The sequence below is a fragment of the Streptomyces sp. bgisy100 genome, from assembly GCF_057709105.1.
The window spans coordinates 1-54,563 of record NZ_JBYITE010000041.1 but is presented as its reverse complement, the minus strand read 5'-3'; the positions used below and the strand labels follow the sequence as shown (position 1 = coordinate 54,563).

The 54,563-nt window shown below is 71.7% G+C and carries 55 protein-coding genes and 1 pseudogene; 27 read left to right on the top strand and 29 right to left on the bottom strand.

Features of this window, described 5'->3' with window-relative positions:
- Positions 1-8: 8 nt before the first annotated feature.
- The 6 genes from AC3EQ1_RS23930 to AC3EQ1_RS23905 all read right to left on the bottom strand — a co-directional run bounded on the left by AC3EQ1_RS23930 (position 9) and on the right by AC3EQ1_RS23905 (position 4,612).
- Positions 9-410 carry a hypothetical protein gene (locus tag AC3EQ1_RS23930; protein WP_432096391.1) on the bottom strand — a complete coding sequence of 134 codons (402 nt, stop codon included), beginning with the start codon at positions 408-410 and terminating at the stop codon, positions 9-11.
- A 393-nt stretch (positions 411-803) separates the two neighbouring features.
- The gene (locus tag AC3EQ1_RS23925; protein ID WP_432096379.1) at positions 804-1,013 is read right to left on the bottom strand and encodes a hypothetical protein; all 210 of its coding nucleotides are present in this window, start codon (positions 1,011-1,013) and stop codon (positions 804-806) included.
- Entirely contained in the window at positions 1,010-1,378 is a 369-nt protein-coding gene (locus AC3EQ1_RS23920; RefSeq protein ID WP_432096390.1) for a DUF6415 family natural product biosynthesis protein, read from the bottom strand. Before AC3EQ1_RS23920 ends, AC3EQ1_RS23925 begins: the two co-directional genes overlap by 4 nt.
- A gap of 113 nt (positions 1,379-1,491) precedes the next feature.
- Complete coding sequence (locus AC3EQ1_RS23915) at positions 1,492-2,703, bottom strand: helix-turn-helix domain-containing protein (RefSeq protein ID WP_432096389.1); 1,212 nt, start codon at positions 2,701-2,703, stop codon at positions 1,492-1,494.
- Positions 2,704-2,934: 231 nt separating this feature from the next.
- Entirely contained in the window at positions 2,935-3,993 is a 1,059-nt protein-coding gene (locus AC3EQ1_RS23910; protein WP_432096388.1) for a helix-turn-helix domain-containing protein, read from the bottom strand.
- A 145-nt stretch (positions 3,994-4,138) separates the two neighbouring features.
- The gene (locus tag AC3EQ1_RS23905) at positions 4,139-4,612 is read right to left on the bottom strand and encodes an NUDIX hydrolase (protein ID WP_432096387.1); all 474 of its coding nucleotides are present in this window, start codon (positions 4,610-4,612) and stop codon (positions 4,139-4,141) included.
- A gap of 169 nt (positions 4,613-4,781) precedes the next feature.
- On the opposite strand from AC3EQ1_RS23905, the gene AC3EQ1_RS23900 reads away from it, so the two are divergent.
- The 5 genes from AC3EQ1_RS23900 (at position 4,782) to AC3EQ1_RS23880 (ending at position 8,225) form a co-directional block, all read left to right on the top strand.
- Complete coding sequence (locus AC3EQ1_RS23900; RefSeq protein ID WP_432096386.1) at positions 4,782-5,741, top strand: TauD/TfdA family dioxygenase; 960 nt, start codon at positions 4,782-4,784, stop codon at positions 5,739-5,741.
- Positions 5,742-5,783: 42 nt separating this feature from the next.
- On the top strand, positions 5,784-6,200 hold the full coding sequence (locus AC3EQ1_RS23895; RefSeq protein ID WP_432096385.1) for a hypothetical protein: 417 nt from the start codon (positions 5,784-5,786) through the stop codon (positions 6,198-6,200).
- An 83-nt stretch (positions 6,201-6,283) separates the two neighbouring features.
- On the top strand, positions 6,284-6,832 hold the full coding sequence (locus AC3EQ1_RS23890) for a hypothetical protein (protein ID WP_432096384.1): 549 nt from the start codon (positions 6,284-6,286) through the stop codon (positions 6,830-6,832).
- Positions 6,808-7,716, top strand: coding sequence for a protein kinase domain-containing protein (locus tag AC3EQ1_RS23885; RefSeq protein ID WP_432096383.1), 909 nt, complete (start codon positions 6,808-6,810; stop codon positions 7,714-7,716). Before AC3EQ1_RS23890 ends, AC3EQ1_RS23885 begins: the two co-directional genes overlap by 25 nt.
- On the top strand, positions 7,713-8,225 hold the full coding sequence (locus AC3EQ1_RS23880; RefSeq protein WP_432096382.1) for a GNAT family N-acetyltransferase: 513 nt from the start codon (positions 7,713-7,715) through the stop codon (positions 8,223-8,225). Before AC3EQ1_RS23885 ends, AC3EQ1_RS23880 begins: the two co-directional genes overlap by 4 nt.
- Positions 8,226-8,513: 288 nt before the next feature.
- Here the strand turns inward: AC3EQ1_RS23880 and AC3EQ1_RS23875 are convergent, their stop codons facing one another.
- On the bottom strand, positions 8,514-9,485 hold the full coding sequence (locus AC3EQ1_RS23875) for an Lrp/AsnC family transcriptional regulator (protein ID WP_432096381.1): 972 nt from the start codon (positions 9,483-9,485) through the stop codon (positions 8,514-8,516).
- Positions 9,486-9,610: 125 nt separating this feature from the next.
- Here AC3EQ1_RS23875 and AC3EQ1_RS23870 point away from each other — a divergent pair, with 125 nt between their 5' ends.
- Positions 9,611-10,486 (top strand): NAD(P)H-binding protein, encoded by an 876-nt coding sequence (locus tag AC3EQ1_RS23870; RefSeq protein WP_432096380.1) that lies wholly within the window; start codon positions 9,611-9,613, stop codon positions 10,484-10,486.
- 128 nt (positions 10,487-10,614) lie between these two features.
- Here AC3EQ1_RS23870 and AC3EQ1_RS23865 read toward each other — a convergent pair whose 3' ends face one another.
- The 4 genes from AC3EQ1_RS23865 to AC3EQ1_RS23850 form a co-directional block, all read right to left on the bottom strand.
- Complete coding sequence (locus AC3EQ1_RS23865) at positions 10,615-10,824, bottom strand: hypothetical protein (RefSeq protein WP_432096379.1); 210 nt, start codon at positions 10,822-10,824, stop codon at positions 10,615-10,617.
- Positions 10,821-11,165 carry a DUF6415 family natural product biosynthesis protein gene (locus tag AC3EQ1_RS23860; protein ID WP_432096378.1) on the bottom strand — a complete coding sequence of 115 codons (345 nt, stop codon included), beginning with the start codon at positions 11,163-11,165 and terminating at the stop codon, positions 10,821-10,823. Before AC3EQ1_RS23860 ends, AC3EQ1_RS23865 begins: the two co-directional genes overlap by 4 nt.
- Entirely contained in the window at positions 11,162-11,602 is a 441-nt protein-coding gene (locus tag AC3EQ1_RS23855; RefSeq protein ID WP_432096377.1) for a hypothetical protein, read from the bottom strand. The genes AC3EQ1_RS23860 and AC3EQ1_RS23855 overlap by 4 nt, the downstream gene beginning before the upstream one ends.
- Positions 11,603-11,716: 114 nt before the next feature.
- Positions 11,717-12,943 (bottom strand): helix-turn-helix domain-containing protein, encoded by a 1,227-nt coding sequence (locus tag AC3EQ1_RS23850; protein ID WP_432096376.1) that lies wholly within the window; start codon positions 12,941-12,943, stop codon positions 11,717-11,719.
- Between the two features lie 614 nt (positions 12,944-13,557).
- Between AC3EQ1_RS23850 and AC3EQ1_RS23845 the strand changes: the two genes are divergently transcribed.
- On the top strand, positions 13,558-14,058 hold the full coding sequence (locus AC3EQ1_RS23845; RefSeq protein WP_432096375.1) for a lamin tail domain-containing protein: 501 nt from the start codon (positions 13,558-13,560) through the stop codon (positions 14,056-14,058).
- 452 nt (positions 14,059-14,510) lie between these two features.
- Positions 14,511-14,909, top strand: coding sequence for a hypothetical protein (locus AC3EQ1_RS23840; RefSeq protein WP_432096374.1), 399 nt, complete (start codon positions 14,511-14,513; stop codon positions 14,907-14,909).
- A 155-nt stretch (positions 14,910-15,064) separates the two neighbouring features.
- Here AC3EQ1_RS23840 and AC3EQ1_RS23835 read toward each other — a convergent pair whose 3' ends face one another.
- Entirely contained in the window at positions 15,065-15,607 is a 543-nt protein-coding gene (locus AC3EQ1_RS23835) for a GNAT family N-acetyltransferase (RefSeq protein ID WP_432096373.1), read from the bottom strand.
- A 205-nt stretch (positions 15,608-15,812) separates the two neighbouring features.
- Positions 15,813-16,214, bottom strand: coding sequence for a DUF4234 domain-containing protein (locus tag AC3EQ1_RS23830; RefSeq protein ID WP_432096372.1), 402 nt, complete (start codon positions 16,212-16,214; stop codon positions 15,813-15,815).
- Positions 16,215-16,610: 396 nt separating this feature from the next.
- Here AC3EQ1_RS23830 and AC3EQ1_RS23825 point away from each other — a divergent pair, with 396 nt between their 5' ends.
- Positions 16,611-17,462 carry an LLM class flavin-dependent oxidoreductase gene (locus AC3EQ1_RS23825; protein ID WP_432096371.1) on the top strand — a complete coding sequence of 284 codons (852 nt, stop codon included), beginning with the start codon at positions 16,611-16,613 and terminating at the stop codon, positions 17,460-17,462.
- A gap of 170 nt (positions 17,463-17,632) precedes the next feature.
- On the opposite strand, the gene AC3EQ1_RS23820 is transcribed toward AC3EQ1_RS23825, so the two are convergent.
- On the bottom strand, positions 17,633-19,477 hold the full coding sequence (locus AC3EQ1_RS23820; RefSeq protein ID WP_432096370.1) for a TIGR03767 family metallophosphoesterase: 1,845 nt from the start codon (positions 19,475-19,477) through the stop codon (positions 17,633-17,635).
- Between the two features lie 303 nt (positions 19,478-19,780).
- Here AC3EQ1_RS23820 and AC3EQ1_RS23815 point away from each other — a divergent pair, with 303 nt between their 5' ends.
- The gene (locus tag AC3EQ1_RS23815) at positions 19,781-20,410 is read left to right on the top strand and encodes a GNAT family N-acetyltransferase (protein ID WP_432096369.1); all 630 of its coding nucleotides are present in this window, start codon (positions 19,781-19,783) and stop codon (positions 20,408-20,410) included.
- Positions 20,411-20,563: 153 nt separating this feature from the next.
- Here the strand turns inward: AC3EQ1_RS23815 and AC3EQ1_RS23810 are convergent, their stop codons facing one another.
- A complete protein-coding gene (locus tag AC3EQ1_RS23810; protein ID WP_432096405.1) occupies positions 20,564-22,396 on the bottom strand; it encodes a glycoside hydrolase family 15 protein in 1,833 nt (610 codons plus the stop codon).
- Between the two features lie 535 nt (positions 22,397-22,931).
- Positions 22,932-23,756 (bottom strand): L,D-transpeptidase family protein, encoded by an 825-nt coding sequence (locus tag AC3EQ1_RS23805; RefSeq protein WP_432096368.1) that lies wholly within the window; start codon positions 23,754-23,756, stop codon positions 22,932-22,934.
- Positions 23,757-24,051: 295 nt separating this feature from the next.
- Here AC3EQ1_RS23805 and AC3EQ1_RS23800 point away from each other — a divergent pair, with 295 nt between their 5' ends.
- Positions 24,052-24,975: a LysR family transcriptional regulator gene (locus AC3EQ1_RS23800; RefSeq protein WP_432096367.1), complete on the top strand. Its 924-nt coding sequence runs from the start codon at positions 24,052-24,054 to the stop codon at positions 24,973-24,975.
- Between the two features lie 120 nt (positions 24,976-25,095).
- Here AC3EQ1_RS23800 and AC3EQ1_RS23795 read toward each other — a convergent pair whose 3' ends face one another.
- The 3 genes from AC3EQ1_RS23795 to ligD all read right to left on the bottom strand — a co-directional run bounded on the left by AC3EQ1_RS23795 (position 25,096) and on the right by ligD (position 27,602).
- Positions 25,096-25,719, bottom strand: a complete 624-nt coding sequence (locus tag AC3EQ1_RS23795; protein WP_432096404.1) for a hypothetical protein — start codon at positions 25,717-25,719, stop codon at positions 25,096-25,098.
- Positions 25,720-25,801: 82 nt separating this feature from the next.
- A complete protein-coding gene (locus AC3EQ1_RS23790; protein ID WP_432096366.1) occupies positions 25,802-26,701 on the bottom strand; it encodes an ATP-dependent DNA ligase in 900 nt (299 codons plus the stop codon).
- 4 nt (positions 26,702-26,705) lie between these two features.
- On the bottom strand, positions 26,706-27,602 hold the full coding sequence (gene ligD, locus AC3EQ1_RS23785; RefSeq protein ID WP_432096365.1) for a non-homologous end-joining DNA ligase: 897 nt from the start codon (positions 27,600-27,602) through the stop codon (positions 26,706-26,708).
- Between the two features lie 30 nt (positions 27,603-27,632).
- On the opposite strand from ligD, the gene ku reads away from it, so the two are divergent.
- The 4 genes from ku to AC3EQ1_RS23765 all read left to right on the top strand — a co-directional run bounded on the left by ku (position 27,633) and on the right by AC3EQ1_RS23765 (position 31,079).
- Entirely contained in the window at positions 27,633-28,979 is a 1,347-nt protein-coding gene (ku, locus tag AC3EQ1_RS23780; protein WP_432096403.1) for a non-homologous end joining protein Ku, read from the top strand.
- A 15-nt stretch (positions 28,980-28,994) separates the two neighbouring features.
- The gene (locus AC3EQ1_RS23775) at positions 28,995-29,381 is read left to right on the top strand and encodes a hypothetical protein (RefSeq protein ID WP_432096364.1); all 387 of its coding nucleotides are present in this window, start codon (positions 28,995-28,997) and stop codon (positions 29,379-29,381) included.
- A gap of 273 nt (positions 29,382-29,654) precedes the next feature.
- Complete coding sequence (locus tag AC3EQ1_RS23770) at positions 29,655-30,092, top strand: hypothetical protein (protein ID WP_432096363.1); 438 nt, start codon at positions 29,655-29,657, stop codon at positions 30,090-30,092.
- 252 nt (positions 30,093-30,344) lie between these two features.
- A complete protein-coding gene (locus AC3EQ1_RS23765; protein WP_432096362.1) occupies positions 30,345-31,079 on the top strand; it encodes an alpha/beta hydrolase in 735 nt (244 codons plus the stop codon).
- A 350-nt stretch (positions 31,080-31,429) separates the two neighbouring features.
- Here AC3EQ1_RS23765 and AC3EQ1_RS23760 read toward each other — a convergent pair whose 3' ends face one another.
- From AC3EQ1_RS23760 to AC3EQ1_RS23740, 5 genes are all read right to left on the bottom strand, one after another.
- The gene (locus AC3EQ1_RS23760) at positions 31,430-32,104 is read right to left on the bottom strand and encodes a DedA family protein (RefSeq protein ID WP_432096361.1); all 675 of its coding nucleotides are present in this window, start codon (positions 32,102-32,104) and stop codon (positions 31,430-31,432) included.
- 291 nt (positions 32,105-32,395) lie between these two features.
- Positions 32,396-32,866 (bottom strand): DoxX family protein, encoded by a 471-nt coding sequence (locus AC3EQ1_RS23755; protein WP_432096360.1) that lies wholly within the window; start codon positions 32,864-32,866, stop codon positions 32,396-32,398.
- A gap of 56 nt (positions 32,867-32,922) precedes the next feature.
- Entirely contained in the window at positions 32,923-34,893 is a 1,971-nt protein-coding gene (locus tag AC3EQ1_RS23750) for an FAD/NAD(P)-binding protein (protein ID WP_432096359.1), read from the bottom strand.
- A gap of 339 nt (positions 34,894-35,232) precedes the next feature.
- Positions 35,233-37,182 (bottom strand): alkaline phosphatase D family protein, encoded by a 1,950-nt coding sequence (locus AC3EQ1_RS23745; RefSeq protein ID WP_432096358.1) that lies wholly within the window; start codon positions 37,180-37,182, stop codon positions 35,233-35,235.
- 183 nt (positions 37,183-37,365) lie between these two features.
- Positions 37,366-38,037, bottom strand: coding sequence for an HNH endonuclease family protein (locus tag AC3EQ1_RS23740; RefSeq protein WP_432096357.1), 672 nt, complete (start codon positions 38,035-38,037; stop codon positions 37,366-37,368).
- A gap of 601 nt (positions 38,038-38,638) precedes the next feature.
- Here AC3EQ1_RS23740 and AC3EQ1_RS23735 point away from each other — a divergent pair.
- Both AC3EQ1_RS23735 and AC3EQ1_RS23730 read left to right on the top strand, forming a co-directional pair.
- Positions 38,639-39,436, top strand: a complete 798-nt coding sequence (locus AC3EQ1_RS23735) for an ABC transporter permease (RefSeq protein WP_432096402.1) — start codon at positions 38,639-38,641, stop codon at positions 39,434-39,436.
- 258 nt (positions 39,437-39,694) lie between these two features.
- Positions 39,695-40,279, top strand: a complete 585-nt coding sequence (locus tag AC3EQ1_RS23730; RefSeq protein ID WP_432096356.1) for a TMEM165/GDT1 family protein — start codon at positions 39,695-39,697, stop codon at positions 40,277-40,279.
- Positions 40,280-40,543: 264 nt separating this feature from the next.
- Here AC3EQ1_RS23730 and AC3EQ1_RS23725 read toward each other — a convergent pair whose 3' ends face one another.
- Positions 40,544-41,206, bottom strand: a complete 663-nt coding sequence (locus AC3EQ1_RS23725) for an HAD-IA family hydrolase (RefSeq protein WP_432096355.1) — start codon at positions 41,204-41,206, stop codon at positions 40,544-40,546.
- 618 nt (positions 41,207-41,824) lie between these two features.
- On the opposite strand from AC3EQ1_RS23725, the gene AC3EQ1_RS23720 reads away from it, so the two are divergent.
- The 3 genes from AC3EQ1_RS23720 (at position 41,825) to AC3EQ1_RS23710 (ending at position 45,511) form a co-directional block, all read left to right on the top strand.
- On the top strand, positions 41,825-43,921 hold the full coding sequence (locus tag AC3EQ1_RS23720) for an MFS transporter (protein ID WP_432096354.1): 2,097 nt from the start codon (positions 41,825-41,827) through the stop codon (positions 43,919-43,921).
- A gap of 244 nt (positions 43,922-44,165) precedes the next feature.
- Positions 44,166-44,918, top strand: a complete 753-nt coding sequence (locus tag AC3EQ1_RS23715) for a hypothetical protein (protein WP_432096353.1) — start codon at positions 44,166-44,168, stop codon at positions 44,916-44,918.
- Positions 44,918-45,511, top strand: a complete 594-nt coding sequence (locus AC3EQ1_RS23710; RefSeq protein WP_432096352.1) for a hypothetical protein — start codon at positions 44,918-44,920, stop codon at positions 45,509-45,511. Before AC3EQ1_RS23715 ends, AC3EQ1_RS23710 begins: the two co-directional genes overlap by 1 nt.
- Positions 45,512-46,122: 611 nt before the next feature.
- On the opposite strand, the gene AC3EQ1_RS23705 is transcribed toward AC3EQ1_RS23710, so the two are convergent.
- Complete coding sequence (locus AC3EQ1_RS23705; protein ID WP_351510214.1) at positions 46,123-46,449, bottom strand: antibiotic biosynthesis monooxygenase family protein; 327 nt, start codon at positions 46,447-46,449, stop codon at positions 46,123-46,125.
- A 290-nt stretch (positions 46,450-46,739) separates the two neighbouring features.
- Between AC3EQ1_RS23705 and AC3EQ1_RS23700 the strand changes: the two genes are divergently transcribed.
- Positions 46,740-48,875, top strand: coding sequence for a bifunctional glycosyltransferase 87/phosphatase PAP2 family protein (locus tag AC3EQ1_RS23700; protein ID WP_432096351.1), 2,136 nt, complete (start codon positions 46,740-46,742; stop codon positions 48,873-48,875).
- A 277-nt stretch (positions 48,876-49,152) separates the two neighbouring features.
- On the opposite strand, the gene AC3EQ1_RS23695 is transcribed toward AC3EQ1_RS23700, so the two are convergent.
- Complete coding sequence (locus tag AC3EQ1_RS23695; protein WP_432096350.1) at positions 49,153-49,680, bottom strand: ATP-binding protein; 528 nt, start codon at positions 49,678-49,680, stop codon at positions 49,153-49,155.
- 86 nt (positions 49,681-49,766) lie between these two features.
- Here AC3EQ1_RS23695 and AC3EQ1_RS23690 point away from each other — a divergent pair.
- The 5 genes and pseudogenes from AC3EQ1_RS23690 to AC3EQ1_RS23670 all read left to right on the top strand — a co-directional run bounded on the left by AC3EQ1_RS23690 (position 49,767) and on the right by AC3EQ1_RS23670 (position 52,152).
- A pseudogene (locus tag AC3EQ1_RS23690) lies at positions 49,767-50,589 on the top strand (helix-turn-helix domain-containing protein).
- A complete protein-coding gene (locus AC3EQ1_RS23685) occupies positions 50,573-50,860 on the top strand; it encodes a DUF397 domain-containing protein (RefSeq protein WP_432096349.1) in 288 nt (95 codons plus the stop codon). The pseudogene AC3EQ1_RS23690 and the gene AC3EQ1_RS23685 overlap by 17 nt, the downstream one beginning before the upstream one ends.
- A 250-nt stretch (positions 50,861-51,110) precedes the next feature.
- A complete protein-coding gene (locus tag AC3EQ1_RS23680; RefSeq protein ID WP_432096348.1) occupies positions 51,111-51,398 on the top strand; it encodes a DUF397 domain-containing protein in 288 nt (95 codons plus the stop codon).
- A 119-nt stretch (positions 51,399-51,517) separates the two neighbouring features.
- Positions 51,518-51,775 carry a hypothetical protein gene (locus AC3EQ1_RS23675; protein ID WP_432096347.1) on the top strand — a complete coding sequence of 86 codons (258 nt, stop codon included), beginning with the start codon at positions 51,518-51,520 and terminating at the stop codon, positions 51,773-51,775.
- An 8-nt stretch (positions 51,776-51,783) separates the two neighbouring features.
- Positions 51,784-52,152 (top strand): PIN domain-containing protein, encoded by a 369-nt coding sequence (locus tag AC3EQ1_RS23670; protein WP_432096401.1) that lies wholly within the window; start codon positions 51,784-51,786, stop codon positions 52,150-52,152.
- A gap of 63 nt (positions 52,153-52,215) precedes the next feature.
- Here AC3EQ1_RS23670 and AC3EQ1_RS23665 read toward each other — a convergent pair whose 3' ends face one another.
- Positions 52,216-52,884 (bottom strand): TetR/AcrR family transcriptional regulator, encoded by a 669-nt coding sequence (locus AC3EQ1_RS23665; protein WP_432096346.1) that lies wholly within the window; start codon positions 52,882-52,884, stop codon positions 52,216-52,218.
- A 276-nt stretch (positions 52,885-53,160) separates the two neighbouring features.
- On the opposite strand from AC3EQ1_RS23665, the gene AC3EQ1_RS23660 reads away from it, so the two are divergent.
- Complete coding sequence (locus AC3EQ1_RS23660; protein WP_432096345.1) at positions 53,161-53,820, top strand: DUF5701 family protein; 660 nt, start codon at positions 53,161-53,163, stop codon at positions 53,818-53,820.
- Between the two features lie 152 nt (positions 53,821-53,972).
- On the opposite strand, the gene AC3EQ1_RS23655 is transcribed toward AC3EQ1_RS23660, so the two are convergent.
- The coding region (locus AC3EQ1_RS23655; protein WP_432096344.1) for an SRPBCC family protein at positions 53,973-54,563 on the bottom strand (591 nt) is incomplete at its 5' end.

Sequence of the window (54,563 nt, the reverse complement as noted above, 5' to 3'; positions counted from 1 at the left end):
CCGGGAGCCTACCTGCGGGGGCAGACACGCTCCGGTCGGAGCCGGTGGGGGCTGCACGCGATGAGGTTCACGGACAGGAACCGGCCGCCGCTGACCCACCAGCCGCCCACCACGTCCTCGCCTGCCGCCAGCCGTCGGACGGTCTCCGTCCGGTCCGGAGCCGGCACGTGTGCGGGGAACGCGTCACGGTGCGCGTCGAGTTGCTGCTCGTACCAGGTGGCGCCGGACTCGGAGTCCTCGAAGGTGCCGTGGATCAGCTCGGGGGCCTTCATCAGCCAGTCCGCGCATTCCAACGGCATGACGGGCTGCGTACGGAAGTCGGGGGCCGTCGGCCGCCGGATCGCGTCGCCCGGCCGGATGAGGGTGTCGCCGTGACCGAGCCAGGTGTATCCGTGGTGGTGCCTGCCCATCTCTCTCCCTCATACGTCGGTGGCCCCTGGGTCGGTGGCGGGTGTCGGTGGCCCCGGCCGGAGCCGAGGCCACCTGGTCAACGGCGGCTCACGTGATCAACTACGGCTGTTCACGGCCACAACCGTCGCCGTCGCCGCAGCCGCCGGAGGGGTTGCCTCCCTTTCCGTCGTCCTCGTCGCCGCCGTACTTGACCGCATCGGGCAGGTACCGCATGGTGACCCCCTGTGCTGTATCGGCGCCCGGTCCGTCCGGGCACCGGTCGTGCACTGCCTGGCCCCTGGTGGGCCGCCCGTTCCGGCCGGGGTCCGGCCAAGGAATCGGCCGGAACGGGTCTCAAGGGGCTGCCGACGGAGGGGGGAACGCCGCCGGCAGCCAGGTCTCGGACACACCTCTCAGGTGCGGCGGCGCTCGTAGACGGGGCAGCCGTTCATGGCCGGATCGAAGGGCCGTAGCCGGTGGATGCGCATGCAGTCCGGGCAGGCGTACTGGATCGCGCCGGGTCCGCTGCCGGTTTCGATGACGGCGATGAGGGTGGGCTGGTCGGTCCGCCCGGTGCACCAGGTGCACCACTGACCGGTACGGATCGGTTCTCCGGTGCTCATGGCTGCTCCCGGTGTTCGGCCAGGAGCCACTGGCAGTCGCGGGCCAGGGTGGTGACCTGGATGTGCGCGGAGAGCGGGCCGTCACCGAGGCCCTGTCCGGCCTGGTGCCGGATGCCGTCGACGCGTGCACGGCGGGTGTACCACGCCAGACTGCCGCGCCAGAGCCGGTCGGTGGCGGCGTCCGCCGCGGGGAGAAGGGCGGTGATGTGCTTGCGGAGGGTGGCTTCGAGGCGAGTGAGTTCGTCTGGGTCGAGGCGGCCGGTGCCGGTGAGCAGGGCCCGGTCGATCGCGGCCTGGATGGTGGCCCGGTCGATGGGGGAGGGGCCGGCCGCCGCGCCCGGCGGCCGGCCCTGAGAGGACGTCATGGTCGGCTCCATGTACGGACTGTGTGCTTGCAGTCACATACTGCCGACAGGGGAAGGCCCTGGTGTTCACAGGCTGTGAACACCAGGGTCCTTGACCGGCCGTCAGTGGAGCGCTACACGCCGCACCACAGGGAGAAGTCCCGCAGAGGGTCCGGGACGCGTGCCTGTGCCCGGCGCAGTGCTGCCGCCGTCTCGTGCACCTGCGGGTGATGCCGTGTCATCTGCGGGGCCACCTCCCGGGCCTTCACCAGGGAGGCGAATGCCTCGTCGTGCCGGGCGGTCCACACCTGGGCCCGGGCCAAGTCGATGTAGAAGTGTCCGGCCCTGCCCGGCGGGTAGTCCTCCGGGATCGTCACCTTGGCCGCATGCTTCAGCGCCAGGCCGTGTTTGTCCTGGTCCGCTGCTGCCGCCACCGCATGCAACCGGACGTTGGTCGGGCCGAAGGTCAGCTCGTAGAAGCTGGTTTCTCCGGTGCCCCGGGCCAGTCCGCGCGCTTCGTCCAGCCAGGCGTCAGAAGCCTCTTTGTCGCCCCGCCGGGAGGACAGGATCGACCCTTTGAGATGGAGCGCGCCGAGGACGGCACGGGTCTGCGGCGCCCCGTCGTCATCGAGGTCCCGCAGCGCCTGGTTCACCAGGCGGAGCCCGGTGTCGATCCCCGGCCGGCCGCTCTCGACGCTGGTCTGGGCGCGCATCCATCGTTCGACCGCCACCTGTCGTGGGTCACCGGACTCCAGGGCGACCTGAGCCATCCGGGACAGGGCGAGCCGCGCGAGATGCATCTCGCCGACCCGGTACGCCACCCGCCACACGCCGCGCGCGGCCTCGGCCTGGAGGCCGTGCAGCTCCTCGCGGGTCCGGCCGGGCCGGTCGTGGAGGTGAATCGCGTGGGTGATCTCGGAGATCAGTGGGGGCAGAGTCTCCGCCAGGCCGCCGAGGTCAGCGGCGGCGCGCATCGTGACGGTGTGCATGACGGCGGCGCGCAGTTCGTCCACCGGACGTGGCGGGGGCGCGGCCGGATCAGGGGTGAGGTCCCAGTTGTCGAGCGCGCTGCCGAGCGGCTCCATCATGCGGTCTATACGGTCCTGCTGCATCTGCTCGCGATAGGGCTGTCCCCGTAGATGGGAGACACCCACGTCGAGGGCGCGGGCGACCGCGGCCACGATCTCCTCGCCGGCGTTCCGGTCTCCTTTCTCGATCATGGAGAGCATGGAGGCGGAGACGTGGGAGCGCTGGCCGAGCTGTCGTAGTGAGTAGCCGCGGACGGCTCGCAGTTCCGCGATCCGCCGCCCGATTCCACCGGTGGGTTCGTCGGTGCCGTAGGGCATGCTGAACTCCGTTCTGACCTAGACATTCAGAACGGTACTCCTGGGCTCTTCCAGGGTTGCTGCGAACGGCCCGCCTCGGCGGGGCCGTTGCGCTGTCCGACGTGAAAGGACCGGAACTGTCATAGGCTGCATGACAGCCGGGCCGCAGGGTGACGCATCGTTTCGTCCCGAGCCAGGCGCGACGAATCCGGTGAACGTCTTCGGTAGGGCGCGTCGTGCGGTGTCTTACAGCTAAGCGGCCATCTCCTTCCGTATCCGATTAAGCGCGTCCGCAGCGGCGGCATGCTGGGCGGGCAACCTGGCTCCCGCAGTGCGCATGATGCGCTGGAGCTGGTGAGGAAGGCGTTGCACGGATGCTTCCCGGGTGGCGCTGTCCAGCGACTGGACGGCGCCACCGTGGTCGTCCGCAAGCAGCTGGACGTGCGCGACGGTGACGAGCTCGATGACGCGCCACTGGGGGGCCATGACTGTCGTAGCCATCGGACTGTGCTCCACCAGCCGCATTGCCGAGTCCGTTCGTCCAGTGGCAACGAGACCTCGCAGGCGAATCTCATGCAGCGAGAAGGAGTTGAACAGGCTGGTGTGGTCGACGCGGGAGAGCAGGTCTTCCGTCTGCCGCATCACCCGGTCGAAGAGGTGAACATTGCCCAGAGCGCCGGCTGCCCGCGCGAGGAGCGGCAGTACGGCGGCTCGGGCGGTGTCATCGGGGGCGATGGCCGCAGCGCGGCACAGCCGCTGGACGGCGGCCCCCCGCAGGTTGGCCTTGCGCAGCTCGTTGCCGTGCATGCGCAGTGCGTATGACCTCATGCCGGGATCTTGGAAGTATTCGACAACGTCCAGGCTCTTGGCCGTCCAGTGAGCCGCTGTGGCAAGACGCTCCTCCGGCAGCACGTTGCCCAGGGCCACGCCGAGCCCCACTCGGGCACGGGCGAGCAGGTACAGCACGTCGCGCTCGGTGTGGCCTTCCTCGACGCGAGCTTCGAGCCGGGCGACAAGGGGCCACAGTTCGGCGTCGGCCTCGGAGGCGTGGCCGGACTGGCGGGTGATTTCGGCCAGCCGGACAGTGGATTCGCCGAACTGCACCATTGCCCGGTGGTCCGTGTCGGAGCGGTCGGTGATCCCGAGTACGTGCGGAGGCAGTTGCAGGGCTTCGCAGAGCCGGCGGCGGGAGCTGACGTCGTCGAGAGCGCGCTTTCCCAGTTCGAGGGCTGAGATGTAGGTCTTGTCGTAGCCGAGGAGTTCACCGAGTGAGGCCTGGTTGATGCCGTGCACCCGCCGGTAGAACCGCATGATGGCAGCAAGGTCACCTGTGGCCAGAAGGAGTTGGGCCTGTGGGGTCGCCCAGTGCCATTGCGCGTGTTGGGCGGCGGGACGGGGAGCCGGGAGCGGGCTCGATGCCGTTCGTTGCACGATTTCACCCCGTCCGTCGTGGACGCTAGATTCGCTCGGGGTCGACCAGGGTGGCTGGGTGGTCCGCGCGGCCGCACCAGGCAGCGACGGCCTGCTTGTAGCCGTCGGGCATGTTCAGATCGGGTACTTCGTCGGCGGTGAACATGCCGAGTTGCTTGTGCTCGTGGCTGATGACCGGCGGCCGATCGGGGGTCGACACGGTGCATCCATAGGTGACGATCAGTACTCTCCGGCCGGGGATGGGCTGGTAGATCCATGTCCCGCCGGCGATGAGGGGACCCGCCTCCACCTCCCAGCCGGTCTCTTCCTGGATCTCCCGTTCCAGTGCGGCCTCGGGGCTGGCGTCTGTCGGTACGGTGCCATCGGCGCTACCGATCTCCAGACGTCCGCCGGGCAGTTCCCATTCGTCGCGCTCGTTCTTCAGCAGCAGGACGCGGCCTCGCGTGTCCAGCGCGACACCTTTCACGGAGACGGGCCAGAGCGGCGGCGTGTACGTCATGTCTGTCCTCGTGTCCTGCGGCATGCGACCCGGGCTCTCGGAACGTAGCACGCATCACCCAACCTGACTTCACCATGGGTGATTTGCCCGAGTCGACAATCAGTCGCTTTACCCCGAAGCCCAGACTCTCCACTCTGATCACGTCTGGCTCATTCGAAGGAGTACGGCGATGCATGATGCCGCAGCAGGCTCCGTAACGTTCTTCACCGATCACTACGTCAACGCCCGTGCTGCACAGGCCAGCGATATGATCGCTGTTCAGCTTCGCGAGACCGGTCTCGTCACTGTTGACGGACTGCGGAGCCGTCACCACGTCCTCGCCTTTGCCTCCCGGCTGATGGACCTCACATCGCACCCGCACAGCGCACAGGACGGGTTGACGCTGATCCGCGACACGGGCAGCCATGCCTACCGCGCAGGCTTCGCCGGACTCGGCAACGGTGAACTGCAAGCGCACACCGAGCGTTCCGGCACCCCTCAGCCACCTCGCCTGATGCTGCTGGTGTGCTTGCGTCCTGCGCTCACTGGCGGCGACGTCCTCATTGCCGACGGGGCGCACGTCTACGGCCGTCTTTTGGATAGCTGTCCCGAAGCGGCCATGAAGTTGGCCCAGCCCCGCACGGCTTGCTACGGAGCCGGGGTCGGTTACGCCACCCAGGTCATCACCGCTCACACGGAGGGACGGATCTCCATACGACTGCGCCAGGACAGTCTGGCCCGGTGGAGCCCTGTCGTCCGGCCGTACCTCCCCCACCTACGCGGCGCCATTGCCGACAGCCAGCACCGCATTGTCCTTCAGGCCGGGCAGGGGTACCTGCTCGACAACCACCGGTGGCTTCATGCCCGTATGCCCTTCTCCGGGGACCGGCGGCTGCTCCGTGCACTCGGCGAGCCGTGCTTCTCCATGCCCAATGGCTTCTCCCCGCTCTCCTCGGCCGTCCTCGGCCGCCCCGCCAACCACGATGGTGAGGAGGCGACAGTGAAGGGCGCCGAGCGAGTAGAGGTCGGCACCACGATGTTCGACGCGCGCCATCCGCATCGGCCTGGCCATGGGAGACCAGAGGCGGAGATGAAGCTCAGGCCCATTCATGGCGACAGAGCACGGATGTGCCGCGGCCAAGGGCACTAGCAAGTTCGTCACCACCACTCGAACCAATGAGAGGTCACGACTATGAACACCACACAAACCCCGGAACGTGTCGAGCTGGGTAAGTTTTTCGAGGTGAGCGCCCAGCAGTTCGAGGCCGGCCGCCCGGCGCCCCAGATGTTCTGCCCCGCCATCGACGTCGAATGGCATCGTCTCATGCACACCGCTGAGTATGCCGAATTCACTGCGCAGCACGCGGGGCAGTTATTGGGGCACAGGAGGAGCCACGGGAAAGGCCCTATCTCCTGGATCTCCGCATACGAGGACATGCACGGAGCACTGCCGGAGATCTGGTTCACCGGCATTGACGGACAGGTCGACGAGAGGCGATTCACCCACTACCGGGAGACGGGGGAAGTAGTCGCCGAATGGGACTGTTCCCCCGTCCCTGGCGACGGCGGCGACGTGGTCCCGGAGCGGCGCAAGGCAATCGCACCGTGACCAGCACGCACGCTGGCGGAGCGCTCCGACCTACGGCCGGAGCGCTCCGCCTCATCGAGGGACGCACCACCAGGCCGCAGTCAGTGGACATCACCGACTATGTGCACGCCGTATCGAAGCACTGTCAGTATCTGGCGCCCTCGATGGCACGGGGGCTGACGGGGTGGACGGTGTTCGAGGTCGTCGGAGACGCGGAGTCGAGCGAGGCCGAGGTATTCCATGCCGGCGTACAAGCAGCGGAGCGGATAAGGCCGTTGGCGAGTCGGCCGCACGGGGCGCTCGTATGCGAGAACATTGTCCTTCTCGCTGGTGACGGTATCGACCATCGTGAGTTGATGGCTTGGCCGCACTGGGCATTGAAGAACCTGTATGGGCCCATTGGGCTGATGTTCGGGAAGTTCTGGGCGGGGGAACAGGGCAAAGACCGCTACGGCCGCAGTATCCCGGTGCCCCCGTGTTCGTTCCTTCCGGTGCGGGTGGCTGTGCGCGCTCGCGATCCGCGCTTCTTGAGCCGGACACCGGAGCTTGCCGCCGCCGTGGCGGGTGCGGCGGACGACGGGTGCGATGTGATCAAGGATCTCCCAGAGGACTGGAAGGCAGTACGCACATGGGCGACGCAGCTCCTGGCATGACAGTACCTCCACACGAGGCAACCGACCGCCTGGCTGAGCGGTTCGGCTCTCCGGTCGACGCGGACCTGCTCAGCGACAGGCGTGGTTCCAGGGCCTGGAAGGTGACCACGCCGGACATGCTTCTGGCGCTCAAAGCCAACACATCCAGCAGTCCCGATGCCCGGGACAAGGCCGCAGAGATCGACCAGGAAGACCGCCACCTCATCCACTTGACCAAGGTAGGCGCCATCGACGCCGCATACCGTCTCGACGCCGGCTCCTGGGAGAGCGGCCGGTGGCTTGCCGTGCGGTGGATCGACGGCGTCCCAGTGTGGCGCGCCCTGGCCCTGGCCCGCGGCACTGAAGGAAATCGCCCCTCCGTGCATCCTTGGCTGCTGGACATCGCCCGAACCTGGGCCCAGCGCCTGGATGCCTTGCACGCTGCCGGATGGGCACACGCCGACGTCCAGCCCACCAATACACTCGTCGATTCCGCTGGCGTGCACCTGATCGACTACGCGCTGGCGTGCGGCACCGACGACGCCGGACGATTGCCGTACCGGGGTGCGCTCACCCACACCACAGCCCCCGAAGTCGCAGACGCCATCCTGTCCACCAGTGAGGACACGCATATCCGCGTTCAGCCGCCGGCTGATATCTGGGGCCTGGGCGCCTCACTGTTCTGGTGCTGGACCGGGCGTCGCCCTGTGGCATACAGGGACGACGCCGACCGAAGGGACAAGCTCCAGTCCATCGCGCAAGTCCGCACCGTCCCGCTGGAGGAGGCCCGGCCGTGGCCCTTCCCCACCTTCGAGAACCTCATCACCACGTGTCTGGCCCCCGACCCCGACCGGCGGCCTACCGCTGCCGAGGTGACTGCCGCCCTCGCTGAGTCCACACAGTGATCGAATTGCGGAGCCTCGTGCTGGATGATGCTCCGGCTGTCCAGCGGATCTACAGCGGCGCCTCGCTGGCCTTCACTCGTGCTAACCCCATGACCGCACATGAGGCAGCGGAGTACGTGGAGAAGGCCATTACCGAGGCAAGTACGACTCCACGTGAGCGCTGGTGCTTCGCCATCGTTTTCAGCGGTGATGTCGTCGGCCTGGTGAAACTCCGTGAGCGCGGGCGGAGGCATGCAACCCTGAGCTACATCTTGCGCGATGACACCTGGGGAAACGGCTATGCAACGGAAGCAGTCAAATGCGCCGTTGCTTTCGCCTTCGCTCATACGGAGATCACCCGTCTCAGTGCAAAACACCACCCTGACAACCCGGCATCGGGCAGCGTTTTGATCAAGGCCGCATTCGTCCGGACCGGCACGATGCCCACCGGATCCGCACTCGGCCGAACGGGGGTCAACTTTCCGGTGTACGAAATCCGTCGGCCGCACGATCCTCACACCCCGGAGTAAGCGACTGGGGCATGGGGCAACGAACGTGGCCGCTGAGGAGCCCCCTTGCTGTATCGGCGCCCGGTCCCGGCACCGGACGTGCACTGCCGTGGCCCCTGGTGGGCCGCCCGTTCCGGCCGGGGTCCGGCCTTCCGGTGGGGGTCCGGCCAAGGAATCGGCCGGAGCGGGTCTCAAGGGGCTGCCGACGGAGCGGGCCGCCGGCGGCCCGGTTGATGGGGCTCTTCGAAAATCTCTACCCATTGCTCTTCGCCTCACGGGGTTTCCGGTTCAACTGAAGGGTTGCTTTGGTCAGCGTGTCGGGAGGTACCCTGCCGCGCCTTTGAGAGTGCGGATGACGGGGGCGGTCTCGATGGATCGGATGGCATCGAGTGCGGCTACGCGTTTGGTGAGGTAGCGACACAAGTCTTCGGCATCACGGCAGTTGACAGTGGCGACAAGGTTGCTGGGGCCGGTGGTCATGGCGGCGAAGGAGATCTCTGGGTGTTCGGCCATGGCCAGCGCCACGTCGGAGAGCCGGGAGGGCTGCACGGACATCCAGAGCCGCGCTTCGGTAGGGAAGCCGAGAGCGGCTGGGGCGACGTCGACGATGAAGGTGAGGATTCCGTTCCGGCGCAGTGCGTCCAGGCGGCGTTTGACGGTGGAGTCCGCGTTGCACGCGACGGTGGCGAGCTCGGCGTAGCTGGCCCGTCCATCGCGGGCGAGGACGTGCAGCAAGGCCCGGTCCTGCTCGTCGAGGGCGACAGGCCCGGCGGCCGGGGACGTGGGCGCGGGGCGGAGTGTGCGGGCCTGTTCCTCGGTGAGCCAGGCGGAGCCCGCCCAGGTGATGGGCAGTGCGGTGGCGCGCAGGAGGAGATGCGCGGAGACCGCGGTGACGCGGCTGGTACGAGGGAGCTTGTCGAGCAGCAGGGCGTTGCGGTCGGCGGCGGTTGGTGTCTGGACGTTGCAGGAGATCTCCGTGCCTCCGGAGAGCAGGTGCACGTAGGAGGTGTCGGGCCGGGCCGCCAGTGCGCTCGCGATGGAGCCGGCCGCATCAGGAGTGCACTGCACCCGGAGCGTCCAGGACGTGTAGCCCAGCCGTACCCCGTTGACCACTCCGACGACCCGCAGCAAGCCGGTCGACCGAAGTCGCCGGTATCGGCGGGCGACGGTGTTCTCCGAGACGCCCAGCACCTCAGCGACCGCGCGGAACGACACGCGCCCGTCGATCTGCAGGGCGTGGATCAGGCCACGGTCAGTCGCATCCAGTGTGACGGTATCCATCGATTCAGGCTATTGCATGACGGAATCCTGCATTCATGAGCTGCTGGCCGGCATCGGGTCTACGTACCGGTGATCGTGACGGGGATGAAGGCGCGCCGGCGCAGCACAGGCAAGGAGAACTTTCGATGACTGCCAAGAACACGATCCTGGTCATCGGGGCCACGGGCAATGTGGGCCGACAGGTGGTGTCCCAACTCATCGCCGTCACCACCTGCAAGGTGCGGGCACTGGCCCGCAACCCCGCGGCCGCCGGACTTTCCGATGACGTCGACGTACGGCAGGGGGACCTGGCCGACCCCACCGCACTGGAGGCGGCTCTGGAAGGCGTGGACGCCGTATTCCTGATGTGGCCCTTCCACAGCGCCGATCCGGCTGCCACCGTCGTGGACGCCATCAAGCGCCACACCCCCCGGGTCGTGTTCCTGTCGTCCGGCGCCGTCCAGGACGGACTCACCCCCGAGCAGCAGCCCCACCCCGTGGGCCAGTCCCATGGACACGTCGAACACCTCATCGCGCAGTCCGGGCTCGCCTGGACCCACCTGCGCCCCAGCACCTTCGCCACCAACACCTTGTGGTGGGCCGATCAGATCCGGGCCGGTGACATGGTGCAGGGAGCCTACGGAGCGGTACCCATGGCGCTCCTCCACGAGGCAGACATCGCCGCCGTGGCCGTACGTTCCCTCACCCAAGACGGCCACGTTCATGCCGTCCATCACCTGACCGGCCCCGAGGTCCTCACCCAAGCCGAGCAAGTGCGAACCATCGGCGAGATGCTGGGCCGTCCCCTCCAGTGGCAAGAGTTGTCCCGCGAGAAAGCACGCCAGCGACTCCTGGCCGACGACAACTTTCCCGACCCGTTCGTGGATCCCCTCCTCGACGGCTACGCCGACATGCTCGCCGCCCCTCGCCCGAGCATCACCTCCACAGTCGAAACGGTCACCGGCACACCCGCCCGCACCTACCGCCAATGGGTGGCCGATCACGCTGCCGATTTCGTGTGACGCTGTGCCGACCGCGCGGCACGAACATGGCCGTCACACAGGGGTGAGGAACAAGAGCAGGACTGGCGAACACGGCGAGCACCGGTGGGGATCTTCAGAGAGCTTCAACACGATCTCGGGTGCATCTCTCAGGTGCGGCGGCGCTCGTAGACGGGACAGCCGTTCATGGCCGGATCGAAGGGCCGTAGCCGGTGGATGCGCATGCAGTCCGGGCAGGCGTACTGGATCGCGCCGGGTCCGCTGCCGGTTTCGATGACGGCGATGAGGGTGGGCTGGTCGGTCCGCCCGGTGCACCAGGTGCACCATTGACCGGTACGGATCGGTTCTCCGGTGCTCATGGCCGCTCCCGGTGTTCGGCCAGGAGCCACTGGCAGTCGCGGGCCAGGGTGGTGACCTGGATGTGCGCGGAGAGCGGGCCGTCACCGAGGCCCTGTCCGGCCTGGTGCCGGATGCCGTCGACGCGTGCGCGGCGGGTGTACCACGCCAGACTGCCGCGCCAGAGCCGGTCGGTGGCGGCGTCCGCCGCGGGGAGAAGGGCGGTGATGTGCTTGCGGAGGGCGGCTTCGAGGCGAGTGAGTTCGTCTGGGTCGAGGCGGCCGGTGCCGGTGAGTAAGGCCCGGTCGATCGCGGCCTGGATGGTGGCCCGGTCGATGGGGGACGGGTTGGTCGCTCGGCTCATCCGAACGCCTCCGCGGGCAGACGCAGCGCAGGTGTACCGGTCAGCGCGTTCGCGAGGGCGGCAGGCGCGGTGAGGCGGCCGGAGCCGTCAGGAGCCTGTACCCAGTACGGGCCGGGTGGTTGAAGCCGGTCCGGAGTGGGGACGGCCAGGTGGCAGGTGTCGCCGAGACGCTCGGTCCCCTCGACCTGCCAGCTTTCCGAGGTGTCGTGGGGGACAAGCACGTAGACCGTGCGGCCGGCGGGGTCATGAATGACTGGTCCGTCGATGGCGTCCAGTTCTGCGACGCGAAGCCCGTCAAGGGCAGGGAGTCGAACGGCATCCCAGACGCGGCCCAACGGGAGAAGCCCGACCGCATCGTCGCTCGCCCATCGGTCGGCGCGGCCGGGGTCGGCTCCGGCGAGCCACCGGCGGGCTGCGTTGGTACTGCTGGTGGACACGTAGATCCCCTCACGTCACGCGTTGCGGTCAGTGAGGGGATCCTTTCTCGCGGTAGTGGCCGTGCCCGCACAATGTGTACGGGGTGAACCTTGGGCGATTCCCTTGACCAGCTGTCAGACTCCTGCCCAACGAGCGAAGCCAGCGAGACTGTCGTCCTGTGACCGGTCCAGACGCACCAGCGTCGCCGCTGTGCTCCTCACCGTGGGGTGGAACCGGACGTGGTTGGGCGAGAGGCGGCGCGCCTCCAGCAGATCCCGGTGCGCTCCGGCCCGGTCACCTTCGGCCAGCCGGGCTGCTGCCACATCGATGTGGTGGTGGCTTGCCCGTTCCGCCACGATGCCCGCAGGCAGCTCCCACTCCTCGCGGTCCTGTTCGACTCCCCACTCCCGCAGCCGGGCGAGCGCTTGCTCGGTGTCGCCCGTATCGATCAGTGCCGCGACCTCGTGGATTCTCACGTTGGTCGCTCCGAAGCTCATCTCGTAGTGGGTGCTGTCGCCGCGTAGGTAGCCGGCACACCCCCGAGCATCGGCCAGGCGCTCCTGCGCCCGCTCCAGGTGTCCGTCACGAGCTTCCAGGATGGCGAGCTTCAACAGGACGGCACCCTGCACCGCGAGGTGCGGGTCGGTGAGGGACCGCTCCGGGGAGAGTCGTTCGACCTCGTCGATCAGCCCCTCCAGAACCCGGCGGGCGCTGGCATACGTGCCCATGCGCACCATCGCTCCGGCCTTGAGGTAAGCGGCGGTGACCTGCATCAACGGATCGCCGGACCGGTCGGCGGCCCAGTGCACCCGTTCCACCGCGGTCAGGCTGAGATCGTGATAGCCCAGTTTGTGGGCAAGGGAATTGGCGGCTCGGTAGCCCCGGGCCAGCCACCAGTAGGCCTGTCGCTGCTGCTTGCCGGACGACGTGAGAGCGATGTGGGTGAGCTCGGTGAGCAGCCCGGGCAGCAGTGGCCCCATCGGTACGTAGCGGCCGGCTTGCCGCATTGCGGCGACGTGGTCCATTTCGGCGACGAGGTCCGCGAGGGGCCGGGCAGGGGTCACCAAGTCGTCGGGGTTGTCGTAGGTGAGCAGTACCCGGCGGAGTTCTGGGATGACGGCCTGGACCTGCTCTTCGGTCTCTGCGCCGTTGACGTATGGCTGGCCCGTGAGGCGGTCCGGCCCTACGTTCAGGGCGCGCGCGAGTTGGGTGACGAGGCCGGGGGCCGGGTTCCGGGACCCGCTCTCGATTTTCTCCAGCAGACTGACGGAAATAGTGACTCGCTCGGCGAGCTGCCGGACCGAGAGCTGACGGACCTTCCGCATCTCCCGGACGCGCTTCCCCACGTGACGCTCGCTCATGATGCCCCCAGCTGTACGACGCTCGGACGGCCAGCGTATGGGGTGACCATTCCGCACGACCAACATCCGCGGTGAACTCCCTGTTGCTTCTTGACGCCGGGCGCAGCAGCACTGGCGGCCACCGCAGCCTTCGCGCGACTGAGCACGGACGGCCGGATTCTCCGTACTCGTGGGCGGACTTATCGCTCTCCCGGCCGTCTCCGTACTCCGAACGGGTGGGTGTCCCCGCCCTTGGTGGGGGTCCCCGAGGGGGCGAAGAGGGCTTCGGTGCCCTCGGCGCGGCTCGGTGTCGCGTCGGCGCTACGCCGTTCGGGTGATGGTCGCCTGTTACGTGCCGTGGGGTCCTCAGGTCACCCGGGGGGTGTGCCGATGACGGGGGAGAGGCGGTGTCGAAGCCTCGGGGGGCTTGTCCCATATGGGTGGGTGTAGGGGCCACGGCATTGAGGTGTGCCGCGCGCCGGGGTCGTGCGCCTTAGCGCACTGTTGTTGCGTGAATGTCCGTGTTGTGTAACACGCAATGGTTTAGTGCTCTACCAGCACCCCGGTGGCCCCAATCTGGTCTGGCCCGGCCATCCGGTCGGGATGAACCACCTGGTCATGGGCCTTCTTTGGCCATGCCTGCACACGGAAAGCAGGGGATCAACATGTCCCGCACCGCTCGTACCCTCACCGCCACGGCCCTGATCACCGGGGCGATGCTGACTGCCGCCGCGATGCCGGCCTCTGCCCATCAGGACGACCGCCGTCACCGCGGCCTGGAGATCGGGCAGGTCCAGTACGACGCTCCCGGCCCGGACCGTCGTAACGACCGCTCGCTCAACAGCGAGTTCTTCACCGTCGTCAACAACGGACGGCACGCGGTCCAGCTCCGCAACTACACGGTGAGCGACCGGGACGGCCACACCTACACCTTCGACCGGCTGCGGCTGCGCCGCGGCCAGGAGGTCACGGTGCACACCGGCCACGGCCGTGACCACCGCTGGCACCGCTACCAGGACTCCAACCGTCACCTGTACGACAACAACCGCGGCAGCCTGACCCTGCGCACCGACGGTGGCAACCGGGTCGACCAGTGCCGCTGGGGCCGTGGCGACGGCGGTCACACCGACTGCTGACACCCGCTCCGCTGAGCTCCGCTGAACAGCAGCGCCGCCTCCACCCCGTCCGAACCGGGGTGGAGGCGGCGCTGTTCCGTGTCCGGCGCCGCCGTCCCCGTGCCCCGCACGGCCTGGTACGCACAGCGGTCCGGAAGTACGGGGACGTCCGTACCCTCGCCCCGGGTGCGGCGGGCCGGGCGGGCGTCCGGGCGCCGGTACGCTCGGGGCACTCTACGTTCCACCACCGGGGGAGACCTCGTGACAGCAGCAGTGGGCAGGCGGCTCCGCGCCGGTGCCGTCGCGGCGGCCCGGATGGACGCCTGTCCCCGGTGCGGCGGTGTTCTGACGAAGAATCAGGACGGCTGGATGGTCTGCTACGGCTGCGGCTATGCGAGCCCTGGCGGCACGCCTCCCGCGCGCTCCCACGCTGCGGGTACTGTCGACTCCCACCGCTAGCGAGGGGGACAGCCGTGCGCGTATCGACCATCACCTGTCAGACGCCGCTCGACGAGGCGCTGGACTCGGATCCGTTCCTCGCCGACGCCCGGACCCAGCATAGGTTGTGCGAGGAGTGGGCCGCCCGGCACGGGCACACCGTCCATGTGCAGCACACCACCCACGACTCGACGGGGACGAGCTGGGGCTGGTGGAAGGACGCGGACGACGGGCTGGTCGACATATTCCTCGCTCCGAACCGGCGCGTGCTGGAGAGGGCGTTGCGGGACGTCGGAGCCTTCGAGGCGGAGTGCAAGCGGCGCGGCATCCCGGTGGAGACGACCGGTCTGCCCGAGCCTGCGTACACGGCGGAGATGAAGGCCCGGGTGCACCGTCGGCTGTCGATGCCGACCGCGGGCTACAACGGCTGCTGAGCGTCGGCGCCCCTCCGGCTTCGGTTCCCCCTCCGACTTCGGTTGCTCCTCCGGCCTCGGGGGCCCCTTCTCCGGCCTCTGAGTTTTCCGGTCTCCGAGTCCTCAAGCCTCCGCGCCTCCTTCGGTCTCGGTCCCCTCAGGCTCAGCGGCCTCGTTCAGGCTTCGCGCTGCCCGCCCCGCGCCGGGGCGCCGTCCGCCGTACCGGTTCCGTGCGCTGCCTCCGCCCGGCCGGACGGGAGGGCGTCGAGGCCGCGGCGGAAGCACATGCGGTCCTCCGACGGGCCGTCGTAGTCGGTGAACGGTCCGGTGACGGTGAAGCCCAGCGCGGTGTGGAAGGCGATCGACGCGGTGTTCCGCGGCGAGGTGACCGACCGCACCACGGACCGGCCGTCGGCGCGGGCCAGTTCGAAGAACCGGGCGTAGAGCCGGCGGGCCAGCCCGCCGCCCCGGTGCCCGGGGGCGACGCCGACGAAGTGGATGTACGCGGTCTCGCGGTCGGCGTCCGACAGGAAACCCACCAGGAATCCGGCGGGTGTGCCGGGCCGGCCGCCGTCCTCGGCGATCAGGCTGGTGCGGGAGAAGTGGTCGAGGAAGAGACGGGGGAGGCCGGAGCGGATGGGGCGTCCCCACCACTCGTCCATGACGGTGACGATGCGGTCGTAGTCCCCTGGCGCTGCCTGCCTCAGCTCGATGCTCATGCCCCCAGTGTTCCGGCGGGAGGCGGCGCACACCGGCGATTTCGGCCAGGCGTGCGACGTCTGTGCGGTGCGGTGCGGTCCGCGCGCGGTGCGGTTCGGTCGGGACGCCGCCCCGCCCGGCCCAGCCCCGGCCCGACGGCCGTGCCGCCCCGGGAGCCGGGTTCCCGGTCCGGGCGGTCCGGAGGCTGACGCCGTGGACCGGTCGTCAGCCCGCCAGCGGTACTTCCTGGCCCTCCGCCGGATAGCCGTAGCGCTCCCAGATCTGGTTCAGCTCGTGCTGGTAGTAGAGCGAGTGCAGGCTCAGCGCGAAGGTGAGGAGGAGGCCGATCAGCGGGCTGCAGGTGGGCTGCATTCCGGCTGCTTGCTGCATTCGGGCGATGCGGGTGCCGGTTTTGTACACCGAGACGAACGGCGGCACGATCAGCAGGGCGCCGAGGGTCACCGCGAGCACCGAGACCACGGGATCGACCTCGATCCGGCGGTCGAGGTCACGCGACTCGCGGTTCACCTTGTAGTACCAGACCAGGTGGTAGATCCCCAGGGTGATGAGGGGCCAGACCAGCCACACCAGGAAGATGTTGCGGTACTTGCCCGCGCGGCCGGTCACCGGGATGCCTCCAGGACGCGTTGCATGTGCATGTCTTGAGCGTACGGCCGCCTCCGGAGGGCGGCAATCGCCGCTACCGGTTGCGCTCTCCCTTCGCTCACCCGTGGTGCCGGGTCGCGGCCGGCCGCGGGTGGAGCCGGAGGTGCCGGGCTCGTGGCCCCGATGGTGCCCGGACCGTGGCCCCGGTGGTGCCTGGACCGCGGCCCCCGGTGGTGCCGGAACAGCGGGGCCGAAAATGCGGTGCCGACGCGGCGGGGCGCGGGCTACGGTGGGCGCACTCTGACGATCACGCTCCCAGAAGGACGCCGCAGAACGGGAGCAGGCGCGCACGGTTCGTGCGCGGCCACGGAGGGGCGGCATCGCTTCAGCCTGCCCTTCCACCAGGAGAGTTCTGCCATGCACATAGGCCTCGGCCTTCCGATCGACGCCCCCGAGCTGCTGCCCGACTGGGCCCGGCGCGCGGACGACAGCCCCTTCCGGACGCTCGGGCTGCTCGACCGGCTGGTTTACGACAACCCAGAACCACTCGTCACCCTCGCGGCCCTCGCCGGAGCCACCCGCCGGATCCGGGTGCAGACCGAGGTCCTGCTCGCCCCGCAGCACAACACCGCCGTGCTCGCCAAGCAGACCGCCACCCTCGACCGTCTGTCCGGCGGCCGCTTCACCCTGGGCATCGGGGTCGGCGGACGCGAGGACGACTGCCGGGCCGCCGGGATCGACCCCCGCCGCCGCGGACGCCGGCTCGACGAGCAGATGGCCGCCCTGCGCCGCGTCTGGGCCGGTGAGCCGTACGGGGAGGGCGCCGGGCCGATCGGCCCCGGGCCCGCGACGTCCGGCGGTCCCGAAGTACTCTTCGGCGGTTTCGCGCCGGCGGCGATCGAGCGGGTCGGCCGCTGGGGTGACGGCTTTCTCGGCGCCTCGCTGCCCCCGCAGCTCATGGACCGCCTCTTCCGGGACGCGGAAGCGGCCTGGCAGCGGTGGTCGCGCCCGGGCCGGCCGCGCCTGGTCGCCCAGGTCAACGCCGTCCTCGGCCCGGACCCGGTGGTCGCCGAGGCGCGGCGGAACCTCCGCGGCTACTACGCCTTCACCGGGCGCGCCGACGAGGTGGCGAGGGGCCTGCTCACCACGCCGGAGCGGATACGGGACGCGGTCACCGGGTTCACCGGCATCGGCGCCGACGAAGTGATGCTCTACTGCTGGTCCTCGGATCCGGACCAGGTCGAGCGCCTCGCCGACGTGGTGTTCTGACGTTCCGAGGGGCGCCCCGGGGGCGTTCCAGGGGCCGGGTGGATTCCGGGTGGATTCCGGACTGCTCGGCCCCGATCGTTCCCGGTCACGCCGTTCCGTGGTGCCGTGTGCTGTGGCGTCGTTCCTCAGGTCTCCCACGACGGAACATTCGTGCCGTCCGCCGGAGCGCCCTACGCGCAGCGGACGAGCAGTTCCGTGTTGCCGTCCGCCGGAGTGCCCGCCAGGCCCTCCCTGACGCCGGGGGCGTTGTACGACAGCTCCCGGTACAGGGAGGCCAGTCCGACCGCCGACAGGTCGCCGGGGTCCGTCCGGTGCGGGGCGGCGGACTCGATGAGGGTCGTGAGCAGCGAGAGCGTTCCGTCGTGGTTGTCGACCAGCTCCAGTACGCGCGCGTGGTGCGGATAGTCGATGTGGGACGCGGTGTTGATCTCCCAGAACGACCGGTGGGCGGTGCGGTGGGCGTGCGGGGTGATCCGGTTGGTGTGGCTGTGGCCGTTGATCCAGGCCACCACGTTCGGGAACCGGCTGAGCAGCGCGATCAGTTCCGCGCCGTCGTGCCGCCGCTCCTCGGACCGGGCAGCGTCGGGCCGCCGCAGCATGGTGGGGCTGTTGTGGTGGCTGAAGACCAGGATGCGGGCGTCGTCGGCCGCGGGGTTGCGGACGGTCCGGCCGTCGGCGTCGTAGTGCCGGGAGCTGTGGGCGGCCAGCGTCCGCTCCAGCCAGCGCAGTTGCCCGGTGTCCAGTGAGCCCTCGTAGTGGCCGCTGAGGTACGTGGTGTCGAGGCTGATGCCGAGAACGCCCTCGGCGACCGGGAACGCGTAGTACATGCGGTCGCCGTCGAGGTTGGCGGCGGTGTAGCCGTGGCCGGCCGGGCCGGGGCCGGTGTGCCGCGGTTCCAGGTGCGCGGCCAGGTATTCGTGCGGGGTGAAGGGCCTGCGACGGGGGTCGGGGGTGACCGACCTCGCCCGCGGCGCGTAGTCGGCCAGGATCTTCTTGAGCACTCCGGCCTTGGGGTCGTCGCCGGTGGAGACCGCGGTCGCGAGGGCGGCCAGCTCGGCGTCGGGGACGCGGTACAGCTTCCGGGCGCCCGTGGCGGCCTCGGCCAGCGCGGGGTCGCCGGGGGCCCAGCAGCCGCCCGGCAGGTCGTCGTGGTTGCCGACCGTGGAGTACCACGGGATGCGCAGCCCGGGGCTGGTGACCGGGCGCACCGCCGCGTCCAGGAAGCCCGGGAGGTGCGGCAGGCCGTGCTTCTTGTCCTGGTCGCGCAGCCGGTCGTCGGGGTGCCAGTACAGGGGCAGGCCGGAGTTCTGCACGCCCTCGTAGGAGCGCGGGTCGCCGGTGTTGGGGGTGATCCGGCCGCCGTTCATGACGGTGAGGAACCACTCCAGCTCGATCGAGGAGTTGTTGTCCACGTTGTCGCCGGTGGTCATGACGAACGCCGGGGCCAGCCCGGTGTGCGGGCCCTTGTCCAGCGCGTTCACCTGCTCCACCAGGGAGACCGCGCCGGCCACGGACAGCGCCTCCTGCGGCCGCCAGGAGCCGGCGTTCCGCGCCCGCAGGAACTCGGTGCGCAAGGGGCTCTGTACGTCCACCACATGCAGGTCGGTGAACTGCACGAAGCACGCCAGGGCGGTGCGCCGGTCCTTCCGGCCCGCTCCGGGGGCGGCGAGCTCGCCCCGTACGACCAGGGGGCGGCCGGGGCCCGAGGTCAGCCGCCGGTAGCCGTTGCCCGCCCCGCCGGGGAGACGTGCCGTCGTCTCCAGGGTGGTCGCCCCGTACGGTGCGGCGCGCCGGACGGGCGGCGTGGTGGCCGGGGTGCCGGCCGCCGGCCGCGCGGCGGGCGGGGGCGGGCTGCTGCGGGGAGCGGGGAGGAGCGGCGCGAGCGGCCCGACGGCGGCGACGGCGGCGCCGGAGGTGAGCAGGAAGTTCCGGCGGTTCAGGGCGGGGGAGGCGGTGCGGGCGGTGCGAGCGTCGAGGGCGGTGGGTGCGGTGGGTGCCGAATCGGTTCCGGCCATGGGGTCCTTCCGGTGCCGCGTCAGGGATCAGCAAGATCGATACGTCGCTGAGTCGACTTTTCTCTCCGGGATCGTGAACGGCCGGAGTTGCTGATTCCTGAACGGTGCCGGAACGCGGAACGCCCGGGAGCGGTCGGCGATGGCGTCGGGGGTGAGGCGGTTCGTGGGCGTCATGGGTGCGCTGCCGGGCGCTCATCCGCTGTTCAGGAAGGGGGCCGCGTTCGGCGGGAGTCGAGAGGGGGCGGTTATGTATTAGTGCAATGAGGCATTGTCTCTAGTGCAGAGCGCGGCTACGATGTGATCATGACTTGTGCGCTCCCTGTGCCCGTTGTCCTCCATGGCCGCACCATCCGCCTCGAGCCGCTGACGGCCGGCCACGTCCCGGACCTGTTCGAGGCCGGAGGCGCCGACGACGAGGTCTGGCGCTGGCAGTCCGTCCGGACGCCCGGCACCGAGGAGGCCCTGCGCGGTCTGGTCGAGCAGCAGCTCGCCGAGCAGGAGGCGGGCCTGACCGTTCCGTTCGCGGTCGTGCTGGGCGAGACCGGCCGGGCGGTCGGGCAGACCACCTACCTGGACCTGAGCGCGCACCACGAACAGCTGGAGATCGGCTCCACCTGGTACGGGCGCGCGCGCTGGGGCACCGCCGTCAACCCCGAGGCCAAGCTGCTGCTGCTCACCCATGCCTTCGAGGAGCTGGGGATGGGGCGCGTGCAGTGGAAGACCCACCACCGCAACGTCCGCTCGCAGCAGGCCATCGCCCGGCTCGGCGCCCGGCACGAGGGGGTGCTGCGCCGCCACCGCCAGCAGCCGGACGGCAGCTGGCGGGACAGCGTCTACTACTCGATGCTCGCCGACGAGTGGCCGCCGGCGAAGGCCCGGCTGGTGGAACGGGTGGAGGGGCAGACGGAGGGACGAGCGGAGGAGCGGGCGTAGGGGCCGTCCCGATGCCCGGTCCGGGGTCCGGTCGGGGCCGGTCGGGCGGTACGGGGCCGTGGACGGGGCCGGTACGGCGCAGGCGCCCGGCTGGGTGCGGCCGGTGGTGGACCGAGGCGGCCGTGGGCTGGACCGGTCGGCCCGCGGTGGCCGTCAGCCCAGGGTCCGGTCGAGGTTGAACGCGGCGCTGATCAGCGCGAGGTGGGTGAACGCCTGGGGGAAGTTGCCCTGCTGTTCGCCGGTGCGGCCGATCTCCTCGGCGAAGAGGCCGAGGTGATTGCCGTACGTCAGCATCTTCTCGAACGCCAGCCGGGCGTCGTCCCCGCGGCCCGCCCGGGCGAGCGCCTCGACGTACCAGAACGAGCAGATGGAGAACGTCCCCTCCTCGCCCCGCAGCCCGTCCGGGCTCGCCTGCGGGTCGTAGCGGTAGACCAGGGAGTCGGACACCAGGTCCTCGCCCAGCGCGTCCAGCGTCGACAGCCACTTCGGGTCGGTCGGGGAGATGAACTTGGTCAGCGGCATCATCAGGACGGAGGCGTCGAGGACGGTGTCGCCCTCGTGCTGGACGAAGGCCCGCCGCTCGTCCGACCAGCCACGGCGCATGATCCGCCGGTAGATCGCGTCCCGCTCCCGGCCCCAGCGCAGCACATCGGCGGGCAGGCCCCGGTGGGCGGCCATCCGCATACCCCGCTCGATCGCCACCCAGCACATGAGCTGCGAATACAGGAACCGCTGACGGCCGCCGCGGGTCTCCCAGACGCCCTCGTCGGGCTCGTCCCAGTGGTCGCACACCCACTCGATCAGGGTGCAGACGGTGTCCCAGTGCTCGCTGGAGATCGGCTCCCCCCACTTGTCGTAGAGGTAGAGGGAGTCGATGAGGGCGCCGTAGATGTCGAGCTGGAGCTGGTCCACGGCGGCGTTGCCGACCCGGACCGGGGCGGAGTCCAGATAGCCCGACAGATGGGGCAGCAGCTCTTCGGGGAGGTCGCTGCGGCCGTCGACGCCGTACATGATCTGCAGCGGGCCCGAGGAGTTGTCGCCGACCCGGATGCGCTGGGACAGGAACTGCATGAAGGACTTGGCCTCGTCGGTGAAGCCGAGCCGGAGCAGCGCGTAGATGCAGAACGCGGCGTCCCGGATCCAGACGTAGCGGTAGTCCCAGTTCCGCTCGCCGCCGATCTGCTCCGGCAGGCTGGTCGTCGGGGCGGCCACGATCGCGCCGGTGGGGGCGTAGGTCAGCAGCTTGAGGGTGAGCGCGGAACGGTGCACCATCTCGCGCCAGCGCCCCCGGTAGCGGGACTTCGACAGCCAGCGGCGCCAGTACCGGACCGTGGCGTCGAACAGCTCCTCCGCCTCGCCGAGCGGACAGGACCGCGGCACCACATCGCCGCCGACCCGGTCCAGGGCGAACACCGCCGACTCGCCTTCGCGCAGCTTGAACAGGGACCATACGTCGCGGCCGTCGGTCTCGATCGGCACGCTGGTGGTGAGCGCGAGCGTCAGGGACGGTGCCGCGAACAGGGCCTGGCCCTTCTCGACGCTCACGGTGTGCTCCTGCCGCGCGTAGTCGATCCGCGGCGCCACCCGGGCGCGGAACGGCAGCGCGCCGCGGACGCACACCACGCGCCGGATCAGCCGGTGCCGGTCCGCCTCGCGGGAGTCGTCCACGATCGGCATGAAGTCCTGGATCTCGCCGACCCCGTCCTCCGCGAAGAAGCGGGTGATCAGGACGTTGGTGTCGGGGAAGTAGAACTGCTTCGTGCGGGACGGCACGTCGGCGGCGAGCTCGAAGCACCCGCCCCGGTCGGCGTCGAGGACCGAGGCGAAGACGCTGGGGGCGTCGAAGCGCCCGCAGCAGTACCAGTCGATGGTGCCGTCCGTGCCCACCAGGGCCGCGCTCCGGAGGTCGCCGATCAGGCCGTGCTCGGCGATCGGGAGATAGCGGGAGGGGCCCGTCCCGCCGGAGCCGCCACGGGCCTCGGGCACCTCGGCCGTGCGGCCGGTGCCGGCCGGCCGGGGGCCGGTGGAGCCGGGGTCCGGGGCTTCGGCGTTCGGGGCCCTGGTGTCCGTGAGCTGGGCGTCCGGGGCCCTGGTGTCCGGGGGGTTCGGCCGGGTGGCCGAGGTGGCTCCGGTGTCCGGCGGGCCGGGGCGGGTGGCTCCGGTGTCGGTCCCTTCGGCGTCAGCTGTCACTCCGACCGCCCTCCGTGGTTGAACGGGAGTAAGCACCACATATCAGCCTAAGTCGATACTGCTGCTGCCTCGCCCGGGGAGCCGGCCGGGTCCGGCTGGCTCGGCTGCCGGGGGCGACGGGGCTGGTGGGTTGCGGTGGCGTTGGGGAGCCGGGCCGGCAGGCTGCCCGGGCCGTATCGGCCGCCTGGGCTGGGTGGGCTGCCGTGGTGTCGGGGAGCCGGGCCGACGGTTGCCGGGCTGCCTGGGTTGCCTGCGTTGGGTGAGTGCGGGGGCGTCGGGGCTTTCGGGGCTGCCGGGCGGGGCCCGGTCGCGTCGGCCGCGGGGGATCGCCTCAGTAGCGGGTGACCGTCGTGGGGCCCGAGCGGGTGCCGATGGCGATGTGCGGCCTGGCCGCCGGATCCGCCCAGGTCAGGATCGCGCGCATCGCCTGCGCGGACACCGACACACAACCCGCCGTCGCCCCGCGCCCGTTGACGTGCAGGAAGATGCCCGCGCCCCGCCCCCGGACCGGGCGCCGGTAGTTGAAACCGATCACCAGGGCCCGCGCGTACTGGGTGCGGTACGCGGCCAGTCGCTCCGCCTCCGTGGCGGCGCAGTCCCGGGGCAGCGGCTCGACCCACCGGTTGTAGGAGGTGGAGCGGTTGTCCTGGCACCACCAGGACCGTTCGGTGACCCGGCGGTACCGGAACGAGGTGCCCGCCGGTGCCCCGGCGGTCCCGAAGGCGAAGGGCAGCCCGTACAGCCCGGCCGGGGTGGTGGAGGTGCCCTGGATCCGTCTGCCCCCGTCGACCAGGCCGTTCGCCCCGAAGCGGGCGGTGGCGGAACCCACCCGGACCCAGCTGCCCGCGCGCTTCCGCCACCAGGTCACCGTGCCCGTGGTGGACGCCGGGCCCGGGGCGACCGCGGTGATCAGCTGGGTGCCGCCCCCGGTACGGGCCATGCGTGCGGGGAGCGGCACGGGCGAGCCGCCCTCCGGCCGGCTGGACGCCGCGGCCGGAGGCGGCAGCAGCGCGGCGGCCAGGAGCGCGGTAGTCAGGAGCGCGGCCGTCAGCAAGGTGATGGCCGGGGAGGAGGTGGTCGGAAAGGAGGTGGGCGTGAAGGCTGCTGCCGGCGGGGCACGGTCCAACAGGCGGCGCATCAGCGGAACACGGAGCATGGGGATCAACCGCACCAGGGGGTGGAGGCCGGAACGCCGGTGACGGTGCGTCGGCCGGCACCTCATCCCTCTCGCACCGCGTGGCCGGTCAAAAGTCCCACCGGTTTCATCACGCCGGCGGCCCACACCGAACCACCGGGGGACGCGTTCGGGCCCGATGGTCGGCACCTGTCCCGCGCGTCGCGCGTCGCGCCGGACAGGTTGCCGCCTGGATCCGAGAACAGCCTGACGCGTCCACTACATCCAAGTCAATCAACGGGTTTTCTTCCATATTCCCAAGGTTTAGCTTGGGTTGGTGACTCTCGATGATCTCCGTGTCTTCGTCGCCGCCTGCGAATCCGGCAGTCTCAGCGCGGTCGCCCGCGACCTGTCGTGCAGTCAGTCGGCGGTGAGCCAGCACGTCAAGCGGCTCGAACGCGAACTGGGCCTGTGCCTCCTCGAACGGCAGCCGCGCGGCGTGACGCCCACCCGCGCCGGGCGGATCCTCCACCGGGCCGCCTCCCACGGCATCGGCGGCCTCGATCTCGCCCTCCGCAGCCTCGCCGACCTGCGGCAGGGCGGCGGCGGAACGGTCCGGGTCAGCACCGGGGCGACCTCGGTACGGCACTTCATGGCCGACGCCGTGGTCTCCTTCCGGAGCCGCTTCCCCCGGGTGAGCCTCGAGTTCCACACGGAGAGCGCCGGCCGCCACTGCTTCGCCGCACTCGACAGCGGTGAGGTCGACCTGGCGTGGATCACCATCGGGGCCGCGTCGGCTACGGACACGGCGCGCGGTATGGAGCAGCGCCCCGTCGTCGAGCTGCCCTGGGTGCTGGCCGTGCGGACCGACGATCCACTCGCCGACCGGCCGGAGATCGACGCGGAGGAGCTCGCCTCGATCCGCCCCATCGGGCTTCCGGAGAACTCGGCGTCGCGGCTGCGCCTCGAAGAGCACCTGACGGGGCTGGGCAGCCGGTGGGAGGCGACGACGAGCGTCGCGGACTGGGACACCGCCCTCCTGCTGGCCGAACTGAGCCTGGGCCATGCGGTGGTGCCGGCGCTGCCCGGATGGGTCCGCGACGGTTCGGGCCACGGCGGGCTGCGCCTGGTCCCCATACCGGCCCTGCCGCCGCTCGCCGTCGGCTGGGCGGTGCGTCAGTGGGACGCCCTCAGCCCGTCGGCGCGGGCCTTCGCGGACGCGGTCGCCGACAGCCTGACGGGCGCACCGCCGGCCGGCTGAGACCGCCCTGTCCGCTGCGGCCTTCCTGCCCGGCCGTGCCTGCTGAGGCCGTACCGGCCGGGGCCGTACCTGCTGAGGCCGTACCCGCTGGGGTCATGCGCGGGCCGGGGCGCCCCGTTCCTACGCCGTCGCTCCGTGCCCCGGCAGCGGGGCGGTGATGGCCAGGTCTTCGTCGAGCTTCGCGACCAGGTCGTCGGTGAGGGACGGGACGTGCCGGTCCGCCCACTGCCCGACGGACGCCAGGAAGCCGACGAGGCCGTCTTGCACGGAGCCCAGCAGGTCGGGCAGTCGGTCCCGGGGGATGTCGATCGGCGGGCCGTCCCGCCGGTCGCCGTCGTTCCAGAGCCGGGTGGTCTCCCCGACGTGCTCCACGACCGGCGTCGGGTCGTGCCCGAGCCAGGGCTCCCTGCCGTCCGTCAGGGCGAGCCAGTCCCGCCAGTTCTCCAGGCCGAAACAGCAGCCGGGCCGAGCGGTGACTCCGGTTCCGGTGTGCCGGACCCGCAGGCCGCCGGGGGCGATGACGCACTCGGCGTCGGTCAGCCGACGGACTTGTTCCAGGGCGTCCCGGGGTGCGCCGTCGGAGCGGCGGTCTCCCCGGTTGTAGATGGTCAGGACCGCCAGGGCGGTGCCCACCTCGGGCGGTGGCATGGCGCCGGACAGGGGCAGCCAGGGGGCCGGGCGGGGTTCGGCGACGGGCCACCGGGCGAAACCCCGGGCGTCGTAGGTCTCCAGTACGGCTTCCATGATCAGCACGCCTGCCAGTGTCGTCGTCGCGGGAGGCGGGGGCAGCCCCTTTTCCGGGCCGCGTCGCTCGTCCCGTCCGTTGTCACTCCGCCCGTACGCGCACGAAGCGGGCGGTCTCGTGGCGTCCGGCCGCCTGGCGCAGTTCGACCGGGAGCGGGGTGGTGAGCATCCGCACCGGACCGTGGTCCGGATGGTCCGTCAGGTCGGCCAGCCGGCCCCGGAGCAGCTCGCCGACCTCGCGCGCCTGGGCGGTGGTCAGCCGGGGCGTGGTCTGCGGGGTCTGCTCGTCGGCGACCCGCACCAGGAGGGCGTGGGGCCGGTTCGGCGGGCCGAAGACCCCGAGCAGGACGCCGTCCCGCGTCTCGGAGTGCCGGATCTTGCGCCAGGACCAGGTGCTTCCGGGCCGGTAGGCGGAGTTCAGCGCCTTGGCCACGATGCCCTCGACGCCCGCGTCCCGCAGGTCGCGGAACCAGAGGCGGGCGGTCTCCTCGTCCAGCGTCGCCAGGACCCGCTGGACGGGCGGGCCGACGTCCGCCAGTGCCGTTCCGAGGAGGTCCCAGCGTTCGCTCAGCGGCAGGGCCCGGACGTCCCGGCCGGGGGCGGCGAGGAGGTCGAAGGCGATGTAGTAGACGGGGATGCCCGCCTGCTCGCGGTCCCGGCGGGAGCGGAGCAGATCGGTGAAGCTCAGCCGCCCCTCGCGGTAGGCGCACAGCTCGCCGTCCAGCACGGTTCCGGGGGGCAGGCGCTCACCCAGATAGGCGGCGGTCTCCGGGAACTCGGGCGCGAGGTCCCGCCGGGAGCGCGACTGCAGAACGACGCGTCCGCTCTCCAGGACGAAGGCCAGCGCCCGGAAGCCGTCCAGCTTGAGGGAGTACTGGAAGCCTCCCGTCGTGCTGCCCTGCCGGGGGATCTCGTCCGCGTTCCGGGGGCGCATCACCTCGACCGGCGGACGCAGCACCACCGCGGGCGGGCTCTCTGCCATGCGGTCACTCCGCCGTGGCCGGCAGCGGGCGTCCCCGCCCGGGGTCGAGCAGCGGGTCGAGCAGGTCGCCGTGGTCCGCCAGCCGCGGAGCGATGTCGTCCGCCTCGAAGGAGAGTTCGCCGGGCTCCGTGCAGGCGTCGATCTCGTCCCAGGTGACGGGGGTGGAGACGGTGGGGGAGCGGCGGGCGCGCAGGGTGTAGGGGGCGGCGGTGGTCTTCGCGGCGGTGTTCTGGCTCCAGTCGACGAAGATCTTGCCGGGGCGCAGGTTCCGCGCCATCCGGTGCACCACCAGCCCCGGCATCGCCCGCTCGGCCTCGACGGCGAGCCCCTTCGCATACGAGGTGACCCGCTCGGCGGCGACCGGTTCCAGCGGAGCGAGGATGTGCAGCCCCTTGGAGCCGCTGGTCTTCGCGAAGACCTCGAACCCGTCCTCGCCGAGCCGCTCCCGCAGCCACCGGGCGACGGCGCAGCACTCGACGATCGTCGCGGGCCCGCCGGGGTCGAGGTCGAAGACGAGCCGGTCGGCGGTGCCGGGGTCGTCCGCCGTCCACTGGGGGGTGTGGAACTCGGTGACCAGGTTCGCCGCCCACATCAGCGTCGGCATGTCCTGGACCAGGACGTGCCGGCCGGTCTCCCCGGCCCCCGAGCGGGGGACGACGGCGGTCCTCACCCAGTCGGGGGTGCCGGGCGGCAGATTCTTGGCGAAGAAGTGCTCGCCCTCGGCGCCATCCGGATAGCGCAGGAACGACAGCGGCCGGTCGCGGAGGTGGGGCAGCACGGCGTCGGCGGCGGTGGCGTAGTAGTGCAGCAGCTCGCCCTTGGTGAACCCGGTCGGATAGAGCACCTTGTCCAGGTTGCTCAGCGCCAGGCGCCGCCCCTCCACCTCGGTCATCTGCGACATACCATGAGAATCCCATGAAAAGGACGGATGATGCGATCGATCTGGAAAGGGTCCATTTCGTTCGGCCTGGTCAACATCCCGATCAAGGTGTTCGGTGCCACGGAGAGCCACTCGGTCTCGTTCCGGCAGGTGCACCTCGCCGACAACGGCCGCATCCGCTACCGCAAGGTGTGCGAGCTGGACGACGAGGAAGTGCCCAACGAGGAGATCGTCAAGGCGTACGAGGCCCCGGACGGCTCGACCGTGCCGCTCACCGACGAGGACCTCGCCGCGCTGCCGCTGCCGACCGCCAAGACCATCGAGATCCTGGCCTTCGTGCCCGCGGAGAGCATCGATCCGCTCCAGTTGGAACGCTCGTACTACCTCGGGGCGGACGGCCCGGCCGCGGCCAAGCCCTACGTCCTGCTGCGGGAGGCGCTGACCAGCACCCGGAAGGTGGCCGTGGCCAAGTTCGCGCTCCGCGGGCGCGAGACCCTTGGCATGCTCCGGGTGATCGACGACGCGCTCGCCATCCACACCCTGCTGTGGCCCGACGAGATCCGGCCGCCGGAGGGCATGGTGCCCGAAACCAAGGTGACCGTGCGGGAGGCCGAGCTCGATCTCGCGGACACCCTGATGGACACCCTCGGTGAGCTGGAGTTCGAGGAGCTGCACGACGAGTACCGGGAGGCCGTGGAGGCCCTGGTCGCGGCGAAGCTGGAGGGCACCGAACCCGAGGGGACGGGGGAGCGGCCGGAGAGCGGCCGGGTCATCGACCTGATGTCCGCGCTGGAGAAGAGCGTGCGGGTGGCCCGGGGGGAGCGGGGCGCGGAGGACGGGGAGGAGGCCGAGGTCAAGGAGTTGCGCCCGGCCCGGGGCACGAAGAAGAGCGGTACGGGCGGGAGGTCCGCGGCCGGGGGCGCCGGGACGGGCAGCGGGTCCGGAGGGCGGAAGAGTGCTTCGTCCGGGTCCGGGTCCGGGGCGAGGAAGAGCGCCGGGACGTCCTCGGCGAAGTCGTCCGCGGCGAAGTCGTCCGCGGCGAAGGCTTCCGGGGCGAAGACCTCCTCGACGAAGACGTCCGCTGTGAAATCGGCGTCCGCCAAGGCTTCCTCCTCCCGCGGGGCGTCGGCCAAGGCTTCGTCGTCCCGGGCCTCCTCCTCGGGGGCGGGGGCCGGCTCTCCGAAAGCGGGCGGCGGGAAGAAGAGCACGTCGACGGCCCGGAGCTCCGGAGCGAAGAGCGCCGGGAAGACCGCGGCGAAGTCGACCGCGAAGTCCACGGCGAAGAGCGCCGCCGCGTCCGGCGGCCGGCGGACGACCGCCGCGAACACGGCCGGCGGGACGGCCGGGAAGAAGACCGCGGCCAAGAAGACGGCCGCGAAGAAGCGCGCCTCGGCCTGACAGGGAGGTGGCCCGATGCATGCGCTGCACGAACTGCGCGCGGAGTACGCATCCCAGGACGGAGCCGGGGACGGGAGCGGGGCGGCGACCGTGGACGGGAGCGGCACCGGGACGGCGGACGGGAGCGGCGGCTCGCGTCACGGCGGCTCTCGCGGGGACGCCGGGAGCGGCATCCTGACGCGGCACCGGGCGAAACGGCGGAGGAAGCAGCGGGAGGCCGAGGACGGGAGCGGCCTGGGAGCGGTGAAGATGTGGCACATGGTCCGGAACTCCGGCACGACCGCCCTCTGCGGTCGCGAACTCGACCCACGGGCCGCCATCCGGCCGGAGGATTCCTGGGGCACGACCAGGGAACCCTTCTGCCACACCTGCGGTGCCACCTACCTGCGCGAGGTGCCCTGAGGGGAGACGGGCGGGGTCGCCCGGACGGGAGCCCGCGCGCGAGGTGCCCGACCGGGAGCCGAAGCGGCGCCCCGACCGGCTCGGTGCGGGCTTGCCCGGATCCTGGGCTTCGGCTTCCGGGTCTCCTCGGGTCCTGGGCAGGCTCGGGTTCCGGGCTCGGGGGCTGGGCATGCTCGGCTTCCGGGGCCGCTCGGCTGCGGGGCATTCCGGGGCCCTCCTGCCGGGGTGACGCTCACCGGGCCACCGGCCCATGGACAGTGCGGAGGCAGAGACGTGCGAGTGGGATTCCTGCGGCTCATCGGAGCCGTCACAGCCGCCTACGGCGTCGCGGTGGCGACCCGCCCCGAGTGGCTCGCCCGCCCATCGGGCCTGGTGGACGACGCGGGCCGGACGGCCGTGGAGACCGCGATCTCGCTGCGCCCGCTGGCCTGGCGCGATGCCGCCAACGGGCTCGCCATGACCGTCGCCCCCGAGGGGGCCGCGCTCCGGGCGGCCACGGTGCTGCGGATCGCCTCGGACCTCGGCGACGCCGTACTGCTGGGCGCGACGCTGCCGGGCCGGGCCACCCGGGCCAAGGCGGTGGCCGTATCGGTGGGTTGGGGCGCCCTGTCCGTGGCCGCGCTGCTCTCCCGTCCGCCGGGCGACCGGAACGGGAACGGGGCCGGGCGGCGGGCCGGGCTTCACGGGGCCGTGCGCGCGGACCACCGGTAAGCGCGCCTGCAAGCGCGCACGGGCCACCGGCAAGGGCGCCTGACCCACTCCCCACAGGCCCCCGAAAGCGCACCCGGCTGATCGGCAAGGGCGTCTGGGGCTGATCCGCAGGGCCTGCGAGCGAGAACTCCGCCGTTCCGAAACGAGGACCCATCCGCACCCGCCCCGGCGACGAATACAGGGCGGGGGAGATGCGCGTCGGGCCTGCCGGGCCCGGAGGCATCAAGGATCGCTGGGGAAGGGAAGCGCGGCGTGGACAACGACCATCAGGATCGCGGCTTCGGAGAGTGTGTGGGGCACCGCCCGCTGGTGATGCGCAGAATGCCCGCCGAGCCGGGGGCCGGTGTGCTGCTGTTGCACGGAGGGCAGGCGGACGCGCTCGACCGTCCGTGCCCCTGGAACCTGCCGGCGCTGCGGATGCGTCCCATCTGCCGCGCCGTCCAGCGCGCCACGGCCGGTTACGGCGTCGCGCTCGGCGAGGTCCGCTACCGGCACCGGGGGTGGAACGGCCTGCGGGCCGACGCCGCCCGTGACGCGGAGTCCGCGGTCGAGGAGCTGACGGGGGCCGTCGGACCGCTGCCACTCGTCCTCGTGGGGCACTCCCTGGGCGCCCGCGCCGCACTCAGCATCGGGGGCCATCCGCGGGTGCGCGCGGTGATCGCGCTCGCTCCCTGGTGTCCGCTGGACGAGCCGGTCGAGCACCTGGCCGGGAAGAGCGTGGTGCTCATCCACTCCGACCGTGACCGGATCACCGATCCCCGCGGCTCGCTCAGTTTCGCTTTACGAGCCCGCGCGGCGGGCGCTGAGGTCTGCCGCCTGGTGGTTCCGGGCAGCGACCACGCGATGCTGAAGCGGGCCACGGACTGGCACTCCATCACGGCACAGCTCACCGCGGGATTCCTCGGCGCCGCGGAGCTGCCGCCGGAGGTCGTGTCCGCGCTCGCCTCGGTCGACGGCGAGGACGAGGGCCTGGCTTGCCGGGTGTGACGGGGGTTCGTCCGACGATGGCCCGCCCGACAACGGCCGCCCGACGACGTCCCGTCCGACGACGTCCCGTCCGACGACGTCCCGTCCGACGACGGACCGTCCGAAGACAGCCCGGCGTGCCGGACGGGTCGAGGAGCCGGTGTGCCGGCGAGTCGGGTTGCCCGCGTGCCGGACGGGCCGGGGTGCCGGTGCGCCGGGTGGCACGTGCGGCGAGGTCGTGGGGGCCTCGCCGCCGACGCCGGCCGCGGACGGATACCGGGGCCGGGCCGTTACGCGGGCGCGCCGGTGCCCGGTACCCGGCGTGATCCACAGAGGGTACGGCCGCAGGGGGGTACGGCCGCCCCGGCCGCTCACTGCTGGGCGGCCGGCGCTGCCCCCGCGGCAGGGGGCGGGGTCCGTCGGGTGCTCGGCCGCCGGAGCGCGTACGCCGCCCCCGCGCCGGCGGCGAACAGGGCGAGCGCCGAGACGGCCGCGCCCAGCCAGGTCGCGCCCAGCCACTGGCCGCCGAAGTAGCCGAGGCCGACGCTGTATCCGGCCCAGGCGAGCCCGGCCAGCGCCGACCACGGCAGGAACTCGGCGGCCTTGCGGTGCATGGCGCCCGCGCCGAGGCTGACCACCGACCGTCCGGCCGGTGCGAAGCGGGCGACGAGGACGAGCAGGCCGCCGCCCCGGGTCAGGGCGTTGCCCAGCCGGGCCTGAGCGGCGGTCAGCCGCCGGGACCGGGAGATGGCGCGGTCGAGCCGGTCGCCGCCGCGCCAGGCGAGGCGGTAGGCGACCAGATCGCCGAGGCAGGAGGCGGTGGCCGCGCAGAGCAGCAGCCCGAGGATGTCGGGGACATCGGCGCTCGCGCCGTTCGTCGCGGAGACGGCGCCCGCCGCGGTCCGGGTGCCGGCCGCGGCGGTGGCGGCGGCGATCACCAGCACACCGCTGGGCAGCACGGGAAGGAAGACGTCCAGCAGAACCGACATCCCGACGATCACGTAGATCCACGGAGTGAGGGCCAGCGACCCCAGATTCGCGAGCAACGTCTCTCCCTGTCCGGTCCCCCGCCGCGACGTCGCAGGGGAGCGGCAGGGGCGGCCTTCATAGCCATACAGCGTACGCCTGGGCCTTGGGGAGAGATCGGCCGGGGGATGGGGCGATGTCGGAGCACTCTCACCCGGATGCCCGCGTTCGGGACGCCGGGCGGCATAACCGGAATGGGCGCGGAGGCCATAACCGGAAGGGGCGTGAGCCAGCAAACGGCCGCGGGCCGGGGAGTACCCCGGCCCGCGGAAGACGCTGCTGCGTCGGTGTCGTCAGACGGTGCTCGGTCGTCAGACGGTGCTCGGCTGCTCGGCCGGGGCGGCGGCCGGCGCCGTCGTCCGGTCACGGCCGCCGAACAGGCCGTCCAGTGCCCACGCGCCGGGGCCGGTGAATATGAGGAGCAGGAAGGTCCAGGCGTACATCGCGGAGGGCTCGCCGTCGTTCTGGATCGGGAACAGGCCCGCGCTCTGGTGAACGACGAAGTAGGCGTAGGCCATCGAGCCGGACGAGATCAGCGCGGCGGTCCGGGTGCCGAGGCCGACGGCGACCAGGGCGCCGCCCACGAGCTGGATCACGGCGGCGTACCAGCCGGGCCAGGTGCCGGTCGGGACGGTGCCACCGCCCATCGCACCGCCGAGCACGCCGAACAGCGAGGCGGCCCCGTGGCAGGCGAAGAGCAGGCCGATCACGAAGCGGAACAGGCCGAGAGCGTATGGCTGCGCGCCGTCGAGGCGGGCTCTCAGTGGGCTGGCTGAAGACATGACTGGGGGACTCCTTCGGTGGGGACGGAACCGATGAGCGCCCACGTTAGGTAGGCCTAATCAATACTTGCAAGTTCAATATTCGGCCGTGGATCCGGTTTCTTGCGCGTTGTCCCGAAGGCCGGAGCGCCGGGTTGCACGGCCCGCAGGGCGGCCCGGCCCACCGCGTCGGTGTCGGCGAGTGTGACCGAGTTGACTCCCGGCCGGGCGCCCGCCGCGGTGACCCAGTGCACCCCCTCGGTCGGCACGCCCACCGCGAACCGGCGCGGATGGGGCCGCCCTTCCGCGTCCACCAGCCGGTACGGGAGCCGGGTGACGTCCAGCCCGCCCGTCTCGTACCCGTCGGCCACATGCGTCCGGCAAGCGCCGGTCTTGAGCAGCTGGGCCAGCAGCGGATCGCAGGTCCGGCGCAGATCGGTGGCCGGCAGCCGGGCCTCGATCAGGGTGGTCACAGTCACCTCGGAGCCGGGCACCTCCGGCGAGGACGCGGTGAAGCACGCGCCGCCGCCCGGCGTTCCGGGCCGGACTTCCAGCCGGGGTCCGAGCACGTCCAGGACACCCGCTTCGACGAGCGCCACCATCTCCTCGATCCGGCGGCGCGGCGGTCCGATCGACAGGAACGCGTTGAGCGGGGTGTACCAGCGGTCGAGATGGTCGCGGCGGGAGGCGCCCGAGAGCCCGGCGTGGTCCACGATCAGCCGGAGCTCGTTGCGCAGGTCCCGCAGCACGTCGAGCGCGGCCTTGACCGGACCGGCCACATTGCCGAGCCGCGCGTGCTCGGCGTCCTGCCGCAGGTGGGCGAGGAGCCACTGCCGGAAGTCGCCGCGGCCGGTGAAGGTGCGGCCGTCGTGCGGGCGGGCCACGTCCGGCCACGACCAGCGTTCGTCCTCGGCGATCCCGAACGCGTCCAGGACGGAGGCCTCTTCCGCGCTGCCGTGGCCAGTGGCCAGAAAGCGTTCCCGGAACAGCGGCGCGGTCACCGGCGCCGCGGCCGCGCGGGCCGTCAGCAGCGCCTCGTAGTGGACGGTCTCGACCTCCTTGGCGACCAGCGGCCACACCTCGGTGAGGAAGTCCGGGTAGTCACCCCGGTCCGCCCGGGCCCGGAACGCCGCGATCACGGCCGGAGTCAGCAGCAGCGGCTCGTGCCGCCCGCACGCGCCCTTCGCGTTGTCGCCGCGCGCGTGGTACGGGATCCCACGGCGCGAGCCCGCGTACAGCCGCGGCTCCCGCCCCGAGGGGTGGTACCGGAGCGTGCCGTCCGCCGCGGTGCGGAACGCGCCGCCGCGGCCGGTGGTCAGCAGCGCGACATGGTCGAAGAAGTTGAGGCCCAGGCCGCGCAGCAGCACCGCCTCGCCCGGGGCGATCCGGCGGAGGTCGAGATCGGCCGGGTTGGCGGGCGGGTGGTAGCCCAGGCCGTGTTCCGCCGCGTACGAAGAGAAACGCTCCTCCGCCTCGCCCGGGACGACCGGCACATGGCCCTGGGCCAGCACCACCGCCGCCAGCCCGGCGAGTTCGTGGCCGTTCTCCAGGGTGAGGCGCTGTTCGCCGCCGGCCCGCTCCTCCAGCCGCACCGCGCGGGAGGTGTGGATCCGCACGTCCATCGAGGCGGGCGCCCCGCCCACGATGCGGTGGAACACCCAGCTCAGATAGTGGCCGTAGAAGGCGCGGCTCGGGTAGTCGTCGGGGCCGAGGGCCCGCGCCTCGGCGAGCAGCGCGGCATCGGGACAGCGGGCGTCGAGCGACGCGGCCCACTCGTAGAGGCTCGGGCCGGTACGGATCGGTCCCTCGCACTCCACGCTGGGGTCGGTGAACAGCGTCACCTGCGAGGCCACCGTGTTCATCAGGAGTTCGCCGGGCTGGTCGGTGCGCCAGACCTGCCCCGCGCCCGGCGGAGCCGGGTCCACCACATGAACCGTCAGGCGCCCGCCGGGCAGCAACTCCGGGACCGAGGCGCAGATGCGTTCCAGCACGCTCGTACCGCGGGGGCCGGCTCCGACGAGGGCTATGGCGTGGTGCTCTCCGGCCAAGACGGACTCTCCCGAGGCAACTGGGGCTCAAGCGAAGAGGCCATCATGCCGCCCGCCCCACCGGACTTCGAAGCCCTGATCGGAGGATCTCTCTTCGGTGTGGGATGGATCACTTCGGATCACGGGTGATCGTGGAGGATCGCGGGCGATCGTCGGCCATTGCGGACCACAGGGGGATGAGAACGGGCAAGCGGACGGCCGGGGGAGCGGATGACGGGAACGGTCGAGGGAACGGGCGGGAAGCGGAAGAGGGGACGGTCGAGGAAACGGACGGGGAAGCGGTCGAGGGAACGGAATCGGCCGCCCCTCGACCGTGAACGGCTGAGCATGCGGAACGGGTCAGCTGCGCCGAGCGCCCCCCGGCCCGCTGACCTCGCTCTCGGCCGCCTGCTCCAGCCAGGTCCGGCCGTCACTCTCCTGCCGGGCCTGTTCCAGGCGGAGGTTCGACGTCCGCCCGCGGATCGTCAGCGTCATCAACTGGTTGCCGAACCACGGCCCGCCGGTCCGGTCCCAGCCGATCGCCGGTTCGGCTGCCCGCGCGTGCCGGGCCAGCGCCCGGCCCACCCACCGGCCGGCCCGGCTCCAGCCGAACCGGAATCCCAGTTTCATGGAGGCCGGAACGCTGTTGTGCACCGGTGAACAGGTCAGCTGCAGAATCCGGGCCTGCGGCACGAATCCACCGGCCTGTTGGGCAGCGCCGGGCCATGGAGCATCCCCGGCCTCGTGAGCACCGCCGGGCCGTGGGACATCCCAGGCCTGTTGGACGCCACCGGCCTGTTGGGCGTCCCCGGGCCGCTGGGCGCTCCCGGGCTCCCGGGCATCCCCGAGCTCCCCCGGTCTCTCCGCGCCCCCCGGTCTCTCCGCACCTCCCGGTCTCTCCGCACCTCCCGGTCTCTCCGCACCTCCCGGTCTCTCCGCATCCTCCGGCCAGCGCGGCTCGGCGACGTACGCGTGGTGCACATCGCCCGAGAGGACACAGACCGTCGCCGGGGCGCTCCGCCCGCTGCCCGCCGCGGCGACCAGCTCGGTGAACGCGTCGAAGGACGACGGGAACGCCGCCCAGTGCTCCAGGTCGCCCGCCTGCCGCAGGCTCTCGGCGATCCGGGCCCAGTGCCGCCCCCGCTCCCCGGCGCACAGCGCGGCGTTCCACCGCTCCGCGTCATGGATGGCCGGCGGCAGCAGCCACGGCAGCGAGGTGCCGATCAGCAGATGGTCGTAGGCGCCCGGTCCGCCGGCGGTCACCTGGTCACGGACCCACGCCCATTCGTCCGGGTCGACCATCGCGCGCCGCTGCTCCTCCAGCACGCGGCCGGCCCGGGTGTCGACCATCAGCAGCCGGGTCCGGCCGAAGTCGCGCCGGTAGCTCCAGCGGGTGTTCCCGGGGTCGGCGTCGGCGCGGGCGGCGAACTCGCGGACCAGTTCGGTCCCGTCCGCCGCCGTCCGGACCTGGGTGAACAGCGGGTCGGCGGCGAGTGCGGTGGGGGAGAGGTTCCCCAGGTGCTGGTAGACCCAGTACGACATGAACCCGGCGAGGATCCGCTCCTCCCACCACGGGGCGGCGTGCATCTTCTCCCGCCAGGCCGCGCTGGTGTTCCAGTCGTCGATCACGTCGTGGTCGTCGAAGATCATGCAGCTGGGCACGGTGGACAGCAGCCAGCGCACCGACGGGTCGAGCCAGGACTCGTAGTAGAGGCGGGTGTACTCCTCGAAGTCCGCGACCTGGCTGCCGGGCGGCTCCTTCAGGTCGCGGCGGGTGGCGATCCACTGGCGCATCGCCGCCGAGGTCTCGTCCGCGTAGACCTGGTCGCCCAGGAGCAGCAGGACGTCCGGCCGTTCGGCGTCCGGTGCGTCGGCGAGCCGGGTGGCCAGCAGGTCGAGTGCGTCGGGCCCCACCGGATCGTGGCGGACGGCCCGGCCCGCGGCGCGGGCGGCGGCGCCGCCGTGCGGGGGCGCGGCCCAGCGGCAGGAGCCGAACGAGATCCGCAGCGGGCCGTCCGCTCCGGCCGGGAGCGTGGTGATCGCGCTGGGCGGACGGGTGTCCTCCGGCGGCGGCCAGACCTCCTGCCCGTCCAGCCGCACGCGGTACGGGGTGCTGGTGCCCGGCTCGAGTCCGATCACCGTGATCAGGGCGTAGTGGTGGCCGGCGACCTGCCAGGTACGTGCCGCGCCGCCGCCCGAGCCGCCGTCGCAGACGACTTCGGCGTCACACGGACGACTCGTCTCGATCCATACGGTCGCGCTGTGCTCGTCCACGTACCGCAGGAGCGGTCCCAGGAGCAGTCCCGCCATGGGCGTCCGCCCTCCCTCCGTCGCCCCGTACGGTACGGAACGACGGAGGGAAGCGGGTAGTTTCCCTCCGGAGGTTCTTCGGGAGTTCCCCCGGTGGGTTCTCCGCGCACCGCCACCGGGCCCCGGCCGGCCGGGACGCGCCGAGGCGCGGCGGGGCCGTGCCGGGACCCTGCGGCGGGTGGGTCAGCAGCCCTTGAGGATGCCGCTGAGGGCCTTCTTCTCGGCCGAGTCGACGGTCATGCCGTAGGTGTGCTTCACGGACACCCACATCCGGGCGTACGTGCAGTGGTAGCTCTTCTTCGAGGGCAGCCACTTCGCCGGGTCCTGGTCGCCCTTGCCCTGGTTGACGTTGTCGGTGACGGCGATGAGCTGCGAGTGGGTGAGGTCGTTGGCGAGGTCCTCGCGCCGGTCCGTGGTCCAGTCCCGGGCGCCCGACTTCCACGCCTCGGACAGCGGGATGACGTGGTCGATGTCCACGTCTTGCGGGTCGTGCCAGGTGGCGCCGTCGTAGGGGGAGGTCCAGGTGCCGCTCTTCGCGGAGCAGTAGGAGTCCTGCTTGACGTCCTTGCCGTCGCGCTTGAGCACGACCTCACGGGTGTTGCACTCGTCCTTCTGGTCGCTCCAGTGCGGGAACTTCTCCCGGCTGTAGCCGTCCTGCGAGCCCTCCGGCTGCACCTTCAGCTTCTCGAGCTGGGTGCGGGCGGTCTCGGCGTTCGGCGGGGCGGGCGGCTCGGCCTGGGCGGACGGGCCGTTCAGGAAAACCGTTCCGGCCAGGGCCGCCACCCCGGCGACGATCCCTATTCGACGCGCGTAGACGCCACGTCGGCCGGAAGCGGATGTGGAAGTACGAGACATAGGAACTCCCTGGGTTGTGGGGGGTGATGACCGCATGAGGTCCGGTCATCGTCGCGGTGCCGGGTTTCCGTGGGGTGGGCACCACGTAACAGACTGGCGACATGTGCACGCCATATCAAGAGGTTGCTCGTCACACCTGACGCATCGCCACCCGGCGAACCGGCGGGGGAGTTCGGGGCTGTGGGGAGAGTGGGGCCGAGGTGGCGGACGGGCCTCCGGTGGGAGGGGAGCGGCCTCCGGTGGGGGCGGACGGGCCTCCGGTTGTGAAGGCGAGAGGCCGGGCGCGGGTTTGAAGGCCGAGAGACCGGCGCGGGTTGTGACGGCCGAGGGGCCGGGTGTGCCGCAAGGAACGGACGCCCGGCGAAGTCGGTGCCGCTCGGGGAAGGGCGCCTCTGAGGGAAGGGCGCCTCTCGGGGAAGGGCGAGGAGGTGCGGGCGCGCCGCCGTCCTCCGTTCCGCCGCGGCGCGGCCGACCGTAGGGTTGCCGGGTGCATGCTGCCGGTGAACTGTTCACGGCCGGGCCGCTGGTGACCCGGCCGCCCGCCCCCGGCGCGACGGTGGGTCCGTCGCCATTGCCCGCCGAGTCGTTCGCCGCCGAGCCCCTGCTGCCGGTGAACCCCACCCTCGGGATCGTGCTCGGCGCGCTGCTCGTTGCCGCCGTCGGGGTCGCCGCCGTCGCCCGGCTCGCCGACCACGACGGCCGCGGCTACGCCCGCGCCATCGGCACCGCCGGCCTCCGCGCCGCGGTGCAGCTCGCGGCCGTGTCGTACGTCATCGGCTGGGTGGTCCGTGCGGTTCCGCTGCTGCTGGGGTTCATCGCCCTGATGTTCGCCGTCGCCGTCCGCACCGCGGGCCGCCGGATCACCGCCAACCGCACCTGGTGGTGGGCGGCCGTGCCGATCGCCGCCGGGGTGCTGCCCGTCGTCGCCGTGCTGCTGCTGACCGGCCTCGTACCGCTCAAGGGCATCGCGCTGATCCCGATCACCGGAATTCTGATCGGCGGCGCGCTCACCGCCACCGTGCTGGCCGGCCGCCGCTCCCTGGACGAGCTGCACACCCGGTACGGCGAGGTCGAGGCCGGGCTGGCCCTCGGTCTGCTGGAGCGCGAGGCCCGGCTGGAGGTCGCCCGGCCCGTCGCGTCCGACGCCCTGCTTCCCGGGCTCGACCAGACGCGGACCGTGGGCCTGGTCACCCTGCCCGGGGCCTTCGTGGGGATGCTGCTGGGCGGGGCGTCCCCGGTGGACGCCGGCGCGGTGCAGCTCTTCGTCCTGGTCGCGCTGCTGGTGGTGCAGGCGGTGGCGGTCGCGCTCGTCCTGGAGCTGGTCGCCCGGGGCCGGCTGCACCGCCGTGACGGCGGGCCGGCGGCGTCCCGTACGCTGGGGCGAGCAGAAGGGGAGTAGCTCTTCGCCGGACCGTCGACATACTGCCCGGCCCGCCACCCGCCCACCGCTTCCGGTGGGGCGCCTCGTGCGCAGGGTGAACGGCTGAGCCGGCGCCCGGAGGCCGGTACGTCCGCGTACCGCGCCAGCGAGACCTTCGGCCAGCAGTGTCCTTCCATGCCCGCATGGATCCACATGGATGCTGCCGTGCCGAAGCGACCCCTGATTCACGCAGGTCTCTCGGTACGGCGGCCCCGACCGATTGAGGAATCAACCGCAGTGATCAGCTTCAGCATCGCCGCAGTGGCCTTCGGCGTCGTCTTCCTCGCCGAGCTGCCCGACAAGACCGCCCTCGCGGGCCTGGTGCTCGGCACCCGCTACCGCGCCTCGTACGTCTTCGTGGGGGTGGCGGCCGCCTTCGCCGTGCATGTGACGCTCGCCATCGCGGCGGGCAGCGTCCTGACCCTGCTGCCGCACCGGCTGGTCCAGGCGGTGGTGGGGCTGCTCTTCCTGGCGGGTGCGCTGGTGCTGCTCTTCAAGCGGCAGGAGGAGGACGAGGAGGATCTGCGCGAGCCCGCCGACCAGAGCTTCTGGAAGGTCTCGGGCGCCGGGTTCATGCTCATCCTGGTCGCCGAGTTCGGCGACCTCACCCAGATCATGACCGCCAACCTCGCCGCCCGCTACGACGACCCGGTCTCCGTGGGGCTGGGCGCGGTGCTCGCGCTGTGGACGGTGGCCGCCATCGGCATCCTGGGCGGGCGCACCCTGATGAAGTACGTCCCCCTGCGGCTGATCACCAGGGTGGCGGCCGTGGTGATGCTGGCGCTGGCCGGGTTCAGCCTCTACGAGGCGGTCGCGGCGTAGCGGTGGCCCTGGGGCGCTGGGTTGCGGTGGCCCTGGGGCGCGGCGGGGCGGTGGCCCCGGGTGCGGGGTGCGGTGGTCCCGAGGTACGGCGGGGCGATGGCCCTGGAGCGCGCGGGGGTCGCGGTGGTTCCGAGGTGCGGCGTAGCGGTGGCCCGGGGTGCGGGGGTTGCCCTGGCCCCGGGGTGCGGGGCGGGGCGCGGTGGTTCCCGGGGCGTCCGGGAACCACCGGAGGCGCCCATCGCCCCCGCGCCCGCCCGGCCTCCGTCAGTGGCTGACGGTGAGAACGAGGCCGCCGTCCTCGGCGGCCTCGACCCGCACCTGCTCCAGCGTGGGCACCGCAACCGTCGGGCCGCTCGCCGCGGCCCGCGGTCCGACGCCCACGACCCGCATCCCGGCAGCCCGGCCCGCCGCGATGCCGACGGCCGAGTCCTCGAAGACGACGCAGTTCTCCGGCGCGAAGCCCAGCTCGGCCGCGGCCTTCAGATAGCCCTCCGGGTCCGGCTTGCTGCACCCGACCCGCTCGGCGGTGACCCGCACTTCCGGAACGGGGAGCCCGGCCGCTCCCATCCGGGCCCGGGTGAGGTGCTCGTCGGCGGAGGTGACCAGCGCGTGCGGCCGCCCGGCGAGCCCCGCCAGGAGGGCGGCGGCACCGGGGATCGCCACGACCCCGTCGGTGTCGGTGGTCTGCCATTCCAGCATCCGCCGGTCGTCCGCCCGGTTCAGCTCCCCGGGCCGGTCGGGCAGCAGCAGCGCCATGGTGGCGTGCGCCTGCCGGCCGTGCATGTCGCGGAGTACGTGCTCCGGATCCAGGCACTGTTCCCCGGCCCAGCGCCGCCAGGCGCGCTCCACGGAGGCGTCGGAGTCGACGAGGGTGCCGTCCATGTCGAGCAGCAGGGCGCGGGCGGTGAGGGGCGTGGTGGCCGTCATCGGCAGGCTCCAGGAAGGCAGACAGGAGGGACAGGGGCAAGGCAGGCAGGAGGGGCGGTACTGCGGGGCGGTACGGACCGAGGGCGCGTCGGGGGCGGGGCGGAGGGCCGAGCGGGCCGGTCCGTGGTCGCCGGTGGGACGGGCTGCGGAGCGGACGGCGCCGGTGCGCAAGCGGATACCGGGGGACGCCGGGGGATACCAAGTGGTTCCGCCCGCCGGTCAGGGAAATACGGGCGGAACCACTTTGTTCCTACACGATACAAACGAGGGCGGCTCGACGCCAGTCCCGGGCGTCATCAATTTCCGGAGCCCTCCGCCGGGCGCCTCGCCGGGCGCCCCGCCGACCCGGTCCGCCCGTCACGTTCCGTCACCCGGCTCCACCCGTCCGCCGTCATCCCGCGCCACCCGCTCCGTACCGTCCCCGGCCCCGTACGGGCGCCTCCCCACCTGCACCTCCCCCCCCGTCCGGGCGCGCCTCCCCACCTGCTCCTCCGCCCCCGCGCCCCTTCCACAGCCGCCGCGCCCTCTCAGCGGGCCGTCCTCCGGCGGACCGCTCAGGATGGATACGTGCTGCGGCGGACCCGTGCCGCGGCGGACGGTCCAGGCGAGGAGGCGTCCATGGCTCCGGACGCAAGCCCACCCATCGGCTCCGGCTCCGGCACAGGTGCGGGAGCCGTCACCGTGGTGCCCGGAGCGGGACAGTCGCGGCGCACCGTGCTCGTCACGATCGGCGCACTGCTCCTCGGAATGCTGCTGGCCGCCCTCGACCAGACGATCGTCTCCACCGCGCTGCCCACGATCGTCAGCGACCTCGGCGGCCTGAACCACCTCTCCTGGGTGGTCACCGCCTATCTGCTCGCCTCCACCGCGGCGACCCCGCTCTGGGGCAAGCTCGGCGACCAGTACGGCCGCAAGAAGCTCTTCCAGGCCGCGATCGTCCTCTTCCTCATCGGCTCCGCGCTCTGCGGCGTCGCGCAGAACATGCCCGAACTCATCGCGTTCCGCGCGGTCCAGGGGCTCGGCGGCGGCGGGCTCATCGTGCTGTCCATGGCGATCGTCGGCGACATCGTGCCGCCCCGGGACCGCGGGCGCTACCAGGGGCTGTTCGGCGCGGTCTTCGGCGCGTCCAGCGTGCTCGGCCCGCTGCTCGGCGGGGTCTTCGTCGACCACCTCAGCTGGCGCTGGGTGTTCTACATCAACCTGCCCATCGGCATCGTCGCCCTCCTCGTCATCGCCGCCGTGCTGCACATCCCGCCGCGGCCGACCCGGCACACCATCGACTACCTGGGCACCTTCCTCATCGCCTCGGCCGCCACCTGCCTGGTCCTGATGGCCTCGCTCGGCGGCACCACCTGGGCCTGGTCCTCCTGGCAGATCATCCTGCTCGGCGTCCTCGCGGTGCTGCTGCTGACGGCGTTCGTGGCCGCCGAGCGGCGGGCCGTCGAACCCGTCCTGCCGCTCGGCCTGTTCCGCATCCGCACCTTCGCGCTCTGCTCGGTGATCTCCTTCGTCATCGGCTTCGCGATGTTCGGCGCGATGACCTATCTGCCGACCTTCCTCCAGGTCGTGCAGGGCGTCTCACCGACCCTGTCCGGCGTCCACCTGCTGCCGATGGTCGCCGGGCTGCTGATCGCCTCGACCGGCTCCGGCCAGATCGTCGCCCGCACCGGCCGGTGGAAGGTCTTCCCGATCGCCGGCACCGCCGTCACCGCCGTCGGTCTGCTCCTCCTCCACCAGCTCGAGGAGACCAGCGGCACCTGGGAGACGAGCGTCTACTTCGCGGTGTTCGGCTTCGGACTCGGCCTGGTCATGCAGGTGCTGGTGCTGGTCGTGCAGAACAGCGTCCGCTACGAGGACCTGGGCGCCGCCACCTCCGGCGCGACGTTCTTCCGCTCCATCGGCGGCTCGTTCGGCGTCGCCATCTTCGGCACGATCTTCACCTCGCAGCTCGGCGACCGGCTCGCGGAGGAACTGGCCGGGAAGCAGCTCCCGCCCGGCATCGGACTCGGCACCCTGGAGTCGGACCCGCGGACCATCGCCCGGCTCCCCGCCTCCCTCCAGCCGGACGTCATCCACGCGTACTCCACCTCGATCACCGACGTCTTCCTCTACGCGGCCCCGGTGGTGGCGCTCGCCTTCGTCGTCGCCTGGTTCCTCAAGGAGGACCCGCTGCGCGGCTCGGTCACCTCGCCCGACATCACCGAGACGCTGGCCAGCAACCCCGTCCAGCGGTCCTCGCGCGACGAGGTGTGCCGGGCGCTGTCGGTGCTCGGCAGCCGCGAGGGACGGCGGGACGCCTATGCCGAGATCGCCCGGCGCGCGGGCTACGACCTCGAACCGGCGGCGAGCTGGCTGCTGCTGCGCATCAGCCGCTACGGCGGCGCCCAACCCGCCCTGCTGGCCGAGCACAGCACCGTGCCGCTCGGCATCATCTCCGGCGCCGCCCGGCAGTTGGAGGAACGGAGCCTCGCCGTACGGGCCGGGCTGCCGCTGGTGCTGACCCATGACGGCCGGCAGGTCGCGGACGCGCTGTCCCGGGCGCGGGAGGAATCCCTCGCCGAACTGCTCGGCGACTGGTGGGGTCCGGACCGGCCCACCGATCTCGTCGAACTGGTCAAGGAGTTGAACGCCGAGATGTGCGGCTCGGACGGGGAGCGCCCGCACCAGCCCGACATCCGGCGCACCACGGGCCCGTACCGGCCGGACCACTACTGATCAACGGCCCGTCCCCGGCGCCTCGTTGATCACTCTCGGTGCTGTTCGCCCCAGTGGTGCGGAGTGCCCTGCTCTCCCATGGCTGTTGCTTCCACCTGGGGGCAAGCCACCGACCTGGCCTGATGCCCCTTTGGCCGGTCCGGGGGTCGGGAGGGGCGTGAAGCCCGGGCGTTTGCCGCCAGGGCGCCGGGTAACACGCGGTGATGAAAGCCTCGCACGAGAGGACCTCTGCGGAAGGCACGACATGTCCACTGGCGCAATCATCATTCTGGCCGTGGCGGCTGCCGTCATCGTGGCGCTGCTGCTCGCCAAGCCGGTGCTGCAGAGCGGCGGCAGCGGCCTGCGGCGCCGGTTCGGTCCCGAGTACGACCGGGCCGTCGCCCGGCACGACGGAGACACCAAGGCGGCGCACAAGGAGCTCAGCGAGCGGCTGCGGCGCCACGGCGACCTGCGCGTACAGCCGTTGGCCGAAGCGGCCCGGGAACAGTACGTGGCCCGATGGGCGGGCATCCAGGAGCAGTTCGTCGACTCGCCCGCCGCGGCAGTGACCGAGGCCGACCGGCTGCTCGGCCGGCTGGTCCGGGACCGCGGCTTCCCGGCGGACGCCTACGACGAGCAGGTCGACGCCCTGTCGGTGCACCACGCCGAACAGGTCGGCGGATACCGCCGCATCCACGCGGCGGCCCGGGGCGTGACCGACGGCCGGGCGGAGACCGCGGGCCGGACCGGGACCGAGAGCCGGACGACGGAGACCGAGGAACTGCGCGAGGCCCTGGTGGGCGCCCGCGCACTCTTCGAACAGCTCGTCACCTCCCATCCCCGGGACCACCGCGGCCGGAACCGTCCGGCCGGCCGCTTCACGGCGCGGGGGCGCGCCGCGGCTCGCGACCGGGCCGCCGCCGACCGGGCCGGGAGCGGCAAGCCGAACACCGGGCGCCTGCACCTGCCGTGGGCGATGAACCAGCGTGGCCCCGGCGCAACCAAGGGCGGTGTGTGATGGAACGTCCCGACGAACGCAGGACGGCTCGGGCGGTTGATACGCCCGCCGCGCAGGCGCCGGTGGTGGCCGAGGGAGCCGACGGAGCCGGAGCCTCCGCCGCGCCCCGGGCAGCGGAGGCCGTGGAGGCCAGGCGGGCGGCCCGCGCGGCCCGTATCTCCGGCGTGCCCCAGCAGCCCGGCCCGGCCGACGGCGGCGCGGCTCCCACCGGTCAGCCGGGCGCCGTAACCGGAGGCGCGGCACCCGCCGAGCACCGGACGGCCGTCCGCGACCGCCGCGGAGTCCGCGGAACCGGGGTGGGCGGCCCCGGAGTGAAACCCGTACTGCCGCGGGCCGAGAGCGACCAGCTCGCCCTCCGCCTCCAGAACGCGGTCATCGGATTCGTCGACGGGCCGTGGCAGTCCGTCGAGGAGGCGGACGCCCTCTTCGAGGAGGCGACGGCCCGGATCACCGCCTGCCTGGCCGAACGCCGGCGCCTGCTGCGCACCGCCTGGCAGGAGGGCCCGGCCGACGGCGACGGAGCGGGAACGGAACAACTCCGCACCGCCCTCCGCGACTACCGCGATGTGATGCAGCGGCTGCTGAAGGTCTGAGCCGCGCCGGCCGCCTTCCCCCGCGGGCCGGGGCGCCGACCACCTGTCCCCGTGGGCCGGGCACCGACCGGCCGCACGCACGGTCCGCCCGCGGATACGACGGCCCGACCGCATGGACAGCTCGGCGCCGCACAACGCAGCGGGCCGGTTCCGAAGGAGATCTGGGCCTCCGGAACCGGCCCGCCGCGTCATGTCACGGGGTGCCGCCGCTGCCCGACGGCGGCGCGTACCGCATGCTGCCGCCGAGCGCCGAGCGCCGAGCGCCGAGCGCCGAGGCGGGCTCAGCGCAACCGTGGCCCGAACCCGGCATCCCGAACCCCGACAACTCGAATTCCGGTATCCCGCAACCCGGCAGGGCCGAGTTGCGGGCCCTCGCCGCCGCCCGTCCACTGGTCGTATGTGGCTTCGCAGGGTGCGACCCGGTGCAGCCGTGTCCACCGCCCCCGAGCCGGCGCCCGTCGGCCCGCCGCGGCCGGCGGGCGACGTACCCGCCGGCGGCCGCACCGCGGACCCCGGTTCCCCGGCGGGCGCCGGCCGTTCCCCGGAGCCCGGCCGCGGTGCCGTCTCCCGGGCCGTGGGCCGGCGGTCGGGCTCTGCTCCGCGGGGTGCGGTCAGCCCTGCTTCGGGGCGGCCTGCTGCACCACCTCGAACGACCACAGCGTGGAACCGGACGCCGCCGGCTTCTGCTTCGGCGCGCCCTCGCCGCCGCCCTGGTGCGCGGCCTTCATCGGGCCCTCCATCCACGCCTGGAACGCGGCCTCGTCACGCCACCGGGTGTACACCAGGTAGGTGTCGGTCCCCTCGACCGGCCGCAGCAGTTCGAACCACTCGAAGCCGTCCGAGTTCTCCACCGACCCCGCCCGTGCGGAGAAGCGCTTCTCCAGCACCTCGCGCTGCTCGTCGGGCACGGTCAGGACATTGATCTTCACGATGCTCATGCGTCCATCCTGCCGTAGTGCCCCCGTGGGGGCGCGGCCGAGGGCGGCGACGGCACGGGCGGCGCCGAGAGCGACGACCGGGTCCCCGGCGCCGAGAGCGAAGAGCCAGGGCCCCGTCGCCGACATGCGGACCTTCGCCGCCCACCTCTACTGTTCGAGCGAGCGGCCCACGGCGGCTCTCAGATGCGGCGGCTTTCAGATGGCGAACTGGTGTCCTTCGTCTGCGGCAGGGGTCCTCGGCGATCCGATCGACCTGCTCCCAACGACGGGTTGATACGGGAGCGCAGGGCGTGGCGACGGTACCGAGACGCGGACTGACAGCGGCAGCCGAGGTGCCGCGGTTCCGCAGCGCCCTGATCCTCGGCGGCCTCTGGCTCCTGGCCGGCCTGCTCGCCGCCCGCCAGACGGCCGCTGTCCTGCGCCTGCCGCCCGGACAACGCCTCACCGACCTGGAGACCTGGACCGGCGACCACGGCGTCCTGCGGATGCCCGGACCGCTGTACGAGAAGGGGACGTTCGCCGGGACACCGTTCGCCGGCCTCATCCTCCGGCCGGTCACCCGCGCGGCCGAACAGGGGCTGGGCGTTTTCTGGACGTTCGGCACCCTGCTGCTCGTCGTGGCCCTCGGCTTCGTCGCCGCCCGGGCCCTGCCGCTCCCGGTGGCCCGCCGCACCGCGCTGTTCGCCGCGCCCGTCGCGATCAGCCTGATGGTGGTGTCGCTCCCGGTCCGCAACACCTTCACCCTCGGCCAGACCAGCATCCTCCCCGTCCTGCTGGTGATGCTCGGCTTCCTGCCGCGCCTGCCGGACCGCCGGGCCGGGATCCTCATCGGAACGGCCGCGGCACTCCAGCCGACCGTGCTGCTGTTCGCTCCGCTGCTGTGGCTGACGGGACGGCGGCGCGCGGCCTCCGCTGCCGCCGGGACGTTCGCCGGGATCTCCGCCCTGACCTGGACGGTCATGCCGCGCGACTCCGCCACGTACTGGTTCCACCACATCGCGGGCGCCGGGCTCGGCGAACCCGCGGACAGCCTGCACAACCAGTCCCTGCACGGCATCCTCCTGCGACTCGGCCTCAGCGGACCGGCCGAACTGGCGCTCTACGGCGCGCTGGCCGTCGTCGTCGCCGTCCTCGGACTGCGCCGGGCCGCGCGGTACGCCCGGGACGGCCAGCTGCTTCTCGCCATCGCGCTCACCGGCTGCGTCACCGTGGCCGTCGCCCCCACCGCCTGGCTGCACCAGCAGCTCTGGATCCTGCTCGCCGTGGTCGGCCGCGTCGGCAGGCGAAAGGCCGACCGGCTCGTGTGGCCGGTCGCGGTCGTCATGGTGATGACCCTGAGCAGCGCCGCCATCGTCCCCACCAGTGAGGGCATCCGCCTCATCGGCGAGAACGCCCCACTGCTCCTGGCGGTCGTCGCGGCCTGCGTCGTGCCGTTCCTGTCGCGCCGCGACCCGCACTGGGCCCTGCCCCTTCCGACCACGTACGGGGAACCGGCCCCCGGCCGCCTCGGCGCGCTCCCGCTGCTGCGCCGCGTGCGCCGCCCCCTGGACCGGCCCAACATCTTCCTCGAACTCCTGCTGATCCGGCTCTTCTACTGGGTCTACTCGTACATCCGCATCTCGGCCACCGGCGGGCGCACCGTCGCGGAACGGCACGGCCGGCAGATCGTCGCCTGGGAACAGGCCCTGGGCATCGACGTCGAGCGCGGCTTCAACCACTTCGTCGCGCAGCTGCCGTGGTGCAGAACCGCCCTGAACCTCGCCTACACCAACCTCCACTTCCTGGTACCGCTGACCCTGCTCGGCTTCATGTACGTGCGCCGCCCCGCCGCCTACCGGTGGACCCGGACGGCCCTGGCCATCACCACCCTCCTGGCCCTGGCCGGCTTCTGGCTCTATCCGCTGGCCCCGCCGCGTCTGATGCCGGGCCTCGGCTACATCGACACCCTGAACGGGCCCCAGGACTTCGACAGCCCGCAGTTCGGCGTCCTCACCGGCATCTCCAACCAGTACGCGGCCATGCCCTCCCTGCACATCGGCTGGTCGCTGTGGTGCGCCGTCGTCATCTGGGTGCTCGTCCCGCGCTGGTGGCTGAAACCGGTGGGGTTCGTCCATCCGGTCATCACCACGCTGGTGATCGTCGGCACCGCGAACCACTACCTGCTGGACGCGGTCGGCGGCGCGCTCGTGGCCGCCCTGGGCTTCGGACTCCAGTACGTGCTGATGGGGAGGACGCGGGATCCGCGGGACGGGACTGCTTCTCCGCAGGCGGACACCGAGCCGGAGGGGAAGACACAGGCGGGAGGGAAGCCACACGTGGCGGGGAAGGCGCACGTGGCGGGGAAGGCGCATTCGACGGGGGAGGGGGAGGCGCCCCCGCACGACGTTCCGCCGGAGACGGTGCCCGAACACGCGGCCGGTGGATGACTTGGTGATGACCTGGTGGAGAACGACGGCGGCCCGTGCGGGCGGGGCGGGCCGAGGACAGGGCAGCCCGTGTGGACAGGGCGGGTCGAGCGGACAGGGCGGGCCGCGGGCGCGGACGAGCGACGGGGCAGCGGGTGCGGGGCAACGCAGAGCGACGCGGGGCGGCGGAGACCGGCCGGTAGCCGGCCTCCACCGCCCCGCCGGATCGCCGCACTGTTCAGCATCCGATGAAGCGGACCGCCCCGCCACTCGAAGCGTCAGCGCTGGTCCGGACAGGTCACATCGGCGCGTCGCGACGGCACCGGGTGCCGCCTGCGGAACCGTCGCTCGTATCGCTTCCTGACGGACCCGCGCCACCGTCGGAGGAAGCGGCCGCGCCTTCGGAGGGAGCGGACGCGCACTCGAACCAGACCGTCTTCCCGCCTCCGGCGCACACGTCCACGCCCCAGTCGTCCACGACCGCCGCCACTATCGCGAGCCCGCGCCCGCCCTCCTCGAAGGGTTCCGCAGCACGGATGGTGGGCACGTTCGGGGAGCTGTCCGCGACCTCGACCCGCAGCCCCTTCGGCAGCCGGAGCACGAGCACGGAACAGCGCCGGTCGGGCACATGACGGACGACATTGGCGATCAGTTCGGTCACCGCCAGCTCGGCGGCACAGATCAGCTCGTCCATCTCCCAGAGCTGGAGATACGTACGGACGATCCGCCGCAGATGCCGAGCGGAGTGCGCACCGACCAGGAACGCCATCCGGTACTGACGGGCCGGACGAACGAGGGCCGGAACGAGGTCAATTGGCACATTCACAGCACCATCGTCAGTGCCCGCGACTACTCTCGGCTACGGATCGAACGCAACGCGCCACAATGGCGGGTTGAGCAAGGGGGTACCCCATGGCGAACATCCGTGACCTGGACCCGAGCGCGTCCCCACTCGACTACTACGGCGCCGAGTTGCGACGCCTCCGCGAGGCGGCGGGCCTCAACCAACAACAACTCGGCGAGATCATCTACTGCACCGGCTCCCTGATCGGCCAGATCGAAACCGCCCGCAAACTGCCCACCCGCCCCTTCACCCAGCGGGTCGACGCCGCACTGGGGACGGACGGCGCGCTGATGCGGCTGCTCAAGCTGGTGCTGCCGCAGCCAACTGCCGTCCTGGTTCCAGCCGTACGCGGAGATGGAGGCGAAAGCCAGCCACATTTACAGCTTCCAGGCGCAGTTGGTGCACGGCTTGCTCCAGACCGAGGAGTACGCCCGAGCCGTTCTCGGCGTGCTCCAGCAGGACCGGTTGGACGAACGCGTCGCGGCCCGGCTGGAGCGGCAGCGCATCCTGGAGCGGGAGAGTCCGCCGTTGGCCTGGGTGATCCTGAGCGAGGCGGTACTGCACCAGGTCATCGGCGGTCGGGACGTCATGCGGAACCAACTGGCCCACTTGTTGGACTTCAAGGACCGGGAGTGGGTTCAGATCCAGGTGCTGCCGTTCGGGGCGGGGGCCCACGCCGGGCTCATGGGGTCGTTCAACATTCTCCGCTTCGAGGATGACCCGGATCTCGTCTACGACGAGGGTTACCAGCCGAGCATGTCGGCCAATCCGGCAGAGGCCAAGGCGCGTTCGCTCCGATACGATCACCTACAGGCCGCTGCACTCTCCGTGGAGGAGTCGGCAGAGTCGATCGCCAGAGTGATGGAGGAGCGCTATGGGGAGAACCCCTGAACTGAGCGGCGCCCAGTGGCGTAAGTCCAGTTACAGCGGTGATCATGGCGGTGATTGCGTGGAGTGCGCCCCGCTGGGTAGCGCGCAGTGGCGTAAGTCCAGTTACAGCGGTGATGACGGCGGTGATTGCGTGGAGATCGCCCCTGCCCCCTGCGCCGTCGCCGTCCGAGACTCCAAGGACCCGAACGGCCCGGCCCTGACGTTCAGCCGGGAGGCCTTCACGGCGTTCGTGACCGCCGCGGCGACCGGCGAGTTCTCCACGAAGGTCTGAGCACCTGCTGTCCTGGCGCCGGGGACAGTGCGGGCCCTATTGCTGGCGCCCGCACTCCGACCGACCGGGCCACGAGCTCTCGGCCTGTGCCCCGTCGCCGATCAACACGTACCGGTTCACCACCCTCTCTCGGATGTGGCCAGTTTCTGCCCGGCGGAAGCCCCCTCGACGGGGCTACGGTCACCCAGCAGACAACTGCCCCCTCCGTGGGTTTCGGTGCACTTGATTGCCAGGGTGATGGAGGAACGCTATGGGGAGCCCCCCTGAACTGAGCGGCGCGCGGTGGCGTAAGTCCAGCTACAGCGGTGACACCGGCGGTGAGTGCGTGGAATGCGCTCCGCTCGGCGGCGCGCAGTGGCGCAAGTCCAGCTATAGCAGCGACACCGGAGGCAACTGTGTCGAGGTCGGCACTGCCGCCTGCGCCGTCGCCGTGCGCGACTCCAAGGACCCGAACGGCCCGGCCCTGGCCTTCGCTCCCGACGCGTTCGCGGCCTTCGTGTCCGCCGCGGCAAGGGGCGAGTTCCGCGCGGCAGGTTAGTTTCCGATTCAGGAGCCCTGTTCAGAGGTCTGGCGTGCCATGGGGTCTTCGGGGATCACTCTAAGGTGACGGGTACGGTTACGTACCCGTACCCTATGGGGGTGGGAAGGAGCACGATGATGTCTGACGCGAACATCCGGATCCCCGAGGAAGCCAAAGACCGACTCGCTGCGATCGCGGCTGCCGAGGGTCTGTCGCTGCGCGCCTACCTGGCCCGTCTTGCCGAAAGCCTGCTCACCCCGGCTGAACGCGCCGAACGCGCAGAGAAGGCCCGGGCCGCATTGAAGCAGTGGAACGGCTACGCGCCGACCCCGGCCGAGGAACAGGACATCGACACTGAGTTGGACCGGCGGCTGGCAGAGGTAGACGCCCGGTGAGCGACGCAATGCACATCGTCTTGGACGACACTGCGATGGCCGCAGCCGGTCAGGGCAATGTCCTTGCTTCCCGATTGATCCACCGCGCCCACGCCGAATCGGGCTGGTTTCTGTACGCCCCAGCGTGCGCGCTCGTCGAGGCTGACCGTGCCCGGCCGGGCACAGCCGAGCATCTGGCCGCTTTGCCCGGCATCACGGTTGTTGACCTGGACCTCCCCGCTGCTCTGTTTCTCGCGCAACAGGAGACCTGGGCCGCGGCGCACAGCCAGTACGCGGCACAGCCCGCCCCGGACCGTCCCGATGGCGCGATCATCGCGACCACCGCCCCGAGTCGGTGGGCGGGCGAGCCGGTCCGTGTCCTCGATCTCACATCCTGATCGCAGCGAGGGGCCGTGGTGAGGCGCCACGGCGCAGCACCCGTGGCTCTTGCCGGCGAATGCTCAGGCCTGGGCGTAGCCCGCGAGGGCTGGTTCGAGCAGGTCGAACGCCTCGGTGGCCTCTGCCTCGAGGACGGTGGCGATCTCCTGGCCGGGGCGGCCGGCCAGCGTGAGGTCCTGGATGCGGCGGAACAGCACCCGGTGCACCCCGCCCAGCAGCGACGCGGCGGTACGCGGGGCGATGTCGTCAGGGGAGGCGTCGGTGGCCTCGGCGAGGGCGGCGGCCAGCGCGTCTTCACGCTGGTCGTGCAGGCCGCGCAGGCAGGCCGACAGCGCCGGACTCTCCGCGATCATGCGCGTGAACTCCGGTCCGGCGAAGCCCGCGACGGGATTCTGCGTGGCCACGGCGGACAGAAATGCGCGGCGCAGTGCAGCGAAGGCGGATTCGCCCGGTTCCCGTGAGGCGACGGCGCGGGCCAGCCCGGCGACGAACTCGTCCTGGTGGTCCAGGGCGAGGTCCTCCTTGCGCGGGAAGTAGTTCGTCACGGTCTTCTTGGCGACGCGGGCGGCGTCGGCGATCTCGGCGATGGTGGTGCCTTCGAAGCCCTGCGCCAGGAAGAGCTCGGTTGCCCGGTCGGAGATCAGTTGCCGCGTCTCGCGCTTCTTGGTCTCGCGCAGGCCCGTCGCGGCCGTGCTCGCGCTCTCCGTCGTGGTGCTCGACTCCATACCCATGGAGAAATCTTACCCCGGTAGTACGTTTACGTTGACACCTTGCTTGCCTCTCATGTAATTTTACTCCCGTTGTAAATTTTGGCAGAGCTGTAGAGGTGCCGCCCGCTGCCGCTCGCAGGCGGTGGCGGGCGGCGTCACGGGGGACGTCGGCTCCCGGAGTGTCGGGCGCCGCAGCCTCGGGTCGGACCCGCGGCCCCCTTGAGCTCGGCCCGTCCAGCAGCTTCACCCGGTCCGTCGCCCCTCGGGACCGGGCCTGAACGCGACGAGAGGACCCAGTTGACCCAGGAAGCCTTCGACGCCGGAACCGCATTCGACCGCCAGGTCCGCACCTTGACGGACCTCGGCTACCCGGCCATGGCCGGTCTCGGTGAGGAGGAGTTCGCCGCCCTCGTGGCCCCGCTGCGTACCCGCGCCGAGGCCGTGCGGGACGGTGCGTACGACCCCGAGGCCGGCCGCGTGCCGTTCCTGCTGGTCGTCACGCGGGACGTGGCGCCGATCGAGGAGACGATGCCCCGAACCGTCCTGCACAAGGGGCGCCTGCCGGGGTTCGTCGACCGCTCCTTCGAGCCCGGCTCCGTCGAACGGTTCGTCGCCACCGAGGAGACCGAACTGCCCGACCGGAAGGCCTATCTCCTCCTCGACGTCGAACGCGGTGAGGAGTTCTGCGGCGTCGTCCCCAACGACGCCATGAACGCCATCGCCGAGCGGGGTCGCACCCTGCTGACCATCGAGGAGGGCATCGCGCTGATCACGCACTTCCCGCAGGTGCTGGTCAAGAACAAGTGCTTCTCGCTGGGCGGTTCGCGGTGCGGCGACCGCCGGGTCCCGGCGATCTGGATCAGCCAGAAGGCCCCGAAGCTCGGCTGGTGCTGGGAGGGCAACCCGCACACCTGGCTGGGTATGGCCTCGGCCGGAGTCCGGCAGGGCACGGCGTAACGAGGACGGGCTCGCCGGGACCGGGGCGCGGACGCCCGGGACCGGAGAGGCCCGCCGTCGGGAGGATGCCGGGAGGACGGGGCCCGGCACCGGGGGAGATCATGGCGGACGGGGCCCCGGCGCCGGGGAGGTCGTGGCGGACGGCCCCCGCCTCAGCGGTTCGCCTCCGCGAGAGTCTTGATGCCGCGCAGGGTGGCGTCGATGTTGGTGCGCAGCTCGTCGAGCCGCATGCTCACGATCTCCGCTTCGCGCTCCGGCATGCGGTCGATCGCGAGGCTGACCCCGGAGCGGGCGGGGCCGATCCGGGCGGACTGCCGCAACCGGGTGCCCGCACCCTCGGGCTCGATGTCGAACCGCCAGGTGGCCAGCGGGTGCGACGCGTCGGCCGACGGCTCGCCGAACCGGCCGTCCGGGTCGACGACCACCCACGCGAAAGTCCGCTGGTCCTGAAGCGCCACCACATGGGACACCGTGCGCCACTCGCCGAGCCCCGGGTGCCGGTTGTACCCGGTGAAACGCGCCCCCAGGGCGGGCCCGGTCGCACCGTCCACCCATTCCGCACGCTGCAACTCGGGGCTCAGACGCGCCGGCAGCCCGATGTCCGTCACCAGATCCCAGACCTGTGCCGGAACGGCTTCGATGTACACATCGCCGCTCGCACCCGGACCTTCGCTGTACCGCACGCCACCCTCCTCGCATCTGCCGCCGCCGAGCCCGCCGAGCCCGCCGAGCCCGCCGAGCCC

Excerpts from the sequence above, each read along its gene's own strand:
- AC3EQ1_RS23820 (WP_432096370.1), bottom strand. The coding sequence starts at position 19,477 with ATGGCCGGAACCGATTCGGCACCCACCGCACCCACCGCCCTCGACGCT.
- AC3EQ1_RS23825 (WP_432096371.1), top strand. The coding sequence starts at position 16,611 with ATGCACATAGGCCTCGGCCTTCCGATCGACGCCCCCGAGCTGCTGCCC.
- AC3EQ1_RS23675 (WP_432096347.1), top strand. The coding sequence starts at position 51,518 with ATGTCTGACGCGAACATCCGGATCCCCGAGGAAGCCAAAGACCGACTC.
- AC3EQ1_RS23745 (WP_432096358.1), bottom strand. The coding sequence starts at position 37,182 with ATGGCGGGACTGCTCCTGGGACCGCTCCTGCGGTACGTGGACGAGCAC.
- AC3EQ1_RS23670 (WP_432096401.1), top strand. The coding sequence starts at position 51,784 with ATGCACATCGTCTTGGACGACACTGCGATGGCCGCAGCCGGTCAGGGC.
- AC3EQ1_RS23900 (WP_432096386.1), top strand. The coding sequence starts at position 4,782 with ATGCATGATGCCGCAGCAGGCTCCGTAACGTTCTTCACCGATCACTAC.
- AC3EQ1_RS23910 (WP_432096388.1), bottom strand. The coding sequence starts at position 3,993 with ATGCGGTTCTACCGGCGGGTGCACGGCATCAACCAGGCCTCACTCGGT.
- AC3EQ1_RS23720 (WP_432096354.1), top strand. The coding sequence starts at position 41,825 with ATGGCTCCGGACGCAAGCCCACCCATCGGCTCCGGCTCCGGCACAGGT.
- AC3EQ1_RS23710 (WP_432096352.1), top strand. The coding sequence starts at position 44,918 with ATGGAACGTCCCGACGAACGCAGGACGGCTCGGGCGGTTGATACGCCC.
- AC3EQ1_RS23930 (WP_432096391.1), bottom strand. The coding sequence starts at position 410 with ATGGGCAGGCACCACCACGGATACACCTGGCTCGGTCACGGCGACACC.
- AC3EQ1_RS23790 (WP_432096366.1), bottom strand. The coding sequence starts at position 26,701 with ATGGCAGAGAGCCCGCCCGCGGTGGTGCTGCGTCCGCCGGTCGAGGTG.
- AC3EQ1_RS23905 (WP_432096387.1), bottom strand. The coding sequence starts at position 4,612 with ATGACGTACACGCCGCCGCTCTGGCCCGTCTCCGTGAAAGGTGTCGCG.
- AC3EQ1_RS23665 (WP_432096346.1), bottom strand. The coding sequence starts at position 52,884 with ATGGGTATGGAGTCGAGCACCACGACGGAGAGCGCGAGCACGGCCGCG.
- AC3EQ1_RS23680 (WP_432096348.1), top strand. The coding sequence starts at position 51,111 with ATGGGGAGCCCCCCTGAACTGAGCGGCGCGCGGTGGCGTAAGTCCAGC.
- AC3EQ1_RS23685 (WP_432096349.1), top strand. The coding sequence starts at position 50,573 with ATGGGGAGAACCCCTGAACTGAGCGGCGCCCAGTGGCGTAAGTCCAGT.
- AC3EQ1_RS23860 (WP_432096378.1), bottom strand. The coding sequence starts at position 11,165 with ATGAGCCGAGCGACCAACCCGTCCCCCATCGACCGGGCCACCATCCAG.
- AC3EQ1_RS23705 (WP_351510214.1), bottom strand. The coding sequence starts at position 46,449 with ATGAGCATCGTGAAGATCAATGTCCTGACCGTGCCCGACGAGCAGCGC.
- ligD (WP_432096365.1), bottom strand. The coding sequence starts at position 27,602 with ATGTCGCAGATGACCGAGGTGGAGGGGCGGCGCCTGGCGCTGAGCAAC.
- AC3EQ1_RS23870 (WP_432096380.1), top strand. The coding sequence starts at position 9,611 with ATGACTGCCAAGAACACGATCCTGGTCATCGGGGCCACGGGCAATGTG.
- AC3EQ1_RS23775 (WP_432096364.1), top strand. The coding sequence starts at position 28,995 with ATGCATGCGCTGCACGAACTGCGCGCGGAGTACGCATCCCAGGACGGA.
- AC3EQ1_RS23885 (WP_432096383.1), top strand. The coding sequence starts at position 6,808 with ATGGGCGACGCAGCTCCTGGCATGACAGTACCTCCACACGAGGCAACC.
- AC3EQ1_RS23725 (WP_432096355.1), bottom strand. The coding sequence starts at position 41,206 with ATGACGGCCACCACGCCCCTCACCGCCCGCGCCCTGCTGCTCGACATG.
- AC3EQ1_RS23865 (WP_432096379.1), bottom strand. The coding sequence starts at position 10,824 with ATGAGCACCGGAGAACCGATCCGTACCGGTCAATGGTGCACCTGGTGC.
- AC3EQ1_RS23805 (WP_432096368.1), bottom strand. The coding sequence starts at position 23,756 with ATGCTCCGTGTTCCGCTGATGCGCCGCCTGTTGGACCGTGCCCCGCCG.
- AC3EQ1_RS23925 (WP_432096379.1), bottom strand. The coding sequence starts at position 1,013 with ATGAGCACCGGAGAACCGATCCGTACCGGTCAGTGGTGCACCTGGTGC.
- AC3EQ1_RS23875 (WP_432096381.1), bottom strand. The coding sequence starts at position 9,485 with ATGGATACCGTCACACTGGATGCGACTGACCGTGGCCTGATCCACGCC.
- AC3EQ1_RS23795 (WP_432096404.1), bottom strand. The coding sequence starts at position 25,719 with ATGGAAGCCGTACTGGAGACCTACGACGCCCGGGGTTTCGCCCGGTGG.
- AC3EQ1_RS23755 (WP_432096360.1), bottom strand. The coding sequence starts at position 32,866 with ATGTCTTCAGCCAGCCCACTGAGAGCCCGCCTCGACGGCGCGCAGCCA.
- AC3EQ1_RS23845 (WP_432096375.1), top strand. The coding sequence starts at position 13,558 with ATGCCTGCACACGGAAAGCAGGGGATCAACATGTCCCGCACCGCTCGT.
- AC3EQ1_RS23740 (WP_432096357.1), bottom strand. The coding sequence starts at position 38,037 with ATGTCTCGTACTTCCACATCCGCTTCCGGCCGACGTGGCGTCTACGCG.
- AC3EQ1_RS23895 (WP_432096385.1), top strand. The coding sequence starts at position 5,784 with ATGAACACCACACAAACCCCGGAACGTGTCGAGCTGGGTAAGTTTTTC.
- AC3EQ1_RS23835 (WP_432096373.1), bottom strand. The coding sequence starts at position 15,607 with ATGAGCATCGAGCTGAGGCAGGCAGCGCCAGGGGACTACGACCGCATC.
- AC3EQ1_RS23850 (WP_432096376.1), bottom strand. The coding sequence starts at position 12,943 with ATGAGCGAGCGTCACGTGGGGAAGCGCGTCCGGGAGATGCGGAAGGTC.
- AC3EQ1_RS23715 (WP_432096353.1), top strand. The coding sequence starts at position 44,166 with ATGTCCACTGGCGCAATCATCATTCTGGCCGTGGCGGCTGCCGTCATC.
- AC3EQ1_RS23815 (WP_432096369.1), top strand. The coding sequence starts at position 19,781 with ATGACTTGTGCGCTCCCTGTGCCCGTTGTCCTCCATGGCCGCACCATC.
- AC3EQ1_RS23915 (WP_432096389.1), bottom strand. The coding sequence starts at position 2,703 with ATGCCCTACGGCACCGACGAACCCACCGGTGGAATCGGGCGGCGGATC.
- AC3EQ1_RS23920 (WP_432096390.1), bottom strand. The coding sequence starts at position 1,378 with ATGACGTCCTCTCAGGGCCGGCCGCCGGGCGCGGCGGCCGGCCCCTCC.
- ku (WP_432096403.1), top strand. The coding sequence starts at position 27,633 with ATGCGATCGATCTGGAAAGGGTCCATTTCGTTCGGCCTGGTCAACATC.